At 57.2% G+C, this 57,671-nt stretch carries 37 protein-coding genes, 1 tRNA gene and 1 pseudogene (2 of these 39 cut by a window edge); 15 read left to right on the top strand and 24 right to left on the bottom strand.

Annotated features, from left to right (window positions below; translation table 11 throughout):
* The 3 genes from IC234_RS08865 to IC234_RS08855 all read right to left on the bottom strand — a co-directional run.
* A protein-coding gene (locus IC234_RS08865) for a hypothetical protein (RefSeq protein WP_190923559.1) crosses the window boundary here: on the bottom strand, positions 1 to 251 show its 5' end (the start). 415 nt of this gene lie to the left of the window's left edge; only the first 251 of its 666 coding nucleotides appear in the window; it begins with the start codon at positions 249 to 251; its stop codon lies beyond the left edge, outside the window.
* 42 nt (positions 252 to 293) lie between these two features.
* Positions 294 to 1,046 carry a TIGR02757 family protein gene (locus IC234_RS08860; protein WP_190923557.1) on the bottom strand — a complete coding sequence of 251 codons (753 nt, stop codon included), beginning with the start codon at positions 1,044 to 1,046 and terminating at the stop codon, positions 294 to 296.
* A 173-nt stretch (positions 1,047 to 1,219) separates the two neighbouring features.
* Positions 1,220 to 2,188: a DPBB and LysM peptidoglycan-binding domain-containing protein gene (locus IC234_RS08855; protein ID WP_190923555.1), complete on the bottom strand. Its 969-nt coding sequence runs from the start codon at positions 2,186 to 2,188 to the stop codon at positions 1,220 to 1,222.
* A gap of 179 nt (positions 2,189 to 2,367) precedes the next feature.
* Here IC234_RS08855 and kdsB point away from each other — a divergent pair, with 179 nt between their 5' ends.
* Complete coding sequence (gene kdsB, locus IC234_RS08850) at positions 2,368 to 3,117, top strand: 3-deoxy-manno-octulosonate cytidylyltransferase (RefSeq protein ID WP_190923553.1); 750 nt, start codon at positions 2,368 to 2,370, stop codon at positions 3,115 to 3,117.
* Here kdsB and IC234_RS08845 read toward each other — a convergent pair.
* The 4 genes from IC234_RS08845 to gap form a co-directional block, all read right to left on the bottom strand.
* Positions 3,114 to 3,548 (bottom strand): DUF1622 domain-containing protein, encoded by a 435-nt coding sequence (locus tag IC234_RS08845; protein ID WP_190923551.1) that lies wholly within the window; start codon positions 3,546 to 3,548, stop codon positions 3,114 to 3,116. The two genes, kdsB and IC234_RS08845, sit on opposite strands and share 4 nt — an antisense overlap.
* A 51-nt stretch (positions 3,549 to 3,599) precedes the next feature.
* Positions 3,600 to 3,938: a translation initiation factor gene (locus tag IC234_RS08840; RefSeq protein ID WP_190923548.1), complete on the bottom strand. Its 339-nt coding sequence runs from the start codon at positions 3,936 to 3,938 to the stop codon at positions 3,600 to 3,602.
* Between the two features lie 11 nt (positions 3,939 to 3,949).
* The gene (locus tag IC234_RS08835) at positions 3,950 to 4,819 is read right to left on the bottom strand and encodes a diacylglycerol/lipid kinase family protein (protein WP_190923546.1); all 870 of its coding nucleotides are present in this window, start codon (positions 4,817 to 4,819) and stop codon (positions 3,950 to 3,952) included.
* A 141-nt stretch (positions 4,820 to 4,960) separates the two neighbouring features.
* Positions 4,961 to 5,968, bottom strand: a complete 1,008-nt coding sequence (gap, locus tag IC234_RS08830; protein WP_190923544.1) for a type I glyceraldehyde-3-phosphate dehydrogenase — start codon at positions 5,966 to 5,968, stop codon at positions 4,961 to 4,963.
* A gap of 314 nt (positions 5,969 to 6,282) precedes the next feature.
* On the opposite strand from gap, the gene IC234_RS08825 reads away from it, so the two are divergent.
* Positions 6,283 to 6,354: transfer RNA gene (locus tag IC234_RS08825), tRNA-Glu, on the top strand.
* 157 nt (positions 6,355 to 6,511) lie between these two features.
* Here IC234_RS08825 and IC234_RS08820 read toward each other — a convergent pair.
* A complete protein-coding gene (locus IC234_RS08820; protein WP_190923542.1) occupies positions 6,512 to 7,666 on the bottom strand; it encodes a cysteine desulfurase family protein in 1,155 nt (384 codons plus the stop codon).
* Between the two features lie 131 nt (positions 7,667 to 7,797).
* On the opposite strand from IC234_RS08820, the gene IC234_RS08815 reads away from it, so the two are divergent.
* The 7 genes from IC234_RS08815 to IC234_RS08785 all read left to right on the top strand — a co-directional run bounded on the left by IC234_RS08815 (position 7,798) and on the right by IC234_RS08785 (position 23,261).
* Positions 7,798 to 8,790, top strand: coding sequence for a DUF4007 family protein (locus IC234_RS08815; RefSeq protein ID WP_190923540.1), 993 nt, complete (start codon positions 7,798 to 7,800; stop codon positions 8,788 to 8,790).
* 100 nt (positions 8,791 to 8,890) lie between these two features.
* A complete protein-coding gene (locus IC234_RS08810; RefSeq protein WP_190923538.1) occupies positions 8,891 to 12,259 on the top strand; it encodes a hypothetical protein in 3,369 nt (1,122 codons plus the stop codon).
* A gap of 68 nt (positions 12,260 to 12,327) precedes the next feature.
* Positions 12,328 to 13,146, top strand: a complete 819-nt coding sequence (locus IC234_RS08805) for a phosphoadenosine phosphosulfate reductase domain-containing protein (RefSeq protein WP_190923536.1) — start codon at positions 12,328 to 12,330, stop codon at positions 13,144 to 13,146.
* A 48-nt stretch (positions 13,147 to 13,194) separates the two neighbouring features.
* Positions 13,195 to 15,105 carry a hypothetical protein gene (locus IC234_RS08800; protein WP_190923534.1) on the top strand — a complete coding sequence of 637 codons (1,911 nt, stop codon included), beginning with the start codon at positions 13,195 to 13,197 and terminating at the stop codon, positions 15,103 to 15,105.
* A gap of 123 nt (positions 15,106 to 15,228) precedes the next feature.
* Positions 15,229 to 16,710, top strand: a complete 1,482-nt coding sequence (locus tag IC234_RS08795) for a hypothetical protein (RefSeq protein WP_223827578.1) — start codon at positions 15,229 to 15,231, stop codon at positions 16,708 to 16,710.
* A 14-nt stretch (positions 16,711 to 16,724) separates the two neighbouring features.
* Complete coding sequence (locus IC234_RS08790; RefSeq protein ID WP_190923530.1) at positions 16,725 to 22,052, top strand: FtsK/SpoIIIE domain-containing protein; 5,328 nt, start codon at positions 16,725 to 16,727, stop codon at positions 22,050 to 22,052.
* Positions 22,053 to 22,148: 96 nt separating this feature from the next.
* Complete coding sequence (locus IC234_RS08785; RefSeq protein ID WP_190923528.1) at positions 22,149 to 23,261, top strand: HNH endonuclease domain-containing protein; 1,113 nt, start codon at positions 22,149 to 22,151, stop codon at positions 23,259 to 23,261.
* 193 nt (positions 23,262 to 23,454) lie between these two features.
* Here the strand turns inward: IC234_RS08785 and IC234_RS08780 are convergent, their stop codons facing one another.
* Positions 23,455 to 23,769, bottom strand: a complete 315-nt coding sequence (locus IC234_RS08780; protein ID WP_190923526.1) for a helix-turn-helix domain-containing protein — start codon at positions 23,767 to 23,769, stop codon at positions 23,455 to 23,457.
* A gap of 362 nt (positions 23,770 to 24,131) precedes the next feature.
* On the opposite strand from IC234_RS08780, the gene IC234_RS08775 reads away from it, so the two are divergent.
* The gene (locus IC234_RS08775; RefSeq protein ID WP_190924655.1) at positions 24,132 to 24,950 is read left to right on the top strand and encodes an SEC-C metal-binding domain-containing protein; all 819 of its coding nucleotides are present in this window, start codon (positions 24,132 to 24,134) and stop codon (positions 24,948 to 24,950) included.
* A gap of 1,266 nt (positions 24,951 to 26,216) precedes the next feature.
* Here IC234_RS08775 and IC234_RS08770 read toward each other — a convergent pair.
* The gene (locus IC234_RS08770) at positions 26,217 to 29,900 is read right to left on the bottom strand and encodes a hypothetical protein (RefSeq protein ID WP_190924719.1); all 3,684 of its coding nucleotides are present in this window, start codon (positions 29,898 to 29,900) and stop codon (positions 26,217 to 26,219) included.
* A 24-nt stretch (positions 29,901 to 29,924) separates the two neighbouring features.
* Positions 29,925 to 29,990 (bottom strand): annotated as a pseudogene (locus tag IC234_RS22245) (SEC-C metal-binding domain-containing protein); the annotation flags it as partial.
* Positions 29,991 to 30,175: 185 nt separating this feature from the next.
* Between IC234_RS22245 and IC234_RS08760 the strand changes: the two are divergent.
* The gene (locus IC234_RS08760) at positions 30,176 to 30,538 is read left to right on the top strand and encodes a hypothetical protein (RefSeq protein WP_190923524.1); all 363 of its coding nucleotides are present in this window, start codon (positions 30,176 to 30,178) and stop codon (positions 30,536 to 30,538) included.
* 221 nt (positions 30,539 to 30,759) lie between these two features.
* On the opposite strand, the gene IC234_RS08755 is transcribed toward IC234_RS08760, so the two are convergent.
* The 4 genes from IC234_RS08755 to IC234_RS22060 form a co-directional block, all read right to left on the bottom strand.
* Entirely contained in the window at positions 30,760 to 34,836 is a 4,077-nt protein-coding gene (locus IC234_RS08755; protein WP_190923521.1) for an SIR2 family protein, read from the bottom strand.
* Positions 34,837 to 34,917: 81 nt separating this feature from the next.
* Entirely contained in the window at positions 34,918 to 35,820 is a 903-nt protein-coding gene (locus tag IC234_RS08750; protein WP_190923519.1) for a hypothetical protein, read from the bottom strand.
* A complete protein-coding gene (locus tag IC234_RS08745; protein ID WP_190923517.1) occupies positions 35,808 to 38,054 on the bottom strand; it encodes a Piwi domain-containing protein in 2,247 nt (748 codons plus the stop codon). The genes IC234_RS08750 and IC234_RS08745 overlap by 13 nt, the downstream gene beginning before the upstream one ends.
* Before the next feature lie 585 nt (positions 38,055 to 38,639).
* Positions 38,640 to 38,870: a helix-turn-helix domain-containing protein gene (locus IC234_RS22060; RefSeq protein ID WP_190923515.1), complete on the bottom strand. Its 231-nt coding sequence runs from the start codon at positions 38,868 to 38,870 to the stop codon at positions 38,640 to 38,642.
* 109 nt (positions 38,871 to 38,979) lie between these two features.
* Here IC234_RS22060 and IC234_RS08735 point away from each other — a divergent pair, with 109 nt between their 5' ends.
* A complete protein-coding gene (locus IC234_RS08735) occupies positions 38,980 to 40,023 on the top strand; it encodes a WG repeat-containing protein (RefSeq protein ID WP_190923513.1) in 1,044 nt (347 codons plus the stop codon).
* A 106-nt stretch (positions 40,024 to 40,129) separates the two neighbouring features.
* Here IC234_RS08735 and IC234_RS08730 read toward each other — a convergent pair whose 3' ends face one another.
* The 9 genes from IC234_RS08730 to IC234_RS08690 form a co-directional block, all read right to left on the bottom strand.
* Complete coding sequence (locus IC234_RS08730; protein WP_190923511.1) at positions 40,130 to 40,378, bottom strand: hypothetical protein; 249 nt, start codon at positions 40,376 to 40,378, stop codon at positions 40,130 to 40,132.
* Positions 40,379 to 40,429: 51 nt separating this feature from the next.
* On the bottom strand, positions 40,430 to 40,792 hold the full coding sequence (locus tag IC234_RS08725; RefSeq protein ID WP_190923509.1) for a DUF2493 domain-containing protein: 363 nt from the start codon (positions 40,790 to 40,792) through the stop codon (positions 40,430 to 40,432).
* Between the two features lie 1,339 nt (positions 40,793 to 42,131).
* Positions 42,132 to 43,778, bottom strand: coding sequence for a hypothetical protein (locus IC234_RS08720; RefSeq protein ID WP_190923507.1), 1,647 nt, complete (start codon positions 43,776 to 43,778; stop codon positions 42,132 to 42,134).
* Between the two features lie 272 nt (positions 43,779 to 44,050).
* A complete protein-coding gene (locus IC234_RS08715) occupies positions 44,051 to 45,322 on the bottom strand; it encodes a site-specific integrase (protein WP_190923504.1) in 1,272 nt (423 codons plus the stop codon).
* Positions 45,323 to 45,834: 512 nt separating this feature from the next.
* On the bottom strand, positions 45,835 to 47,451 hold the full coding sequence (locus tag IC234_RS08710; RefSeq protein WP_190923502.1) for a DUF3987 domain-containing protein: 1,617 nt from the start codon (positions 47,449 to 47,451) through the stop codon (positions 45,835 to 45,837).
* Positions 47,452 to 47,633: 182 nt separating this feature from the next.
* On the bottom strand, positions 47,634 to 48,521 hold the full coding sequence (locus IC234_RS08705) for a BT4734/BF3469 family protein (protein ID WP_190923500.1): 888 nt from the start codon (positions 48,519 to 48,521) through the stop codon (positions 47,634 to 47,636).
* Positions 48,522 to 48,526: 5 nt separating this feature from the next.
* Positions 48,527 to 48,901, bottom strand: coding sequence for a helix-turn-helix domain-containing protein (locus tag IC234_RS08700; protein ID WP_190923498.1), 375 nt, complete (start codon positions 48,899 to 48,901; stop codon positions 48,527 to 48,529).
* A gap of 129 nt (positions 48,902 to 49,030) precedes the next feature.
* Complete coding sequence (locus tag IC234_RS08695; protein ID WP_190923496.1) at positions 49,031 to 49,837, bottom strand: hypothetical protein; 807 nt, start codon at positions 49,835 to 49,837, stop codon at positions 49,031 to 49,033.
* Positions 49,838 to 50,065: 228 nt separating this feature from the next.
* A complete protein-coding gene (locus IC234_RS08690; RefSeq protein WP_190923494.1) occupies positions 50,066 to 51,070 on the bottom strand; it encodes a restriction endonuclease in 1,005 nt (334 codons plus the stop codon).
* A gap of 361 nt (positions 51,071 to 51,431) precedes the next feature.
* On the opposite strand from IC234_RS08690, the gene IC234_RS08685 reads away from it, so the two are divergent.
* The 3 genes in view from IC234_RS08685 to IC234_RS08675 are tightly spaced (at most 48 nt apart) and all read left to right on the top strand, a layout consistent with a single transcriptional unit that may run on beyond the window.
* Positions 51,432 to 52,796 (top strand): restriction endonuclease-related protein, encoded by a 1,365-nt coding sequence (locus IC234_RS08685; RefSeq protein WP_190923492.1) that lies wholly within the window; start codon positions 51,432 to 51,434, stop codon positions 52,794 to 52,796.
* Positions 52,780 to 56,175, top strand: a complete 3,396-nt coding sequence (locus IC234_RS08680; RefSeq protein ID WP_190923490.1) for a pPIWI_RE_Z domain-containing protein — start codon at positions 52,780 to 52,782, stop codon at positions 56,173 to 56,175. The genes IC234_RS08685 and IC234_RS08680 overlap by 17 nt, the downstream gene beginning before the upstream one ends.
* Before the next feature lie 48 nt (positions 56,176 to 56,223).
* Positions 56,224 to 57,671, top strand: partial view of an RNaseH domain-containing protein gene (locus IC234_RS08675; protein WP_190923488.1) — the 5' portion only. The gene runs 1,447 nt beyond the window's last position; only the first 1,448 of its 2,895 coding nucleotides appear in the window; it begins with the start codon at positions 56,224 to 56,226; the stop codon falls past the right edge of the window.

Genomic DNA, 57,671 nt, shown 5'->3' with positions numbered 1-57,671 from the left:
TCGCCGGTTTTCTGGTTTAAAACTGCTAATCCACTACCATCAATTACAACCAGCGTGGGCTCCGCACTTATTGATTTCCCCAATCGGAACAGCCCATACATTCCACCTATCACAATGGCCAAAAACCATATGATTCTAACAATAGAGTTAGCTGCTGCCAGGCCGGTGTTTAGCCCCATTGCAGCCACAACAAGAATTGCGACAATACCGCCCAACCAAACCAGCAGAAGTTTCCCGGTGTGGTACTGCATTACTTCAAACTGCCTCATCCCAGCTTGTTGATGTAATAACCGCTACTTGTCCACCCCCGCCCCAAACAGCGCGAAGTCGTATTTCACGGGGTCGGTGGGGTCGAGCAAGCGGAGGTTGGCGGTGAGTTCTTCGGCGGCCTGCCAGTCCACAAGCTTGCGGGTGAGCAGGCCCAGCGGGCGGGCCTGGCGCTCCACGTGCAGGTCGATGGGCATGATGAGGTCGGCCATGGATAGGCGGGTCCAGAGGCCGAAGTCGACGCCCTTGTCGTCGCGGCGCACCAGCCAGCGCAGGTACATGTTCACGCGTTTGCAGGCCGATTTGCGGGCCGGCGTGGCCACGTGCTTGCGGGTGCGGGCGGGGGCATCGGGCAGGCTGAAGAAGCGGTTGTGGAAGTTGATGAGCCGCTCGCGCTGCGTGTGGCCCACCAGAAACGCGGTTTCCAGGGTGTCGTGCTGCCGGTACCAGTCGCGCAGGAAGTGCACGAAGTACAGCAAATCGGTATCGCAGAAGGTGCGGTGGCAGAAGCCAAGCAGGCGCTTGAGGTCCTCGTCTTGGTGCTGGGTAATGAACTGGTTGGGCGCGTCATCCATGCGGCGCAGCAGCTCGGTCACCTTGCTGATGATGGTGGGCCGCTGCCCCCAGGCCAGCAGCGCCGCAAATAGCGCCGCGATTTCGATATCCGGCCGCTGAGTGAAGCGGTGCGGGATTTGGATGGGGTCGTTGTGGATAAATTCGGGCCGGTTGTAGCGCTCGTACTGGGCGTCGAGCTGTCGGCGGAGCTGGGCGATATTCACGGAAGAGTGGGAAATGGAACGCCTGTCATCCTGAGCGCAGCGAAGGACCTTCTCACCGAAGAACGGTTTGCAGTAATTAGTACTGCTGCCAACGTGAGAAGGTCCTTCGCTGCGCTCAGGATGACAGGCGTTTTTGAACACTAAGCAATGGCTGCCTATTCAACTACCTCGCGCTACTGCGGAATGTAGTTCGTCTCGACCCGGAAGCGCGAGTCGGCCGTGCCCAGCTTCTGCACCGCGCGGGGCGAGAGACGCACCAGGATGTTGTTGTTCTCGCCCGTGTCGGGCAGCTTGCCGATAACGCGCACGTACACCGACAGGCCGTTCATGCTGTTGCGCACCTGCATGATGGTGCCCACGGGCGCCGTTTTGTGCAGGGCGAGGTACTTGTCGGTCACGCTTTTCTCAATGGGCGCGCCCAGGCCCGACTCCACTACGCGCGACAGCAATTCGCCGGCGCGGGTGGGCGTGCGCTCCTCCTCTTTTTCCTTCTCCTTTTCGGCGGGGGCGGCCGGCGTCACCGTCGCAATCTGGGCGGGTTTGTCGGGCGCCGGCGGGGGCGTTTTGGCCACCGTGGTGGCGGGCACGGCTTCCACCTCCGCCGGGCGCGCCGGCGCTAGCGTAGGAGCAGCCGGCGTGGCCGCGGCCGGAGCAGGCGCCGACGCCTCGGCGGCCCCGGCAATCTGCAGCTGCTGGCCCACGCGCACGGCGCCGTTGCCGGGCAGCTTGTTCAGCCGAATGAGCTCATCGGGCGTCACCTGGTACTTGCGGGCGATGGCAAACAGCGTTTCGCCCTTGGCCACGGTGTGCCTGGTGGGTGCCGAAACGGCAGAAGCCGGCGCCTTGGCGGGGGCGGCAGCCGCCGCTTTGCCGGCGGCTGGGCGGGGCACGAACACGATTTGGCCGATGCCGAGGCCGTTTTTAATCTGCGGGTTGGCGGCCGTGAGCTGCTCGAGGGTCACGTGGTAGCGGCGCGTGAGGGCGGTGAGGGTTTCCCCGGCGGTCACGCGGTGCTTCACAAAACGCTGGCCGCCGCGTATTTCCACGCCAATGGAGTCCGTGGGCGTGCCTTTGGCTGCGCCCTTGCCGGGACCAGGGCCCCCGAGGGCCAGCACCGTGAACAAGGAAAGTAGTATCGTCATAAAATCAACCTGGCAAAATCAGCACCACAACTGCCCAAAAACCAGCCGGGCAGGCAGCGCAGGCAAAATAACGCAAAAACGCGCGGGTAATTGGCCGCGCCTCGGCCGCCTCCCGCCCGAAAGCCGGTATTTGCCAGCTAATTTTGGTGCTTTCTGTTGCATTTCTATCTCCTTTCCGCATGGTCCTTGGCCTGATTCCCGCCCGTTTTGCTTCCACCCGCCTGCCCGGCAAGCCCCTGGTCGACCTGGGCGGCCAGAGCATGATTCAGCGGGTGGTGGCGCAGGCGCAGCAGGCCAACCTGGCCCGCGTGGTGGTGGCCACCGACGACGAGCGCATCCTCCGGCACGTGCAGGACTTCGGCGGCGAGGCCGTTCTCACCCACCCCCACCACCCCAGCGGCACCGACCGCCTGTGGGAGGCCTACCAGCTGCTGGGCAGCCCGGCCGACGTGCACTGCATCGTCAACATTCAGGGCGACGAGCCCTTCATCAACCCCGCCCAAATCAACGCCCTGGCCGATTTGTTTGCCGACCCGGCCGCCGCGCCCGACATTGCCACGCTGGTAAAACCCGTGCTCACGGAGGAAGAATTGTTCAGCCCGCACCTGCCCAAGGTGGTGCTCAACCAGCTGGGCCACGCCTTGTATTTCAGCCGCCACCCCCTGCCCTACCAGCGCGGCCGCGAGCCCCACGAGTGGCTGGCCCACCACCACTACCTGCGCCACCTGGGCCTCTACGCCTACAAGCCCGCCGTGCTGGCGCAGCTCACCCGCCTGCCCGTGTCGCCGCTCGAAGCGGCCGAAAGCCTGGAGCAGCTGCGCTGGCTCGAAGCCGGCTTCCGCATTCAGTGCGCCGAAACCGAGTTGGAAGCCTTCGGCATCGACACGCCCGAAGATGCCGAGCGCGCCCGCGTGCGGCTGGGGTACTAGTCGGCGTCGGCGCGCTGCACCACGTGGTTTTCGGGCGTGGCTTCGTGGCGCTCCTCGCGCATTTCGCGCGAGAGGAAGTAGTTGAGCGCCGTCCGGATGACGGCGATGGCGCCCAGCTTGCCAATCTGCTCCCAGCTCGGGGCAATGGCCGTCGACAAAATGTCGGCCCCCAGCTGAAACTCCAGCGCCAAAGCCAGGTAGCGCGCCAGCGCCAGCCGAATGGCCGTGAAATCAGCCGTTTGGCGCTTCAGCAAAGCCTTCACCAGCAGCCAGCCCGCGCTGATAATGCCCAGCGCAATGATGGTGGCGCCCACCGTTTCCACGCCCAGCTTCAGCCACAGCACCGCGCTGATGACGCCGCTTTCCGCCTGCCCGTGGATGGAGGTGACGTCGCGGGCCGCTTCGGGCAGGGCAGCAAATTGGAGCAGCATACAGGAGGAATTTGGCGGGGGATGGAAAGCGGGTCTTCGGGGAGCACGCGGCTAGCCGCCGGCCTTTTTGGCCTTGTAGCCTTCTTTCAGTAGCACTTCCAACACTTTGTCGCGGAAGTCGCCCTGCACTACCACTTCGCCGTCTTTGGCGCTGCCGCCCACGCCGCACTTGGTTTTGAGCAGCTTGCCCAAAGTCTGCAGGTCGGCGTCGGTGCCCACAAAACCAGTTACGAGGGTCACCTGCTTGCCGCCGCGCTGCTTTTTGTCGAGTTGCACGCGCAGCTGCTGTTGCTGGGGCGGCAGCGTGGTGGCTGCGGCCGGCTCGTCAGATTGGTACGTAAAATCGGGGTTGGTGGAATATACCACGCCGGTGCGGCTGGGTTTCTTCATTTCTTTACGAGTTATACCGCCACGGCCAGGGCCAGCGGCATCATTTCAACGTTGAATTCGGTGGCGTGGCCCATGTAATCGCCGTCCACGTGAAAGCCAATGGGGGCAGCGGCCATTACCCGGCCTTCCGTCACCCGAAAATATTCGGCGGCCTTGCTTTGGGGCAGGTTGCCGAGGGCCATGGCCAGGCTCACGCGGAAGGCCCGGCCCACGGGCAGGGCGTCAATCAGGCACACATCGAGCAGGCCGTCGCGCAGGTCGGCGCGGGGCGCAATGTAGGCGTTGTTGCCGTACTGCGAGGCGTTGGCGAAGGCCAGCACGTAGCAGTCCGTGGCCCGCTCTTCGCCGTTGAGCAGCACGCGCACCGGCGTGGGCCGGTAGCGGCGGTACTCGCTCAGGGTCACGCGCAGGTAGGTGGCCAGCCCGCGCGAGCCCGCCTGGGCAAAATGCTGGCTCACGTGCGCATCAAACCCCAGCCCGGCCGTGCAAAAGAACGGGTGGCCGTTCATCACGCCCACGTCCATGCGGCTGAAAGTGGGCGCAGCCAGGCGGCGCAGGGCGGCGGGCAGCGCCAGCGGCACTTTGAGGTGGCGAGCCAGGCCGTTGCCGGAGCCCTGCGGCACGATGCCCATGGCCGCGGCGGTGCCCAGCAGCCCGCGGCCCACTTCGTTCACGGTGCCATCGCCGCCCACGGCCACCACCACCTTGTGGCCCTCGCCGGCGGCGCTGCGGGCTATTTCTACCGCGTGGCCCGCGTATTCGGTCAGCCTGATTTCGTAATCAGCTTCGCGCGCCCCAAAGTACCGGTCGATGAGGGCCGGCATGTCGAGGCGGCGGCTGGGGCCGGCCATGGGGTTCAGGATAAAGCAGGTTTTGGGCATTGCACACGCCAGGCTTGAGCTTGGCGAATAAAAGACAACAGGGAACGTTTCACCTTAATGGCCGAAATAACCACACAAAAAACGCCGCCCGCCTCGCCACGGGTGGCAAAGCAGGCGGCGTCTTATGTACGCACTTAGCGCTTAACCGTTCATCCGCTCGCCGAGCTTCTGGATGAGGTCGGCGGTGCGGGTGGAGTAACCGAACTCATTGTCGTACCAGCCAATGACCTTGGCCAGCGTGCCGTTGGCCGAGGTCAGCTCCGAGTCGAAAATGCAGCTGTGGGGGTTGCCCACGATGTCGATGCTCACGAGCGGGTCGGTGGCGTACTCAATGATGCCTTTCATGGGGCCTTCGGCGGCCGCCTTCAGGGCGTTGTTGATTTCCTCCTTGGTCACTTCCTTCTTCAGGATAACGGTCAGGTCGGTCATCGAGCCATCGGGCACGGGCACGCGCATGGCCAGGCCGTCGAGCTTGCCCTTCAGCTTGGGCAGCACCAGGCCCACGGCTTTGGCGGCGCCGGTGCTGGTGGGGATGATGCTATAGGCAGCGGCGCGGGCGCGGCGCAGGTCCTTGTGGGGGGCGTCCTGCAGGTTTTGGTCGGAGGTATAGGCGTGTACCGTGGTGATGTAGCCCTTCTCAATGCCGAAAGCGTCGTCCAGCACTTTGGCCATGGGGGCCAGGCAGTTGGTGGTGCAGCTGGCGTTGCTCAGGATGGTTTCGGAGCCGGTGAGGATGTCCTCGTTCACGCCCAGCACCACCGTGGGGATGTTGCCGGTGGCGGGGGCCGAAATCACGACCTTTTTAGCACCGGCGGTGAGGTGCTGGCCCGCGCCGGCTTCGTCCACGAAGCGGCCGGTCGATTCCAGTACCACGTCGACGCCCATCGTGCCCCAGGGCAGCAGCTTGGGGTCGCGCTCGGCAAGGGCAGCAATTTTTACGCCGTTCACGGTGAGGCTTTCCTCGTCGTAGCTCACGGTGCCGTCGAAGCGGCCGTGCACGGAGTCATACTTCAGCAGGTGGGCCAACGTTTTGTTGTCGGTCAGGTCGTTGATGGCAACGATTTCCACGTTGTCGCGGCCCAGCAGCGACTTGAAAGTGAGGCGGCCGATGCGACCGAAGCCGTTGATGGCGACTTTAATTTTAGCCATGGTGAAACAGGAAGGTGGTAAGTGACAGCCGCCACATCGGCGACCGGTTAAAAAGCGGGGCGAAGATAGTAGAATGGCGCGGGTTGATGCCGCATTCCACGATACGACGTGGCAAGGCGTCGATTCCTTTATGGAATACCGCAACTGGCAGGCGCCGCCTGGGGTTGCCGGCCGTGGCCACCCCACCAACGTGGCCACACATAAATTTTTTAGCCTGTAAAACAGGCTATTTCCGTTGGTAAGCCATTTTTTTTAGCGCTGATACTTGCATCGAAAGCCGCGCGCCGTACCTTTGCATCATCAAAACGAACAACGGTCCGTTCGTCTAGGGGTTAGGACAGTAGATTTTCATTCTACCAACAGGGGTTCGATTCCCCTACGGACTACAAACAATGGCCTTCCTGATATCAGGAAGGCCATTTTCGTTTTCCGGGGGACCCACGAGGGGCCCCCCACGACGGGTTTAGTTTTCAAAATCCATCAAAGTGAAATTCCCTGACAGCCACCCCTCATCCTTTATACTAATCACTTAACGCATCGGCCCTAAGCTAGTAAAGTCCGGAGGAACTGCACAGCATCAATAATCTCTTTAGATGCTCGCTGAGCCTCTTCAACAGTGGTAAATCGGCCCAGCCCCATTCGCACTGTGCAGAAAGCGTCATCGTGCGTTCGCCCTATTGCCAATAAAACCCGGGAGGGGTCCAAGCTTCCGGACTCACACGCCGCCCCCGTACTCAACGCCACAGTGGACAAGTTAGCCATCAGGGCTTCCGCTTCCACGCCGCGAAAGGTGATGCTGCTGTTGTGCGGCAATCGATGTTTAAGGTCTCCATTGACCGTGGCTGTGGGGATGGCTTTTAATATCTCCTTTTCGAGCCGGTCCCGCAAAAGCCAAATCCTCTGCTGCTCAATAGTTAGCTCATTCCCGGCTACTTCCGCTGCCACTCCCATCCCAACAATCAAAGGGACTGGCACCGTACCTGGTCGCAGGCCGTATTCCTGACTTCCGCCTCTCATCAAGGGGGTCAAGGCTTGGTCTTCCCCCCCGCCCCGTATATACAAAGCGCCTACCCCCTTCGGGCCGTAAAACTTGTGCGCGCTTAGCGAAAGCAAGTCCACGGGCCAATCGAAGATATTCATAGAGATTTTTCCTACTGCCTGAGCCGCGTCACAATGCAACAAGGCCCCGTGCCGATGCGCCAGCTTCGCCATGCTACGAATGTCTTGAATTGTGCCAATTTCCGAATTAGCCGCTTGCAGGGTTACCAACAGGGTGCTTTCGTCTATAAGGCGCTCGGCATGGTCCCACTGGACGAACCCGTGGGAGTCGACCGGCAACCGTATCACTTCCCAGCCCCGCGTTGCGAGATACTCGCAGGGCTCAAGAACGGACTTGTGCTCAATCACGGAAGTCACAATGCGCCGGCGTGTCCCGCCCGCGCTTTCGTGTTGCAAAGCTGCGCCTATAATGGCGAGGTTATTGGCTTCAGTGGCCCCGGAGGTAAAGACGATTTCAGCAGCCTCGGCTTTAAGCAACGCAGCGACCTGCTCTCGGGCCCGTGCCACAGCCTCAGCGGCTTGCTGCCCCAGAGCGTGGGGGCTGCCCGGGTTGCCATAGTTCGTGCTGAAGTAGGGCAGCATGGCGGCGACTACTCGGGGGTCGCAAGCCGTAGTGGCGTGATTGTCTAGGTATATCATCAAGAGCGGAAAATAAGCCTGCAAAACTCGCGATTGCGTGGCTTACTTTTGAAGATGGAAAGGTTGGGTTTATCGCCCAATACTTCATTTTATGCCCTCCGCAGCCCGCAAGCGCCTTTTATACTAGCCTTATGCGATTTCGATTTTCCGGCCACGAAAGCTTCCCGTGCCGATATACCTGGCTGCCAAAGGCCTACCTTTCACTACGAGAAAACCCAACCGTTTTCAGCGACGAGAACGAGGCCATGGTGCAGTTGGGGGTGGGCAAGAACATGGTCCGTGCTATTCGCTTCTGGGTGCAATTGGCTGGCATCGCGCAGCCCTTGGATGGACAAGCTGGTCTCAGCATCACGCCCTTTGGACACGCCATCTTCCACCCCCACGGGTTTGACCCCTACTTGGAAGACGTACGCACCCTGTGGCTGATTCACTGGAAATTCTGCTCGCACGTCGAGGAGCCCATGTTCGCCTGGTACTTCATGCTCAACCAGTGGGCCGAGCCGGAGCTTTCCCGTAGCGAATTGCTTCGCGCCTTCAAGCAAGAAGCTACCAAGCAGGACCGGGCGCTCTCCGATACGACGTTGAGTCAGCACCTGGACATTTTCCTGCATACCTACTTGCCGGCCCGCGGCAAAAAAGGGGAAGTATTGGAAGACAACCTGGATTGCCCCCTCACGGAGCTCAACCTGCTGCTTCCCGCCGGGGAGCGCCTGATTGAGTTCGTGGATGGCCGCCGCCACGAGCCCGTGTATGCGTTCCGCCGGGACCGGAAGCCGGAAATCACGGGTCCGCTGTTGGCTTATTGCCTCCACGACTTCTGGCGCCAGAACCGGCCTCACGAGGCCTCCCTCACCTTTCGAGAGGTGGCCGTGGTGCCCGGCAGTGTCGGTCAGCTGTTTAAATTGAGCGAGCAGGACCTGCGCGACCGGCTGGAGAGCCTGGGCCCCGACTCCCAGGGCTTGTTGGAGTACCGGGCCTCCGCGGCCCTGCCCCGGGTGCTTAAGTCCTACGAGTGGACGGCTCAGAGCGAAGCCCAGCTGCTGGCCAACGTGTACCAACGCGAAGTGACCGATTACATTGCCGTACCATCTATTCAGCCGCAAGAGGCGGTGAATCATGCTTGAAGTTACCAATCCCCCCCTATTTAAAATCCAAGGCCGCTTTCTGCGGTCTACGCACCTAGAACGGGACTGGAGCCACCCCAGTGCCCTCCAGGACTACGTGTTGACTTCCCACGCGAAGCAGAGCGTGGCCCGGCTAGCCGCGGGCCTGGCCCCTACTTCAGGCATGCGCGCCTGGCGGATTACCGGTGATTACGGGTCGGGTAAATCGTCCTTTGCCCTGCTGCTGGCCAATCTGTTTTCCGCCCGTCGCGCGGAGTTGCCGCCGCTGTTGCAGGCCGGCCTAAAAGGCGTGCCCGATACCGCGACGCCTACGGGCTTGCCCCTGTTGCCTATTCTGGTAACCGGTTCTCGTGAACCCCTGGGCCTGGCCATTGCCCGGGCGCTGGAAAAAGCCCTCGTGGCCCTGCCGGATGGCACGGTGCCCAGCAAGCTGCTCGGCAAGCTCCGCGCCGCGGTGCAGCAAGGAGCCGTCACCGACGCGCAAATTATCAAGTGGGTGCAAACCAGCCACGCGCTGATTGTGGAGCAGCAGGTTGCCCAAGGCGTGCTGCTCGTGCTGGACGAAGTAGGCAAGTTCTTAGAGTTTGCCGCCCTCCACCCCGAGCGCCAAGACATTTACTTGCTGCAAGGCCTCGCTGAATTGGCGGCCCGCAGCGGCGCTACCCCGTTAATGATTGTGGTGCTGCTGCACCAAGGCATCAGTGGTTACGCGGAGAGTCTAACCCAGAACCAGCAGCGGGAGTGGGAGAAAATCGCCGGTCGCTACGAGGAATTAACTTGGCACTACCCCATCGAGCAAGTGGCCGAGTTGATTGCCAACGCCTTGAACACGCAGTTGGCCGTGGCACCGTTTGCCGCCTTGGGTCGCGCCAAAGCTGACATGCAGGACGCCCTGCGGCTCCGCTGGTACGGGCCGGCTTCGCGTCAGCCCGCGCTGGCCGACATCGCCCCGCGCCTGTATCCGCTGCACCCAACTGTACTGCCTCTGCTGGTGCGCCTGTTCGCCACTTTCGGCCAGAACGAACGGTCCTTGTTCAGCTTCCTGCTGGGTAGCGAGCCTTTCGGCCTGCAGGATTTTGTCGAGCGCACGGAAGGCAAAGTGTTTTTCCGAGTTCATGACCTCTTCGATTACGCTCGCTACGCTTTTGGGCAACGCCTAAACCTGCAGAGTTACCGCAACCACTGGAAAGCGATTGAGGGCGTTATTTCTTCCTATCGCGGGGAAGACCTACTGGAGCTTAATTTACTCAAGACCATCGGGCTGCTTAACGTTCTCAACGCGGAGGACCTACTAGCCACTTCCGAGGCGCTGGAGTTGGCCCTGCGGGACTGCGGAGACGTCAAGGGCACGATTCAGGTGCTCAAGAACCGGCACCTGCTCTACTACCGCGGCGCCGCCGGTGGATACAGCCTCTGGCCGCACACCAGCGTCAACCTGGAGAGCGTGTATGCCGATGCGGGTCGGGAGTTGGGCAGCATCAAGAAAGTCGCGAGTCTCATTCGCGAACGCGTTGAAGTCCGTCCCTTGGTGGCTCGGCGCCATTACATCGAAACCGGGACCCTGCGCTTCTTTGAGGTTGTATACACCGACGCCGACCGCTTAATCGAGCTGGTGGGACCGAGCCTCACGGCCGACGGCAAAATCATCGTGCCCCTGTGCGAAACGCCGGAGGAGGAACAACGCGTCATCGCCTTTGCCCAGTCCCCAACGGGTTCTCACGCCCAGACGCTCGTGGCCGTGCCCCAGCCCTTGCAGGGCTTGGCCGCAGTACTGGAGGAGGTTCGTCGCTGGGAATGGATTCAGCGCAACGTGCCGGAGCTGCAGCACGACGACTACGCCCGCGAAGAGGTGGCGCGCCAGCTCACCAATGCCCAGCAGACCCTAGCGGAGCATGTGCAGCGGTACGTAGGCATGACTAATGCCAGCTTGGAGAGTGGCCTGCGGTGGTTCCGAAACGGGGAACTACTGCCCGAAGTTAAAACGGGCCGCCAGGTCATGGCCCTGTTGAGCACCGTACTGGACGAGGTATTCCACGCCGCCCCGCGCATTCACAACGAGCTCATCAACCGCAAGGTGCTCTCCTCGGCCGCGTCGGGGGCCCGCGGGCGCCTATGCGAGCAGCTTTTTGACACTCCCTTTGAGCCCTACTTGGGCATGGATTCTTCCAAGACACCACCGGAGATGTCCATGTACTTGTCCGTGCTCAAAGCCGGGGGCCTGCACCAGGTGAACCCCGGGACGGGCACTTGGGCGTTGACGCTGCCCGAGGAGCAAGTTGATGCCCAGCGCGGACGTTTGCTGCCGGCATTCGCCCGCATCCGCGAAGTGCTGGCCGAAACCACGGATGCCCGCGTACCGGCCACCGTGGTCTACGAAGCCTTGCGGCAGGCTCCTTACGGCGTTCGCGAGGGTCTCATCCCGCTGCTGCTGGCAATTTTCAGCGTCATCAACGAACAGGAGCTTGCCTTTTACGAGGACGGTTCCTTTATACCCCGCATTACGGGGTCTAACTTCTTCCGCCTTACCAAGGCCCCGGAAACCTTTGAGATTCAGTTCTACCCCATCAACGGGGTGCGGACCGAGCTCTTTCAAAGCCTGATTCACCAGCTTCAACTCACGGGCAAGCACGAGGAGCGCGTGGACTTGCTCGACGTGGTTAAGCCGCTGCTTTCGTTCATGGCCGGGCTGCCCCAGTACACCCTCAAAACCTCGCGGCTGGCCCCCCATACCAAGGCGGTGCGGGCGGCGCTCCTGGGGGCCCGCGATCCGGCCAGCTTACTATTTCACGATTTACCCGTGGCCTGCGATTTGCCCCCAGTACTGGATGAAAGTGACCAGCAGGGGGCGCAGATAGCCCTCTTTGCCCAGGAACTCAAAGCAGCGGTCGACGAGCTACGCGGGGCCCACCCCGGGCTGTTGCAGTGGATCAGGGAAAAGCTGCACACCGAATTCTTGCTCCAGGGCACCTTCGAGGAAGTGCGGCACATTTTGGCCCCGCGGGCGGCCTCCGTGGCGGCGTTTGTAACGGAGCCGCGTTTGAAAAGCTTTTGCTTGCGCCTGGCCGATACCAAACTCACGGAGACGCAGTGGCTGGAATCGTTGGGCAACCTGGTGTGCGCAATGCCCCCGGCCAAATGGCGCGATGCCGACGTTCACAAGTACGAACAGGAAATCCACCACCTCGTCGCGCAATTCGGCCGCGTGGAAGCCGTGGTGTATAACCGCAGCAAATACAAAGGCATCGCCGAAGGAGAATCCGTGCGCATTGCGCTTACCCAGCCCAATGGCCAGGAGCGCGGCCAAGTCATCCACCTTACGCCCGAGGAGGTGGATTTGGCCACGGACCTGCAAGACGAGCTAGCCAAGCTTTTGCGCGGCCAAGGCCGAGTGGGCATGGCCGCAGCTTCCCGGGTGTTGTGGCAGCTTTTAGCGGCCAGTGAGCCGGTGGCCGATGCCGTAGAGCATTAGTTTATTAGAATACCGCATCAAGCTTACTAAAAAGCATTATCTTGGAATCCCTTAAATCAGCTTCTACCGTGGATCTACCATTTCGACATATTCTCAGCTTGTCCGGCGGCAAGGACAGTGCAGCCCTGGCCATCTACATGCGGGACCGAATTCCCGAGATGGAGTACGTTTTCCACGATACCGGCAAAGAGCTCCCCGAGACCTACGAATACCTGGGCCGCTTGGAAGCGCTGCTGGGTAAGCCCATTCACAAAAGCACGGAAGAAAAGGGCGATTTCATTGGTTTCGACCAGTTGCTGAAAATCTACGGGGGCATGCTGCCGTCGAATCACCGGCGCTGGTGCACCCGCATGATGAAGCTTAAGCCCTTTGAAAAGTTCATTGGCGACGACAACTGCTACAACTACGTGGGCTTGCGGGCCGACGAAAAGCGGGAAGGCTACATCAGCCATAAGCCCAACATTAAGCCGCTCTATCCTTTCATTGAGGATGGGCTAGTCAAGGCCGACATCGAGCGCATCCTCGAAGAATCGGGCCTGGGCATGCCTCCTTACACCAAGTGGGGCCGCACTCGTTCCGGTTGCTTCTTTTGCTTTTACCAGCAAAAGATAGAGTGGGTCCGCTTACGGGAAGCGCACCCGGACCTGTTTGAGGAAGCCAAAGCGTACGAGAAGGCCGGCAAGAACGCGGAAACGATTTTCTACTGGTGCGGCGATGAGCCGCTAGCTGAACTGGAAAAGCCCGACCGCATGGCGCAGATCATCCGCGACCACGCCTTGGCGCAAGAACGGGCCCGGAGTAAAGCTAAGAACCGGAGCCTGCTGCACGTGCTCGGCGGCGTCGATGACTACGAGGAGCGCACCGGCTGTCTGATTTGCCAGCTGTGAGGCCGTTTACTAGCTCTATTCTCTATTCCGTCCCCATTCTGCAAATCAGTGATTCAGCCCGCCGGTTCCCCCGCAACGAAAGCAGCCCCTGGCCGCAATAAAGACCAAGCCCACAACTGGATCCGTTTCGTCCGCAAGTACGGCCCCATTCCCGCCAACGATTCCGCCTTTGAAGAACACACGGGCAAAGCGGCGCGGCGCGCAGGCGTTGCGCCGATCACCTTTCTACACCCACGGTTCGCGGAGGTGCTCGGCTGCCTGACGGGGCAACAGATGCTTTCCGTGATTCTGACCGGTACGGCCGGTGATGGAAAGACCCACCTGTGCGGCAAAGTGTGGGAAGCCTTGCAAGGAGACGCCACTACCTGGGCTTCCAACAATCCCTACATCAACCAGGTCCTGCCCTCCGGGGCGACACTGCACGTCATCCGGGATTTGAGCGCCTGGGTACCCCAGCAAGGAGCAGAATGGAATCAAGCGGAACGCGAGCTTCTGGAAACGTTCTCCCGGAGCCTCTTCGAGACGTCGACGACGGATTACTTCCTCATCGCCGCCAACGACGGCCAGCTCATTGAAACCTGGCGCCGCCTACCCGATTCGGAAGCGGTGAATAAGGCTCGGAGCCGGTTTGAACAACTGCTCGTCGAGGACCTAGAATCGCTGCCCGACGTGGCTTTGCGCTTTTTCAACTTGTCGCGGGGTTCTTCGGCCGAGCTTTTTGATTTCGCCATTCAGGCTTTTATCGACCACCCAGGTTGGCAGTCTTGCTTCGAGGGAGAGATGGGAGAATCCGTCGCCTTTGGCGATAAGTCGCCCATCCGCCGCAATTTCGAATTGCTGCAAGAGCCCCAGCTGCGGCAACGGCTCCGCGATTTGCTGGAGCTCTGTGATTACAACGACCTGCACATCCCCATTCGCGAGATTCTTGCGCTCTTGGTTAATGCCGTGCTGGGGCATCCGACTTGCAACAAAGACAATTTGATGGTGCCAACGGATGTCGCCAAGATTATCCAGCAGGGCACGGTGGCCCAAGCCAGCATTTACAACAATATCTTCGGCGGCAATCTACGAGAAAGCCGGCGCGAGAGCATCGGCGTCTTTAACTACCTGGATCGGTTCCGGCTTGGGCACGAGACCACCAACCGGATTGATGGCATCCTCATCTTCGGGGAGGCCGATGAGGCCTTGAAGGAATATTATGACGCCTATCTAGGCAATGACCCTTTCTACGGGGCCGATGCCAGTTACCGGCTGGCCCAGAGCAACTACGTGGAGTCCGCCGAAGAAGACAACAGCAACAGCGATTTCTTGGACATGCTTGTCACGCAGCGTCGGGCCTTGTTCTTCAAGATACCGGCTTCTGAAGCGCAGGAGCTACACCTCTGGGAGCTAACTGTGTTTCGCTACGCGGGAGAATATTTGGAAAAAGTAGTGCGCACGATTTCCCCTCCGGGCGTCGGCAATGGTAAAGTGGAGCGCGCTATTATCAACCGCTTGGTGCGGGGTCTTAATCGGGTCATCGTGGGAATGCTCATCACCGACGACCGCAAGCTCTTTCTGGGAACGAGCCTGCAATCGACCGGAGCCAAAGTATCCCGAATCTACGAAGACGCCATTTCGGTAAATCCCAGCCGTGGAGAGCGCGTCGACGTGGTTTGGAATGGGAATAAGCCCGCGTTAAAGGTGACGATGAACGAGTCGATTTCCGAATCTTTCAAGCTGAATCTGGTGCGTTACGAATTCCTCTCCCGGGTCGCGGAGGGAGCCCTGCCCAGTAGCTTCTCCCGTGAATGCTACGAGGATGTACTCTCTTTCAAGAGCCGGCTACTGACGGCCTTAAAAAAGCGCCGTTTGCAGGAAGGCGTAGAAGAAGACAACACCCTTAGTTTTCAACGCCTTCGATTGGACGAATCCGGTCGGCCGGAAAACATCACTATTCAACTGAATATCCCGGCTTAAGGCCCGCACTCCGCGCCTTGACATCGCCCCGCTTCATTCACCCCCTTTCGTTAGGCAGTAATGCAAGAACTTCTACCCGCGGACGTAGCGGTAGCACGTCCCCCTCGTGGCCATTATCCGACGATGGCCTTATGGTTAGACGAACAAATTTGGGGGCACCGGATTCACCCCCAATCGCCCTGGCTGATCTTCCTGGAATGCCTGACGGTGGCCGAGTACTTCCATCGGAAAGGCACGCTCCTCGATGAGCAAGGCTCCTACTACCCGTTGGTGTTCCACCCCCTGCGCCGCATGCACCTGCGTAATATCTTGTGGAACAACGACGTCATTAAAGACCTCGAGAACGAGCGGGCGGATTCCAATACCAATTGGACGACTTGGTTGGCCTGGATGAATGAGAATGCTCAGAATCTGAATGATAACGACTTCTCGTACCTAAAGCCGCGGTTTGAGAAGTTCAGCGACTTCGCCTTTCTGGTTGGCATGCTCCGGGACGCCTCCGTGGAAGGCGAAAGCAACAAACGCTGGACGTCGCGCTTTGTGTTTCCCTTCGGAGCCAGCGCCATTTACGAAGACGCCACCCTGGATGGCAAGCGCGACTACGTGAACTTCACCCGGACGGGGGAGTTGCTTTACCTGATGCTGTGCCGCAGCGCTTCGGCCCCCGAGCTTCGCCCCTACCTTACGCACTTTCTGGCCGGCGATAATCAGTGGAATAAGCTGCTCCAGGTGCTAGAGAAAGCCCCGGAGGAAAACGGGGTTGAGCGCAAACACAGCTACTTGCCTTATAAAGCGCACCCCAGCTTTGACCGGTTGGGCGAGGACTGGCTCCGCCTTTTCGAATTGCGCCTGCCCAACTTCGATGTCCTCAATCACCTCGTGACGATGGGGGCCTTCCACGTGATGCTGTATCACTTGCAGGTTGCCGCCGCGTGGAGGGGCAAGAAGGAGCGCATCACGTTTCTATGCGAAGTGGTGGCTCCCAAGAAAACCTTGGTCCGGGAACTTTCCGTCATCAACTTTCAAGAAAACAACAGCTTATCCGGCGAAGCCATTCAGGCCTATCTGACGCAGATTACCAGCTCCGACGACTGGCTGGCCGCGATGCAACTGCGCACGCAGCAAGACCAGTACAGCAAGTGCGTGGAGATTTTGAAAAAGGAGATTTGGTGGGATATCGAAGAATACGAGGGCGCTGAGGACCCCGCGCAGCTGCTGGAATTCATCCGAGATAAAGCACAGCACCGCCACCAGCAGCACGCCGGGGAAGTCCATCGGTCCTACGGCCGGTTGGTTGGGTTGGTATCACGACGCGCCACCACGAAGTTCCGTTACGCGCCCACGGACAGCTTCCTGAAAACCCTCATTTTTGCTAACGTGCCGCAACGGATGGAATTGAAAGAATTCTTCCACTTGCTCTTTGAACGTTACGGGTTGGTGTTCAGTGAGCGGGAAGCCAAGCAGGTTATCGAGGAGGAGGATTACGAATCCAAACCCTTTGCCGCGAACGCCGCGCGCTTAGAAGCCCGCCTGAGCAGCCTGGGCTTGCTGCGCCGTCTCTCGGACGGGTGCGCCTACATTATCAATCCTCACGGTCTGGAATAACCCGCTACTTACTTATGGAAACGTCTACGCTCGTGATTGCTCCCACCGAAGGGGCGGATTTAACGGCTGCTACCCTTATCGGTCAAGTAGTGGCCTTGTATCTGGGCTCACGCATCAGGGAATATGAATCTGAATCGGGTACCGCTCGCTTCCTGCTCGACCAACTTAAGGGCGAACAGATGGCGGCCACTGCCCGAGCCATCCTGGACGATGCTTTCCTCGCGAAGCAGGTTCACATACAACTACCTAAAGGGGAGCTCTCATTCTACGCGGCAGCTTACGGACTGCCCGACAAGATTCTTACCAATCATAGAGCAACCTACCTGCGTAACGCAGATTGCGCGTTACCAGCCCTTCTGATTGCAAACACGGGCGATGACGAAGCCCAATCCCTGAATCTAATTGAACCGATTGGCACACAAATACTGCTACTACGCTCTGATTTATGGGTAAAAGTTGCTGGGCAAGGCTTAAAGTTGCCTTCTGAACAACTAAAGCTTTGGGGGTTCATTTTAAAAGGTTTAATGGAACTGAGCATCCGCTCACTACCCCAGGTGGCGGAATACGTTTTGCGTACGCGCCGCGAAATACAGCAGGGCTCGTTTTTCTTCTACGCCTTGGGAGCCGCCCTGCCCGCGCTGTCCATGCCGAGAGACACTGAGTTGTTTTCTCAGGTACAAGAGAAACACCATCCCCTGTTAAAGCGCTGGAAGGACCTATTTCTGGAATCATATAAGAAAAGAGCGCCTTTTCTGCGCAAGCAAACCCCCAACCAAACGCTGCTCACTGGTGCTAACCTGCGCACCTCCTTCAACAAGGTTAAGGAAAACATCTCACCTGATAACCATGCGGCAATTGAAGCTTTCATCGCGTCTGATGGGCAGTGGAATGCGGCTTCCCGGCAACTGGCGGAATGCGAATGGAACGACATCAAGCAGCTCTTTGATGGGTTAAAGCGTGAAAAACTAAATCTAGGCGAGCAGACCATTCACTTCTTCAAGGAGCGCGAGCCTGACTTGTTGACGAATGATGAGCGCGACTATCTGAAGTACCTGAGCAAGCGCTCAACGGTCACGCCAAATGAGGATGACCGCGCTTTCTACGAGCAACACCGCCACCAAATCAGCGAGGAAAAGACGCTAAAAGCGGCCTGGGACAAATTTGCTTTTGGCAAACCCCAGGAGTGCGAGGACTTCCTGACGGGCTTAGCTCTCTGCATGGAGCGGCTCTCGGTCGAGGATTACAGCATCAACCGCCGGTTGAAGATTCGTTGTGACACCAAAACCCCTCTCCTACTCAAGCGCATCAACGCAGACGCCGCCCTGTACTTTGCGACCCGCTACCAAGGACTCCGGCAAGTGTTCGGGAGCCAGGTAGAATGGGAAGTAGGGGAGCTTTTCAACATCCCCCAACTGCTGGAGGAGTGGAAAAAACAACCCAAGTATTCGCGTAACCGCTCGGAAGCAAAAGCCGCCCTGCAACTCAAGTTCACCATTGAGTTGCACATGGACACGCTCGTTGAGGGAAAAGCCATTGGTTCCAATCCAGTGCTTACCCAACTCCTCTGGACTTTTACACCGAATAAGGTAACGCGAGAGTTCGCCACGGACTGGGGGCGCCTGGAGGCCCTCAAGAGCCCAATGGTGTTGAGCACGGTTAGACGGGAGGCGATAAGCGCCAAAGGGCGGTTTCAGTCGGTCAACCTGAGTGACGTCCGCACGCTAACGCCAGCATTTGGCCAAAACCGGGGCTCCTTTATCGGCACCTACAAGCCGGTGAATAACCTAGCCACTCTGTGGGAGTCTAACTTGGTGCAGGCCCGCGCGGAAGACTTGGTCAGCGAGCCGGTGGAGAAAGAGATTAAAGCCTTGTGGACGGAGTTCAAGCAAACGTACAAAGCGGCCATTGATGGCTTCCGGAAGGAGGGGCTCGCGTGCCCAGCCTTCTTGACCCAGGCCGACGCCTACGCCAAGCTGCTGACAGCTATTTGCCAGAAGGCGGTGGGTGACCGAAACCGCAATTTGCTGCTCGTTCCCCTGCTGCGAATTGGCTCGGTTGCCATCGAGGGCGAGGCCGCGGCCGAAATTATTACGCCCTGGCACCCGCTACGCATGGTGGCAATGGTGATCAAAGCGCAACGCGTCCGGGATTTGGTAAAGGCTTATCTAAACGACCCGGAAGTACGCTTCGGGGACGCGGGCCGCTTGTATTTCAAAGACCTGAGGGACGAGCTGGGGCACCCCTTCTACCCCGAGGTTGTGCTCGGGCGTTACGAAAGCCAGCCCGAGCTCTTGTCGCTGAGTGATACGATCGGGGACTACACGCTGCATGAATCACCCGTAGCCAATGACGTGGAAACGAGTGATAATCCCACCGAATCTGCCAAACGGGTCGCCGAGCTGGTGGAGCGCTACCTCGCCCTCCAGCCCCACGAGAGCGCGAACCTGTCCGTAGTCCTCTATAACTGTGACTCCGCCCGACTGCCGCAGGCAGTAGTGGATCGCATTGGGGCCGCGCACGAAGACGAGGAGGACGTGCGCTGTCAGATTGTGCTGCGCCATAACGACCCGAGCAAACTGCACCCCCTCTACGAGCGCATCATGGAGGCCTCTGACTCGGACCCCGATGCCTACAGTGCCAGCGAGGCGACGCGCGACTTCATGGCTCGATTGCGCATTGGGATTTCCGCCGATCAGGCTCCGCCGCCCAACGAGAAAGACGGACCGCCCAATGACATTGTGTTCTTGCAGGATGTCATCGCCCGCCATGCCACCGTGGAATGGTATAAGGAAAATGCCCAACCCGTAGCATTAAAAGAACTGGTTCCCTCCCAATGGTCGAGGCGGCGCCCCTCCCCCATTGGCGACATGAAGTCGGTGGTGTATTTGTGTTCCCCGGCGCAAAGCAGCCAAGGGTGGGCATTTCTGACCGCTATTACTTCTTTCATCAAGGGCAATTGGGACGGCGACACCCAGCAGCGGTTGCTGCCCGCCCGCCAACTCAACTTCCAGGACGAGCGCATGCAGGAGATATTCACGCAAACGCACAACCTGGGCAACTGGGTGGTGAATTACGATGAACTCCTGGACCGCCGTCAGCTCATTGACCGCAAGGTGCGGGTTATTCGCTACAAGCAGTCGGCTACCCAAGGCCGGAACTTGATTGTTTCCTCTACCGCCTCCTTGGGCCTGTTGCATTCTATGGTGCAGCGTCGCATCAGCAGCTTGCAGCTGGCCATGGACCCGTCGGCGCAGAAGCAGCTGGCGGACCGTTTCATTCAGGAGGCGAACGTCATCTCCGGTGACATTGTGCTGCGCGCCGCGCGCCGCGGCCGGAGCGCCAGCGAGTTAATGGGAGTGGTGCTGAGCTCCTATCTGATTCGCAATGAGATGCAGGCGTTCAACAACGGCCAAAAAGCAAACTACGGCTGGTATTTCCTGGATGATTACGCCGAGTGGCTGGGGCAGCGCGAAGAGCAATTGGCCGACATCCTGATGCTCAGCCCCAGCACGGGGCCCAACGGCGAGCTCCGCCTAAGCATCGTGGTGAGCGAGGCGAAGTTTATTGAGCGAGGGTCCTTGCCCGCCAACGCTAGCAAGTCACGAAACCAACTGCGCGATACGCTCCGGCGCATCCACGACGCCCTGTTCAGTACCCCCGAACGGCTGGACCGGGGCCTCTGGTTGGCGAGGCTATCGGACCTGATCCTGGACGGGGTTCACTTTTCAGCTGGGGCCAACATCAACTTGGCCGATTGGCGCATGGCCATTCGCAAGGGCGAATGCTACATCAGTCTGCGCGGCTACTCCCACGTTTTCGTCTCCGGAACGGAAGAAGACCCACTGGATGCCGACTTCTCGGTAATCGGCGACGTGGAAGAAGCCTACCAAGAGGTGTTCAGTTTCGACCAGGTTCGAAAGCTGGTAACCACCTACGCGGCTAATGAGGATTCCATGCCCGTGCGACTGGAAAAAGGCGAAGCGCAAATCTGGCAGTCCCAGACTTTTGTCAAGGCGGTCGGATGCATCAAGCCCGGGGAAGAAGCTAAAGTCTTCGCCACCCGGGAAGAAGTAGGCCAGTCGACTGCAAAAGGTCCAGTGAAACCGGCGGTTAAACCCACCACGGAGCCTGCCCCCCCTGATAAAGAACCGGATGTCCTCGTCCCGCCTCCAGCTGAAACTTCGGCTCATTGGGCGTACCCAGGCATTCAGAAACTGATGCCGCAACACCAAGCGGAGCAAACCGCCAACCCCGCGGAAATGGAATGGTTGGCTTCGGTAGCGCAACGGACCAAAGCGGCCCTGCAAGGCTTCAACCTTAACGCGCGCTTGCTCACGCAGAAGCTCACCCCCAACGCGGCCCTGTTGACCTTCCAAGGAAGTGCCAACTTAACCGTAGATCAGGCATTGCGCCGGCAATCAGAATTCAAGACCACGTACGGTCTTAGTGTCGTGTCGGTGAGGCCGGAGGCCGGGGCCATTTCCCTGGCCATTGAGCGGCCTAACCGGCAAGTGGTGCGCCTGGAAGACATTTGGGGGCGGTGGATACCGGACTCTGTTAACGGCAACCAGACCCTCCCCATTGCCATCCGGGAGGACAACGGAGAAATCCTTTTCCTCTCCCCGCAAACCAATGCCCCGCACACGCTGATTGCGGGTTCTACGGGCAGCGGCAAATCGGTGCTGGTGCAGAACATCATTTTGAGCATCGCGGCTACCAATACGCCCGACCAGGCTCAGATGATCATTATTGACCCGAAACAGGGCGTGGACTACTTCGCCCTGGAGCCCCTGCCCCACGTCAAGGGCGGAGCCATCATCGTCGAGCAGGAAGCCGCTCTGGAGGAACTCAATCAGCTGGTAGAGGAGATGGAGTCTCGGTACCGCCGCTTCCGTGAGGCTCGGGTACCAAGTCTGAGCCGGTACAATGCCAGGGTTGCTCCTGAACAACGGCTACCCGTTATCTGGTTGGTACACGACGAGTTTGCCGACTGGATGCAGATTGACGAGTACAAGCAGGCCGTCACGGCCATTGTTGCCCGGCTAGGGGTTAAAGCGCGCGCCGCCGGCATCTACTTGGTCTTTGCAGCCCAGCGGCCCGACGCTAATGTTATGCCCATGCAGCTGCGCGCAAACCTGGGCAACCGCCTCATCCTGCGGGTGGACTCCGAGGGCACTTCGGAAATCGCCCTGGGCCTCAAAGGTGCCGAACGCCTTTTGGGCAAAGGGCACCTCTTGGCCAAATTGGAGGGGGAGCCTGACCTGGTTTTTGGACAGGTGCCCTTCATTCCGGATACGGTAATTGAAGAATTAGTTAGCATAATGATTCCGGCTACGGTTTAGATTCAGAACGATTCCGGCGAACCGGAGGGGTAAGATGAGCTATGTCCATCTTACCCCTCCGGTTACTGCCGCAAAAATGCCTTCAAGTGGTAACGCGTGGAAATTCCAGATAGCCCCGGCGTGGACGTGCGCAACCTCACCACGGTGTTCGCGGACGTAACGAATTCTTATAAATTCTACTGGCTTTTAAGTATCCTGGACAGCCTACGCGAGCACAACCAACCGCGCATGTCCATGCAGGACTTGTCGCTGCGCATGCTAGCTGAGGTCTGGTACCCACTGGACTTCTTCAAGCTCTCGTTTGGCAAGCAGGACAGCTTTAAGACGGTAGCTGCAGCGGTCTCATTGGCCATTACTGTTGACAATCGCCCTGCGGCCCCCAGTTTGTACGAGCAGCTGCGCACCGGCACCTCTCCGGCCGCCCTCGAGAATCTGCTGCAGGCTACGCGCCGGCTACTGGCCTGGGTTCCGTACCGGTTTATCCGGCCATTCTTCGCGGCCGAGACCCGCGGCATACCCGACCAACAAGTAAACGCGCGAGTCACTCGCTTAGCGGCTAGCTCGACCCATGCGCCTTACCGAATTGAAGGTGATCACATTGTGCTGCACGAGCCTTGGGTACGGTATTTTCAGGAACACCTGCTCATCCTTCGCGCTTTCGCCCAGTGGCATATGGTGCAGTTCCTGCAAAAGCATAATCCCAACGTAATTGGGCTATCGCAGAAATTGGAAAAGCTGGGACCGGAGCAGCGCAAGCTGAATGCCGCGAAGCGGTACTGGCAGGGCTACTTGGACGTCCACCCCTCCTTTGCCTGCATCTACTCCGGGCAGATCATCACTTCTCTGAACATGAGCTTGGATCATTTCCTGCCTTGGTCATTCGTGGTGCACGATCAACTCTGGAACATAATTCCTACTCCCAAGGCGGTAAATTCGGCGAAAAACGACTGGCTTCCCGACCTGGCGTACTTCCCGGCTTTCGCCCACCAGCAATACCAGGCATTTCACTTCCACGCTAACCTGATCAGCCAGCAGGTTCTCTTGGAGGACTATCACGTTCTGTTTGGGCAATCCCTGCAGGAAGTGCGAGAATGCTCGTTTGAGGCTTTCGAAAACAGGCTAAGGGCGCAAGTGATACCCCAGTGGCAAACGGCGCACAACTTGGGCTTCCGCGCACCTTTTAGATTCGTCATACCGCAAAGCGCATAAAACTAGCCTCCAAATCCACTACTTCCGACCTCAGGTTTTTTAATATCTCTTGTTTGTAGTGCTGAGCGCCTATGAGGCAGAAGCAGTACCTGTAGTTACCTGCGATAAGGACTTAGGATAGGGTCAGACAAGTAGAGCACACATTGCTTTTCCGACTGCGCTTTGTGTATAAAAGATAATCGCTTTATGGCCGCTAACTATTCTTATGGTCTGCTTCATACAACGCTTGCCTATTGTAGCGATTCAGGTACCGGTGCAACTCCGAGGTATAGAAGCCCCATTCCTTTTCATTAATGCGCACACCTTTGAGCCGACCAGCCCTGCGCGCCCTTCGTAGGCCTCCCGGGGTCACCTTAAGCAGAACCGCTGCCTGCCTTACATTTAGGACTTCATCCGCGGGTAGCGCGGCCTTTTCTTGGGCGCGTTGCTGCTCGGCTGCCTCCAGGCGCTCAATTCGTCCTATGAGCTGCCGCAATTCTGTTTCGGGAATCAGCAAAAATGCTTGCATAGCGGAACACGCTGAGATTAAACACACAGTCAGCAACCTGCGTGGATTTTTGCTAAGTTAACAAACGCTGCGCATCCTTCTATCTGTTTTTACTTTTCGACGGCGCCTATTTGAAATTTACCATTGTATTTGGATTCCTCGGGTGGCCAACGGCCAAAGATGAGCATCGCAAACCTGCTCAAGGGCTTTACCCACTGCCTTAGAAGCTAAAGCCCCCAGTGTGAATGCGGCGCAGCTGTTTATTTAAGCAAATAAACAATGAGCAGCAACATGCTTAAGAAAAAAAATACAATGCAATCATTATCTTTTTCTTCGTAAGCTAAGCTTGAGTAAGACAAAGATTTACTACCAACAATCATGCAATGAGTAAACATCCAAGAAATTCAAAATGCTGGTGCGGAAGCGGTCTTAAATACAAAAAATGCTGCCATCCAGAGATAGAACCAAGTAGCCGTTATATTCAAAGACAAGTGCCTGAAAACAGCATGGGAACACAACCAATAAAGGTTTTAGAAAATAATGTTATTCATTTTTTTGAGGAAACCAATCCCACGTTTAGAGCCCAACTAGAATATGACACTAATAATTTAGAATTAAAAAATGGAATAAAGTACATCAATGAAGAGAAAAGAATTGATGATGATCTTGCTTACATTAATTCGAATAAGCAAATTCATATACAAGAGACTTTTTTATCTTATATATGGATTCTATCTTATAGCCTGGTAACCATGTTCGACGAACACGTTATGTTACCAAGGCTAAAGCGCGGATATTTTAGCGATCCTGTTAAGCTAAATGCTAAGTTCGATTTTTTAAATTATGGCCTTTCACTTATCAATAGGTACTCTGTGTGGAATATCGAAAAATTTCCAAATCCCCAGAAATATCTTATCAGTGACAAGGTAAACATCGAAAAGACGAATTCTGTCTTCTTACACGCAGCTAACTTTGTTCTTTGCCATGAATATAGCCATTTTTCCCTTGGGCATGTTGACCGATCGATAGAGTTAATGGTTGATAACAAAAAAATAAGTGGCGAAGAAAGTGTGAAAACTGAATCAGAAGCTGATTTTAATGCAATTTCTCTTATGCTCAAACAGCCCAAGACCAAAAGAAACAGAAAAAATATTGAGCATGGAATTGTAGCGGGGGGTTTGTTCACTGATTTTTTTGGATAAATTAGGCAAAAAAAGCCATTATCCAGACCCTGAAATTAGGCTAAAGGATGTACTTGAAAAGATGAAATTAAGAGATGAGGATTTGCATTGGGGGCTAGCTTCATTAGCACTAAAGATCTGGCTAAGTAGACAGAATTTCAAGTTAACACTCCCTCTAGTTGTGAACACATACAAAGAGTGTTTCTATCTAATCATAAAAGAAATTGAATCAGCCAAAACATAGGTCCGCTACAAAAAAGTCAGTCATCACAGATTAGTTAATGACATTCCATGAATGCGGTTCCTGCTAGAACTAGAGCATCTATTATGACACAATAACAAGGATAATACCCAACATATGTGCATATAATTTAGGGACAAATAGCTAGTTACAAGAATGCCTGTTTTATGCTATAATTAACCATTCTGTTTCGATTCGTTAAATAAAAACACCCACTGGATCAAATGCACCCTACCCGCACAGACGTACACTGTGCTTATTGGAGAGGCCCCGTCAGGGGACCAGTGCCTCATTTACCCTATATCACAACGCATTTGAATAGATTGTAGCCTGCCAAGCAAACAGTCAGGAAGGCCAAATAAGATGGTTTTTGTCTGTTATCATCTAGCTCAATAAGGTATTTCCGGGCCTTATGCGTCCACAGGAAAGATCCTCACGGCAGCGTGATGGCCTTTTTGCTTTTCCTGGGAGCCCGTGAGCCTTGGCTAGCTACAGACAGTAGTGTCGTGGTTCAGCGGGTCTGGTTGTTACGGGTTTCTTTACTGCCCAATATCCCCTCCCACCCTAGAACCCTTTTTTTCAGACCCGAGAAGCTTTTTGCCTCAGCCTTTCCTCAGCTGTATTATTGAATAATAAAATTTATTAATTAAATTTTCACAATATACAGGACCACTCAACAGGCACCGAGAGAGAACTGCCACGTTGGCAACTCAACCCACGGCAAGCTTCGCCAACTAAAAGTCAGCTCCTGCTGAAGTTTCTTACAGAAGGACGTTTTAAAAATGACTATAGTCTAGCATTTCCGACCAACTCCTTGCAATAAGTTCGCTTTGACTACGCATTGCGTTGCATATTATCGCATGAGCATTTCTCGCTAAGGCAAGTTTTGTATTTTGTATTAGGCTTGAAACCAAATAAGTTGCTGTTGTATGTAGAGCAGTGTGCATATGGTTTCCCCTACTGCAAATTGGCGTTCGATTTGGTAAAGAATCTAGCTCCTCATATACAACCTACAATCTGCCAACAATAGTTTGTGCTCAATACACTTACCCATTAAGTGCCTGTTGTATTGCAACTAGCCCTTCACGCTCAATTTCATACAGGGTGACGAAGGGCAATAGCATCATTTCCCTCGTCCTCAAATAAGGAGTCAGCATATCCTCCGCCGTGACGATGAGGGAATGCAGCACAAAGCTTTGCAAATCGAGCCCGCAATAGCGGCCCAGCTCCGTTAAGTGTGAGTCAAGCCATTCGTGCCGCCTTACGTGCTTCGGCACCCAGCCGTCTGAACCAAACAGCTTATCCAATTCCTGGGCCATCTCGTGCATATTACGGCTAGGAGCCATGTACTTACATTCAATGCTATACACCACCCGACTAATCAAGTCAATCACCAGAACGTCAATATCTCCTAGGTCTGGGTCGAGCGTTGTCTGAGCGATAGAGTTCATAAGCACTTCAGTCCGCACCACTCGGTTTTCACCTTGCAGCCACTCTTCCACCTTTCGAACCAGAATGGTGCCGCGGCGGCTGGCAATAGACCCAAGCTCCGTATCAACGGCGCTGCCTTGCGTTACCCGGAAACGGTTTTCATGAATCTGGCTTCCCCAATTGCGACGGCTAAGCAGCACCTGCCTAAAACCCCAGTAGATAATAGGGTCATCGGGGGCAGTTTCGTTATGAAATGCCACTAATGGCTTGCGCAGTAGGGACAGCCGCCGGTTGAAGCGCCAGGGCGAAATGTCGAATGAGTCGTAGCCACGCGGAATTGTTGCCACACTCGTTCGCTTCGTCAGAGTTAGGTAAGTCAGCACGGCTTCAAATTCTGCAGCCTCGAAAGGCAGGCCTACCCGCTCAATGGCCAGCCGCAGGGCTGACTTGGGCAGTGCCACCACGCTCTGTTCCGCCTCGAGCGCTACGCGCACCAGCGCCTCGATGAATTCGCAGATTCTGGTAAACGAAATTGCATAGTCCTGCGTGAATGCCCGGTCGAGGGCCGCCGGCGTAGCTTCCCCGGTTTGCTGCTGCTGCTGCGGAAATACTTGCTCGTAGTACCGCACCGCGTCTATTACGTCCTCGTGCGTTTTAGCCGTGTAGTACGGGTCCAGTACATCATTACTGAATGTTTTCTCGGTGCCGATGCGGTAGGTGGGCAAGATACCTATTTTGGTATCGAACAGACGGTGCTTGAGCTGGTCGCCCAGCGAACCCCAGGCAATTATCTGGTCCATCAGGGCCACTAACTCATCCCTTTCGGTGGTGCTAGCTGGAATACCCGTCAGCATCTGCTCCGCGCTGATATGCTCAATCAGGCACCGCACGGCCACGCTCGTGCGACTGGAGGCGTTCAGGCTTTCCTTTACGTCGGCCACCTGTTGGGCTATCTCCACGAAGCAGGCGATGCGGGAGGGTGTTTGCACCCGCAGAAACTCCCGGTCGTGAATCAACCGCTCATTAAGGGCCAGCAGCTTACCAAGCAGGTCTCGCTGGTCATAGCGGGCAATGGTGCGGCTCAGCTGTGGCAGCAGCACCCGCATCACCACGTCACGGGTCAGTTTTTCCTTTGCGTCCTGGTCCTCTATGTCCCCCACCGGAGGGCATAGCCCCTGCGCCTCTAGGGCGGGCACCAGCGCATCAAGTACGCGGCCGGTATCGTATTCCTGCACGGTGCGCTTGGCTACGAGGTCTCGCGGGTCTAGCAGCAGGTTGTCCGCCGAGTTCAGCAGCAATATCTTCTTTTTCTGGCCTAAGGGCACGTGCATAGCCAGCATCGCCTGCTGGGCATCCACCGGAATAGCAGGCAGTCCATTTTCCACCAGTAGCTTACTTAGGGCGACCAGCAGATGCTCGACCAGTACCTGCTCTCCCGCGTTATCCGCCCCGTAGAGGTATGCGATCAGTTCAGCGGGAATAAGCAGCCGGGCCTCTTCGGCGGCCGCTCCCGTTTGAAAATAGCTGGCCAAGTCAGCCACCCGCTCCAGGCTGGGATGTTCCGCCTCGAAAGCTGCCACTGGCTGGCATTCAAACACTACATGAATGCTGGGCAGTTGCTCATGCGCCAAATAGGGCCGTAAGTCATCGCGCACCTGGTCCAACCAGTAGGCAATCGCGTCGGTCAGCTCAAATAGGGAGTGGCGCAGTTGCGACCCAGCTGCAGGGCTTATCGAAGTCGTTTCCACCCACACCGGCTGCGCAAAGCCATCCACCAGGAAGCGTAACTCACTACGCAGCGCATCCTCCGAACTTGCGTAAGTTGACCCGAATGTACCGTAGCGCTGCACCACTAAAGTCGCGCCAGCGTAAGGGCCGTGCGCGGTAACTAAAGCCGAATGCTCGTCCGTCTGCTGCTTGGCCCGGGTCAACCAATCAGCGGCATAGCCTGGCGGGATAAAGAGGTAGTTCGGCCGCGTTTCGTCAGAAACATAGAAAGAGTCGTCATGCTGGCGGTAAAACTTGAAATTGTCCAGCAGCGACGTATGAAACGCGGGCAGCGGACTAGCCGTCTGCCGCTCGTGCTCTGCCATCGCGAACTTCCATAAATCCAGCGCTTCCGCCTCGCCCATCGTGTATAATGTGGCCACCTCGTGCGTTGAGATGACCAGCGGGTAAGTGCCGGGAACAGCACGCAGCGGCAGCATTAAATCACTGCCGTCAAGGGAAGCGAATAGGAAGTCGAGCACTTGGTGACCCGTGTATTGGGGCAAGGCCAGCAGGGCGGCCACAATCGCTTGCCGTTCCGCTCCCTCATCTTCTGTAGCAGTCGTTAAGTCGACTCGCTCACCGGAGCGGGAGCTGTACGCCAGATGCGCGTAGGCTAGCTTGTCCGTATCAAACCGGTAGACTCCGCGAAAAGTGTTGGGGCTGATGGCTGGCAGTTGCGCACTCATGTCTTCGTAGCGAAAACCCATATGCGTCAGTTGCTGGTGCACGGCACGCCAAACCACCTGCTGATAGTTCCTATTGAGTTCAGCTACGCAGTCGTAGCGGCGAGCTTGCGCCCAGATGAATTCAGTCAGGATGTGGCAAATGGACAGGGGCGATACCACCATATAGTCGCTAGCCAGACGAAGCAAGGGCTTTTGCAGCAATGGATTCTGACCCGCCGCTATGGCTGCTTGAAACACTGCGACTGTGGCGCTGAAAACAGCCGGTACGCTGGGCGCAAGTCCATCGGGTGCGAGCAGCGCCCGCATATCATCCTCGCTGATTAGCACGGCTTCTCGGGCCTGCTGCAGGCGGTCCGCTTCCGGCCATGCAACCTCGTCATGTTCCGTGCTACCTGTTTGGTAACGAGTGTACTGCAATCGACTTATAACCAGTTGCGATAGCCGCAACAGAAACTGCACCGCCACGCGACAGTTGTGCTGGAAGGAAGTCGGCAGCCGGTCAGGGTTCCAATGAAAAATTGCTGTAATAAGGTTGTTCAGCACATAGCTACCTCCTTCGGTTGCGCCTGGCAGCACCAGATAGTCGCCGCCAAAGAAGGGCACTACGTCCGTAAAGGGAGTCGTCAGCACATCCTCCTCGTCATAAGAGCCATACTCGTTCGCCAGAAATTGCCGTACCGCCGCCTCGGGTGCTATAGGCTGGCTAGCATCAAAATGGGCCAGAATACTGTTAATCAGTACTTCTAGCCGCAATATTTTACCGTGATTTTCAGGCAGTATTGCCAGCGCAATGCTGGTTTGCAGCAGGTCCAGCGAATTATACTGTTCTGGTAGGGTAAGCACTGGGGTAAGGGGAAAAGCCTTGTTCAAGCAGCACTTCTTATATTTTTTGCCGCTTTCACAGGGGCAGGGGTCGTTGCGGCCGATTGTCATTACACTACACGGAAAAGATTGTATTTCCCCTAAATAACACTAATAACCAACTGATAGAAAAGCCATGTGCTTGCAGAAAGTAACGTGCTGTAGATATCCTGTTACATCGCGAACTGCCTTTTATTCGGCAACCCACCTATGACTTGCCAACCTATTCAATTAGCTGGATTTTAAATATACATTGTATGCTGCCGATTCGTATTGAATATTTGCAATCGTGGCTGGCGACACTTCTATTCCGCTTTCTTCAGCAGTTCTCCTACGCTCTCTACCGGCTTTGGCAACTCTTGGGCGGCGACCAATGTAGCGACCGCTATTTCGAGCTGTGCCTACCCGAGCTGGAGCGCCAAAACGAGTCGCACCTGCGTAGGGAAGCGCAGAAAGCAGTGAGGGCGAAGCGGCAAACCGAACTGGCCACCAAGTCGGCCGAAGAACGGGCACACCTAGAGCAGCGCAAGCAGAAATTTTATCGCATGCACTCCCGCCCCCTCTCCCAACGAGATTCCGGGATCGTGGGACCGGTGCTGCACGTCAATGGCTGCCTGTAGGGTGAACGGTTTTACTTTGAGAAGCCCTACGCTAATCTGGAAGCCGACTGCTACCAATGCGATGCCTAAGCGGGGGCGCAGCCCCGACCGCACTCACATCGTGTGCCTGTGTGACTACCTGAAGCGGAAAGAAAACCGCTCGTAACCTCTAGCCGCCACTGCCCTTCACCTCACTAACCGTCCTTGACTACTTAAAAATGGAAGCTTAATCATTGAGTCATTCAACTAGCAAATTTGCGGCCCTTTGGTGGTTTCCTGTCGGTACTCGAATTCTGTCGCCCTTTTTCCCAAGCACGCTTAACATCAGGATATGGAGACGTAGCGATACGCTCTTTCCACTTGGCCAGCATAACAACGGCCACTTCAACCGGATGCTTCCGGTTGAATACCGAAATCAAGCCCGCCATTTCGGCGGCTTGCGCCAATAAAGTAGGACGCTGAAATAATTGCTCCCGTTCGGTGGGCCGACGCGCTAAAAGCCGATCTATCCAAGTTGGTTCGTTAGTCTCGTCCAGCAGCGTCAGTAAAGCTAGGCTTAATGGTTCCGCATACTTCGGCCATAGCACATTCGGTGCATCATTTAGCAGGCGCAGGACCCACTGGGCCACACTCGTGGTATTAGGTAGTCCTCGCATTCTGAGTCGAAGCAATAATTCACTTAGAAGAGGATGATAAGGCGAATCAAGCGCATGGTTAACCACGCTGGCCACCCAGCAGTAAACCGCTTCGGCGCCGTCGGCCACGGCATCCGCATTGGTATAGCTAAGCAGCCCCAGACGTATCAGACTCGTATATTCTTCGCGCTTCGCTTCGGGCTCGGCGAGTTTTGCCAACAGGGCCGGTAGAGCCGCCCGTCCCGCCATGCGCGTTTCTAGGAGTTCGAGAATAAACTTTTCAATTCGCAGCAATACTTCCTCATCCTCAATGGTCAAGGCAGGTAGTACCACCCGGCGCAAAAACAGGCTTATACTGTCAAAATCAAACCCCGATACATTGGAGCGGCTTGGTCGCTTACCCCGGTATTGGGCTTCGATTTCAAGCAGGTCTGTTTTAACGAGCTCGAAGTAATCAATAACGGTTTGCAGCATCAACAGAGCTTCCGACTTCGACCATTGGATCCACTGTTGCGGAACATGGTAGCGGGGCGGCAGCTCGTCAAAACCAGAGGCGGTTGACAAGGCAGTATTGTTCAGGAAGTATCGTAATTCCCGTTCGTTCCTTATCACGAAAGCTCCCAGTAAGGCTTGGTCAGTAGGTGCCTTTCTACTCGTGAAACCCAAGAGATACTGTTTCACCCGTTCCGTTGCGGAGATACCCTCCGGTGCCGGTAATGTTAGCAGACGCCAAGCACGCGGAACATTGTCCATCTGAGGAATGCCCTTCTCGACCACCGGCGCCCACAGGGCCCGTGCGAACTGCTGCTGCTCATCCATTGCGAGCCAGCCCAGACTGTTCAGGAAAAAGAGTCGACGAATGGCTGCCCGCCGGTGTATTTTGTTGCCATCAAGCCAGGTCAGGAGCGTGGTAATACTGGACCGTACATGCTCTGGCGACTGTCGCAGCGGCAGTAAATCGGGGTCAATGCGCTCAAAAGGCCCCGCAGTGAACTCCGGTTCCGGGGCGGTCAGCAACAGGCCCGGCAAAACCTCCAGTACTGTGGCTTTTGTCAGGCTACCTATTATCCCTGCCGTAAATTCTGAATACAGCTGCCAGTCGTGGCTGGGGCGGTTGGTCAGGCCGCGTGGCCAGACAGCCCATACGCGAATAGCAAGCTGAAGCGCCCTTGCTCTTGCTTCTTCATTTAACCGAAACGCGCCGCGCCCAACTAAGCGCAGGGCCAGCTTTACATTGTCACGCTCACGGTCACTATGATTCCTTTCATCGGTGGACAAAGAAGCTTCCAAAGTATGCATTGCCGGTTCCAACAAAGCCAGCAGGCTATCCTCTTCTATTTCGGCAACGCGGGCAGGGTCCAGGAAAACGTCCAACAGCTCATTATTGCGCGTCCGGACCATCACGCCCAGCGCGCGCAATGGGGCCACATCAAAAATCCAACGCACCGCCGCAGCCAGTTCCTTGTAGGAACCGAACCCCAAACGCATGGGTTGCCCGCTCTCCTCGAAAATGGCCGGAATGTCAAGAGCCGGCTGCACCCACTTCACGCTAAACATGGTGGCCATTCGACGCCCATAGCTGCGCCGACCCGTGTGCGGTGCGATTTCCTCATAGGCCGCTGGTTGAAATTCCGGTACAGGGCCCTTGATGATATCGTACAAGTCTCCTACTTCGTCTGAGGCGCAATTGTATTCTTTGAACAGCAACTGCCGGTCCCATTCGTCCGGACTTACCCGGGGCCGGTTTTCTCTGGGCTCCTCACTTAGATTACGAAATTCTTTCTCTTCGCGAATCTGCGTGAGCCGCCACGTGGCGGCTTCCTCCACCGATAGCATGTCGATGCGTATCCGGCCTGCCGGCTGACGAGCCCGGGCTGAAGTCAGGGCCTGAGCAGCGTATCGTTCTGCCGTGTCCAGTTCATCCAGCTCAGCCCATAAACCAGCCCGGCGCAGGTCCCAGGCAGGATTATCCTGCACGTCCGGCCAGCGGTTAAGCCAGGTTCGGGCACTGTCAGCATCCATATGTTCCAGACGTTCCGAAGCAGCTTCCCAGCAGCGCCAGGCGCGGTAGCTTGGCGCTGCTGCAGTCAATGGTTCCAGATGCGCCAGCAATTCCATAAAGGACTTGTGGTCATAATCATAACGCATCTGCCGTAGCAGGAAAAAGGCTACCGTTGCCCAGTAGTCGCGCTCCGCCGGCTTACCTGGAATGGGCACTTGTTTTACGAATTTCCGGAACAGCTTTACCTCTGTCTTGGATTCAAAAACCAAAAGACCCTTCTCCATTCGCCAAGCCAGTTCCGCCAACGGCCGCAGTTGCTGAGCCAAGGGCAAATCAGCAATCCATTTAATGAGGGGGCTGCGCCAATTCTCTGTGCGACTTATCAACGATTCCCTGTTAGCCCTGGGCAACACCAGCCAACCCGGGTATGCCCCCCGGTTGAGTTCCCAGCGGTCCAGCAATGCACGTAAGCATGCATTCCGTGCCTCAGTTGTGTCAGCCTTCAACATCCAGTCTTCTACTTCGTAGCCCGGCAGTTCCGGAGCAAGCACGCTTATTTGTGCCGGACCGATTTTCGGTGATTTAGGCGAAACTCCTGCCTCGTCCAAGTGGGGGAAGTGGGGCCACGAAAGAGGTACCAGAGCGCCTCGCCCGTTTTCGAGTGACTCCAAAAACCATTGAATGGCGTCGCTTCGCCGCTGCCCCCCATTATCAGGGTAGGCAGCAGCTGTAAACAAGGTACCCAGATCGATAGGCGTTACCCCTCGCTTTTCAAGTACCAAGCGCTGGGCAGTGGTTAAGTCCAGTACCCCACACAAATACACCTGCGGCCGCACGGTAAGTAGTTCATCCCGGATCCAGCCAAGCCAAGCCAGGAAATTTGGATCGTCGCCGGAAAACCCTAACAACACAAAATCATTTTCCATCATGCCCTGCTGCACCGTATTGACGAAAGGTGCAAACTGCCGGGGATAGCGCCGAAAGTCCTCTTCCGTGATGATAAAGGGTTTCGTGGCAGGCAGGCTGCCGTGCAGCTTGATAATACGCGGCTGCGTAGTTGTGGGCAGATCGGAGAGGTGAACGACCACCTCATAACGTCGGTTATACACCTGAGCCCTAGTTCGTTCGAGTAGTGTGTCGTAATTGACGGTAAATATATCGGCCCAAGGAAGGCTAAGTAACTTTCGGTGCAGTTCACCTGGGCTATGTTCGTCGTTGGGTATAGCCCCAATGATGAGGTTGTCGAGAGCTGAGCGGCCGAATGTAGCTTCGTATTCCAGAGCCATCGTGAGTGCCCCGGTTCCCGATGCTGCTTGGTCGATAAGTTTATTTCGCTCGACTGGGTCCGGATGCCCCGGGCGCAGACCGTCAAACATCAGCTCGACGAGTTGCCTCCAGAGTGGAAAGGGCCGCGCCCCGGCAACCTGCGGGACACCGTTGCGGCTGAATCCTGCGCCAATCATCACAGCGGCCCGACCGGTGGTACGACGCATCCAGAGACGCTTGCGCAAATAAGCCACGTGGTGCAGGTCACTAAAAAATGGTTGATCGGACATAATCAGCAGGTTGACGGACTCGGTAAGAAAAATTGCTTCTTGTTGTAATTTTTGGACATAAAAAATAAAACACCAAGCCTTCGGATTAACAAGACTAGTTTCCTCTTTGCCATAAGAGGCTTTCACCCTTTTGTCCTGTCCTGTGTAACCCTAACTTATAGTCCAAGCTTTAAGGAGTGCGCAAAAGGCTTAAAAATTGTAAGGGGACTATTTTTCAGATTTAGTAGAGCTGGACGTTGGAGGAGAATATCCAAAGGCGCGTCGTAAGGCCTTAGTCGCCATGTCACGCAGCTTGTCACGTAGGCCTGAAAATGACGCCAAAACGTCTACCCCGAATGCAGATGTTAACAACAGGCCCAGTTTCACCCATCCATTAGTTGGATAGCGTACAGTAGCGATAGCCAAGCTTAATACCAGCCCTAAAACCAGTACTGTTACTACGAGGGAAGCTAAGCTTCGAGTGCGGTGCAAAAAGCGTTCAGTAAACTGCTCCGCAGCAAAAAACTGTTCGGGGTTCAGTAGCCCTTTTCTATTGAAAGCTAGTTCCAGTGCCTTCAGCGAAATCAGGTTGAGGAAAGGAGAGGTGAAAAACGGGAATGGGTGCCGCCATAGAAAATTAAACATTTTATTCAGGCGTGTTTCGTCGGGAACCTGTTCACCGGTAAGCATCTGGTAGACCAGTGACACTTGGTGATAATCCTCACGATTGTTGAGGTTACCCGCCAGAATGTTACCTAATGTGGCATTCAGACGCTTTTTCTCCTCGTCCTGCGATGCACGCAGGGCAAGCAATTGGCGTATCCATTCGCTGGGCAGGGTGAATTTCTTAACGGCGCACACTAGGGAGAACACTAGGTAATCGTTGTAAATCCATTCTGACTCCTTATTCGGCTTACGTCCCTGCAACTGCTGATACAACTCCCGGCAGGGTAGCTCGTCTGCATCGCGAACAAAACACAGCACATTGCACGCCAAACTGTTAGAGTCAGCCAATTGCAGTTTGGGAGGCTGCAAACCCGGCTCGTCGTAGAGTATATCCACAAAAAACCGGGGCATGGGGCTCTCCAACAGCGGGGCCATATAGGCCGATTTTGCTTCTAAAGAAACCATTTCTTGTGCCGAAGCTGGCGGCTGGCTACGTCGTAATTCCACCCGGGTATGCCCCGTAATTCTTTTAGCTGCCGGGCCAGCATGTTGGAGTAAAGCAGCGTAACAGGCGAATGCGCGGGATAAAAGGTGCGGAAAGACAGGCGGGTGAACTTGAAGGCCTGCTGCACCACATAGGTCAGGTCGACGAAGGTAGAACTGCGGTGAATGCGCACCAGCACCGGCCGTGATGCCCCATGACGTGAAGTTTTCATCTCGCGTGGACCTAGCATCTGCACGAGGCAAGAGCGTGGGTCCAGCAGCACGTTGTAGCCCCGCCAAGGTACATGCGTCCCTTTATACACCTTGCGGTAGGCATCGAATTCTCCCCGCTCGTTCTCATTGAACAGGACATAGGGATGAAATTCAGAAAAGGTGACAAACGCGAACTTGATGTCAAACTCTTGGTACTGTGCCATCAGGCTTGCCACCACATCAGCCTCAATGTGCTTGATGGGTTTGAAAATATGGAAGATGATGCGGATGCGGTCGCCTGAACTCCAACTGTAATTATTGGAGATCTCGTCAATTGACACCTTCAGGTTATGCAGTAGCTCGTCAAAGTACTGATCATAGGGCACATCCTGGGTCCTGCGGTTGGAGATGTATTTGCCATCAGCCGAGAAGAAAGTGCTGATGCCAACGATTCGTGCCTGCGTCGCCCCTGCGTATTGATTGCTGCGCAGAATGGAGCTACCAATGCCAATCACGAGCTCATGGTCGACACTAGGTCCAGTGGGCACCGTCCAAGGCGTACCGCCCAACTTAGCATACATCTGCAGGGCGATGCTGTCGATGCTATAAGTTGGTTTCTGAGCGGTATCAGCCCGGACGAACTGCGTGGAAATGCCATGCGAATACAGCAGGGACTTCACCTGAAAATAGGGGTTATCCACGGGCGGTAATTGCCGGAAATCCTCGCACGTCTCGATGATGGCAATATCAAACGAGCCGTTTTCGGCGCGCAACAGCTTATTGATGGTAGCCAGATATTGCGGCACGGTGTAATCCGTTAATTCGGCAATGCGGTATTCCATGGCCGTCAGGCCGTACTTGCGCACCATTCCATTAGCGAAATAGGCATGCTGCGTAATCCCGCTCTTAAGCTGGGCCAAAAACTCTGCAAAATGGCCTGCATTACGCTGATGAAACACCACCAGCACCTTGGGCGAGTTCACGTCGAATGATGTGGAGCGGCTGTATGGCCCGAAGGTGTTGAGGCCGGTAGTGGGCGTTGCGTGGATGTTGGTGCCACTAACGTCAAAGATGAGTTTGGGCTCCTCTAACCGAATACCTGCTTGGCCCGGAATTGCATTATCAGTTCCGATAGTAAAGCAAAACGAATCAAAATTCCGGTACGTAAGGCGGCTTAGCCATGCGCCCACCTCCTCAATCTCGCGCATCACAACATCAGGCTGCAGTCGTCGTGATTCGTCTTGTTTGATGTGGTTCACTATCTGCTCGGCCTTCCCTTCCCCTATCAGTGAGCCGAGGTAGTAAATAATATTCTCCTTTGATTTGAAAAGGGTCAGGTCAGACAGGGCGTATTGGGTGGGCCCTTGATTGGTGCCCACTGTAGCATGGTCGCCTTCTACTGCCATTACCCTGCCGAGCAAAGTCAGTTCGGGAGCTACAATGCCGTCCGAGTAGTCGGGCGAAGTGGAACTGTTGACTTCAAGGCCCAGTATGTCCAGGCCTTCGTTCACCAACTGCTCACAAGTGCGGTCAATGGTCCACTGGTACCGATGATTCACTACTGCCACAAACTGTGGCTGTTCTTCTGTTTCGTTGAAACGCAGTTGGACTTCTGTGATACGTTTGTAGGTGATGATATTTTGCAGCCGCTCCGGCAGCATGTTCAACGCCAAATCGTACTTATCCTGCTTTGCGGAGAAGGTAAACGGATGAAAAGAAGGCAGCAGGTCAGGTACCTTGTCTTTGATAGCCCGAAAGAAAATGTGGCGAATCAACGAAGCCACGACGTCGGGGTGCTTGCTGACGCTTAGTCTGACTACGTCACCCAAATTGGATGCAGCCTCAATGCCAGGTGAGATGTAGATAAAATCGTCGCGACGAAAAAAAGAGTGGGTCGCGTTGTGTTGCTGTCGTAACCTGTCTAGTACTTCCTTTTGATAAGGGAGGCGCTGGATGTGAAACTCGTCAAAGCTGAATTGTAGTGGGAAGAAGTTAGATTTCATACGCAACTGACGAGTATAATCACCTCAGGACAGACGGCAAATTGCACGCTTGTCAAATGAGGATGCTAAAGCTACTCATCATGCCCATAATTTTAGTAAAGCTCCGCATATTGTACTGCGGTTCGGGTGCTCGACTAGCTGGGCTGAGGCAGCCTGACCGTTCCGTTGTGATGGATGGGACCTGTTGCAGTACCAAACTGTAGAGTTGATATATGGTGCGTACGTGTTAGATGAGCCATCTCATGCACAATATTCAGTATTTCAGGTATTCATACATACGCCAAGGCGAAAGGCAGCATTTAACTAGCCGCATGGCCCCAGCGCTGCCAAGAGCATTGGATTGGCGACGCATTAGAATAAGCGGAGCAAGCTCGAACTAATTTGCCTCAAATTCCGATGTCAGTGCCGATCGCTATGGTGGAGTTGCAAACGATGGAGAACGAGTGATGGTCGGTGACCATGGCAGGCGATTTCATGTGCTCACGCAAGTCCTTATCGCCCCAGGAACAGAGGAGAAGTATTACGCGTAATCCTTACACGTTCGGATGTTTTGGTGTGCTGGGACCAGCCGTCCACCAGACCATGCTAATTGATAGGCTGCGGGAAGTCCATCAGCTCCCGGGGCGAGATTTCCAAGGCGTGGGCCAGGGACAGAAATACGTCCAGCGAGGCCGCCAGTTGGGCTTTTTCGATGCGGTAGACCGTCATGCGCGACACGTCGGCCGACTGCGCCAGCACCTCCCGGCTCCAGCCGCGGGCTTCCCGCAGCCGCTGCAGATGGGCCCCGAATGCCCGGATGCCTGCCTCGTTTTTCACGCCGGCAAGCTGAGGCCAGAAAAATTGCCACTTGTAACGTATTTGGTACAGAAGTATCGGAATGATTTTCTTTGCGGGTTCAAGAATTAACCTCTTTTTCCCTCATTTCATGAAAGTTGTTCGTTACTCTGCTGTAACCTTTCGGTTCCTGCCCCCGCTTCTCCTCTCGCTTGTGCTCAGCGTCGGCGCCTCCGCCCAACGCCTCGCCGCCGTGCGCCTGCAAACGATGAGCGGCGAGAAGTTCGGCTACCAGAACGCGGCCGGGGCCGTGGTCATCAAGCCCCGCTTCGAGGCAGCCTCGGATTTCCAGGACGGCTGCGCCCGCGTCTGCATCGGCGGCCGCTGCGGCCTTATAGACTCCACGGGCCGCGAAATCGCGGCGCTTAAATTCAAGGACATCGGTTACTTCCACGACGGCCTGGCGGGGGTGAGCCTCGACGGCCGCAAGTACGGCTACCTCAACCGGGCCGGCGTGCTGGTCATCCCCTATGCGTTTGACGAAGTCACCGATTTCAGCGAAGGCCGCGCCGCAGTGGCCTTGAATGGCCGGGCGGCGTTAATCAACAAGGCCGGGACGCTGCTGACCCCGTACAAGTACCTGCGCATCGAGCCCATGCAGGGCGGCATCGCCCGGGTGTGCGTCCGGAACGACAGCCGAGACGGCATCGAACACAGTAATTTTTGGGGCTTTATCAACGTCCAGGGCAAGGAAATTTCCAAGCTTACCTGTTACGGCTCGGAAAGCCCGAACCTGGGCAACGGCTACGCCGTCACCCGGATTGCCACCCCGGACGGGCGCCCGACGACCATCAAAACCGCACACTACACGTTCCTGGTGGGCAAGACCTACAACTACAACTCGGCCCTGATTGACAAAACGGGGCGCGTCGTCATCCCCTCCTCGGCCGGCTACGAGTTCGGCAGCTGGACCGATTCCTACCTGCGGGTTAAGAAGGACAAGTTTTACGAAGGCGTGGTGGATTACACCGGCAAGGTGGTGTTGCCCGTAAACTTCTGGAACATTACGGAGTTCGAATTTGGCCCCGATGGCAAGTCACTGGCCAAGGCTTTTACCTCGGAACGGGGCTTCTTCTACGTGGACAAACAGTTCAAGTGCGTTGCCTTCGACGGCGTGAAGTGTCCGGAGTACTAGCGCCACGGTGCCCGCCGCAAAAGCTCTGCCCCGTGGCTTTTGCGGCGGGCTCTTGATGAGGGCAGCCCTATCCAGGCGCGGGTGGGGCCGCCCTGGCGGCTTGCTCCTACATCAACTCCGCCTGAAGGACGGTTGCCTCGCGCCGAAGCAGCTGCCGTCGCTCCCGCAGCACCTCCAGTAGTGTGTTGGCTACCTGCGCGGCCGCGTCGCCGTGGAGCGGCACCGTGAGCGTCTCGCCGACGGTATGGATGGTGACGGCGACCACGCCCGCGAGTTCCATGGTGAGCAGCTGTAGTTGCTGGCCGCGTAGTTGCCGGCAAGCCCGGCGCAGGCGCTTTTGTTGAGCTTTAAGCATATTCCCGGTGGGGGCTTGGATTGGGAGTGAGGCAAGAGCGCGTAAATGCGCTTAGGGAAGTTCAGGCACCACTACTATGGTGCGGATGCCCAGTCTCCGGGATTCTCGGAGCGCGTGTGCTGTCCCCTTGCTCACGCCGTCCCACACGGCCCAGACCACATCGGCCGCGGATACCACGTCCTTGTTGCGCACCAGCGTTGCCTTCCTGCCGAAGGTTTTGAAGTCAGGCAAAAACACACGGGTGGGGATGCTGCGCTCCCGGGCGTAGCGTTCCGCCAAGGTATCGGCCCCGGTCGCTCCGCCCGAAACAATGAGGGTAATGGGCTGGCCTTCAGCAAGCGCTAAGGCATCTAATTCGCGGGCCAGCTGCTCGTAGTTTGCAAAAGAACGGGACCCAATAACAGCTACTCGCATATCATGCAATTGTTAAGAGGTGATGGGGATATTGCCCGTGGCAACGCTTGTTGCTGAGCACAGCTCCTAACTTGGGCAAAGCATGGTTTATTTTCCATTAACTTTTTGTTTTTCAGTGTTTTAACTCACATAAAACGTAAAATAAATTATTCGCAGTTCCAAAGCCACACTGCCTTTTTATAGGAATTCCTCCGTGTTTTTTACCTCTTCTTGCGAACAGGAGCTTCCTCTGCAGTAGAAGGTAATTTTTCTGGTTGCTCCTGTTCTCGAGCATTCACAAGCGCGTCGTTTCTTCCTGAATTGCGCTATCATTTCAGCTGGCGGGCCTGCAGTTGGCGGCCCTTACCGGCGGCCTGATTACAGCGCAAGGGGTTTTGCAATCGTTTCTTACCTAGCCTTTTCGCTCTCATTCGACCGAGAACCAGCAGCAGCAGTGAAAACCGCATTACGCATTGATAACAAGGGGTTAACAGCCACTATCGAGGCTATCTCTCCCAGCTGGAAAGGACTATTACTATCGGAGCGGCACTACCGATATTTCGAAGGCAGCTGAACCGCGCCCCGTAAACAGTGAGCTCTTCCATCAGCGGCTTGACTTCCAGCCGGGGGGTAGTACTATAAGGTACACGTTCCGGCGCCCTTGGACTTCACGCCTTTACACGGTTGCCATCTGAAGTTAAAGTCTATCCCCGGGTTCGTACAAGCCGGCCCCGCGCGTGGCGGGCTGCTGACTACTGCTGCTTCGATGCCCGTATGGCAGTATTCGCTTAGTCTATTTTCAAGGGGGTGTTTAGGTCCTCCACCGCGTGCGGCGGCGAGGGTGGGCTAAGTCTACCGGAACAAGCGAAGAGTCTAGAAGCTAAGGCCTCAGCTATTCCACGTCAGGATTACGTAAAAAAACCTTGACCCTCCGACCCGTCCCCAATCAAATAGTCCGTAAGCCCTTCCCTGCTTCGGTGTTATCGGTCCTTCAAGGAATTAACGAGCGAGCTTTAGCTTACTCACGGGAAAGAAGCTTGGGCTGCGACCGGAGCGGTTACCCACATTGAGTCCCAGGCCGCTGGAGCAAGGAGCCCAGCCAATACAGAGCGGCATTGTTACCAACCCTCCAACTTAGCCACGCCATGGCCGCCTCCAAAAGGCAGAAAAAAAGCCTGCGGGGAAACAGCATACCGCCTATCCCACATCAACCGTGTGGCATGGGACAACGGGACAATGGGACGGCGGGACAATTACCAATCGGGCGGTGCGGCCGTAATCGGCGCAATACCGCCGCGAAAGCCGAGGACGGTTGCAATTGCACAAGCCGTCCTTACGGGCAGGTAGCGCCGAAGCAGGCCTAGCGCGCCCAGTCCGGGTCGCTGCCCCAGGCCGTGCGCCGGAACTGCGGGGTGAGCCCTACCTGGGCCGTAAGTACCTGCACCAGCAGGGCCTCCACCCGGTCCAAGTGGTCCGCAGGCACCACCACCGAGTCATGTACCGTGAACAGGCACATCTCCGGAAAACGCTGGCGGAGGCGCGGGGCCAGTACCTTCAAAAATAAGTGAGCCTCAACGGCCTGCAGCAAACAAGGCAGTACGCGGTGGTCGGCCGCTTTGTAAGCCGTGAATACGGCCGCAACGGTGGGAAAAAGTTGGGCAAAGGCCGCCTTTCCACGCGTGCGGGTGCTATTGCGCGAAAACAGGATTTTCAGCAACTGCTGTTTCCTGCCCTCCGCCGTAATGAGCTCTTGGCCCAATGCCTGGTTCAGGGCTGTTTGCGCCTGGGCGTAGAAGTCGCCGGTGCTGGCCCAGGCCCGAAATTGTTCCACGTCGGGCGGCAAGGCCTCGGCCCCGTGCGAACCGCCCGGGGGCAATAAGCGGCGAACCGTCGAGAAGAACCCAGGGTCGCAGCGTTGCAACTCGGCGTGCTGGCGCTGGCCTTCCACCTGCAGCGTGAGGGGCACGCGGCTGCCCCGTCGCCCGCGGGTGAAGGGTGCAGCGTAAAAGTCGGGGCGCAGCAAGAGCGTGGCCAAATAAATTTGAGAATTGCGCAAGTCCAGAGCCCAGAGCGGGGCAAATCCTTCGGCATAAATAAATTGACGCAAATTGCCGCTGGCGTTGGTCAAGGCCGTGTGCAGGCGCCCCTGCCGGTCGAAGATGGGTCCGAAATCTCGCTCCGCCAGTTTCTGAATGGTCGTGAACCGCTGCCAGTAGCGTTCGTGGGGCTTGACTTCCTGCCGGTCGGGCACGGTCAGGTGCGCGGGGGTACCAGCCGCCAGGAGCTCCCCCCAAACAGCTTCGTCGACGGCTTCCTCATCGAGTACGAGTTCGGTCTGCGTGGTCAGCTGCACCGGGGCAGGCAAGCCGTTGCTTGCTGCCCGCTCAGCGGGCGCACCCACCTCAGCGGCGGGGATTGGCAAGGCCTGTTGCTGGTCAAGGGAGGCCAGTTGCCGGGCCCGGTCGGCTTCGCTGAAGGCCAGCGCTTCTGCCTGCCGGATACGCAGGGGCGAAGAGTTGGGGCAGAGCCAGTCGAGTAAGGCCACGTAGGTCGCCCAGGGAACCTGCCGTTCGCCCCAGCCTTGCTGGTAGCGGCCGTACCAGCGCCGCAGAAAAGCCGGGTCGCGCAGAACCACGGCGCGGCTCGCGCCCCCGGCGTTGCGAAACCTGGCGCCCAGGCGGTAGCTACGGCACTTGCCGCCAACCACGAACCAGTTGTCGGTTTCGAGCAAGCCCGTGGCGCAGGCATACCGCAGGTAGGCGGCATAGTTGGGCAGCCAGCGCTTCAAGAAAACGGCGCTGAGCGGCAGGTAGCCATCGGTGTGGCGCAGGCGGTTCGCCAGCTTGCGGTTTGTCAGCGGCAGGGTGGCCACTAGGTGCAGCAGTTGGGCGAGGGCATCGCGCGAAAAAGGCGCGAACGAGGGCGGCTGGGCGGCCAGGTGCGCGTCCAGGTCAAGGGTGGCGGGCAGCAGGCGGGTTGCGGCGGCAGGAAAAGTACGGCGAGTCATTAGGGCTGGGGCAGTGAGCCAGAGGGTGCAGCCATCCTTAGGGGCCCAAGGAGCCGCTGGTTTCGGCAATGTGGGGTTTGGTCGCGGTGCGTTCGAGGGCAATACGCCCGCATCATCGGTCATGCCTTCTTTGTGGCAGCGTCGCGGAAGGCTCCGGCCCTTAGCGAGGCCACCCCCGTTGCCGTTGATGATTTGCTCGTGGAGCGTTTCGAGAACCTACCCCCTCCTACCCTGGCCCCGGAATCAGGTAACTTTCCTCGCACCCGTCAGGGCTAGCCTTCTGGCGACTCGCTTGCGCCGTACACGGCCGCGAACTCCTGCTCTACGGTGCGTTCGCTGATGCTCACGTAGCGGCGGAATGTCGCCCAACTCGAATGCCCGGTCACCTTCATCACGACCTCCGGGCGAATCTTCTGCTCCAGGGCCAGGGTCACAAACGTCCGGCGGGCCGTGTGGCAGGAAATCAACTGCCATTTGCGAAACGTCTCGGTTTGACGCAGGGCCCCGCGGTAACGCACGCGCTCGACCACTGCATTGAGCCCAGCCCGCTGCCCGACTTCCTTCAGGGCTACATTCAGGCCCACGTTACTCACCTTGTACAACGTGCCGGCGAACCAGCTGGCCAGGAGGCACCGCGCTTCGGGCCGGAGCGGAATCGTAACCAGTTCGCGCGTTTTTAAGGTGCGGAGCCGCAGCCGCTCGCCCTGCAAATGCTCGGGCCGCAGCGAAACCAAATCGGAGTAGCGCAGGCCGGTGTAGCAAGCCAGCAGGAACAGGTCGCGGGCATTGGCCAGCCCCGGATAGTCTGTCAGGTCCAGCTGCTCCACGTCCCGCAATTCGGCCAGGGTCAACGTCAAAATGTCGGGCTCCCTCCGCTTCCATTTGATGAACCTGAAATCGGCGCGCTCGGTCAGGCCGTGTTCGTGGGCGTACCGCAGAAAAGCCTTGAGCCGGGTCAGAATCTTGGCCAGCGAGTTATCGGTCAGGCCGACCTCGTTCAGCAGGTAGGTGCAGAACTGCGCGGCAAAAACCGGCGTCATCGTGTCGAAATCCACGCGGTACCCGCTGCGCTCCTGGAAGTGGCAGATGTGCTTGTAGGTCGTCGCGTTGCTCGCGCGGGTCGCGGGGCGTACCTGGTGCTGCAGGGCAACGTCCCAGGCCAGGTAGGCCGCGAGCAGCCCCGGGCCGGCGGGTGCTTCGGGCTCGACTTCGGCCGCGAGGGGCGGCGCCGGTGCTTCAGCGGGCGTTAACTCCGGTTCGATGGCTTGGCGCAGTTGCTCGGCCGTGGGCAGGGTCCCGGCAGCTATAGCATCGAGGTAGTAATTCTCCAGGCGGGTGCGCATGGCCGCCAACATATCGTTAAGGCGGCCAGCCTGGTTATTCCCCCGCGTTTGAAATTGCTGCGCGGCCTGAATCCACTTCCGAGGCTCAACTTTTAGGCCCACGTAGACCTTCACTTTCTGGCCCTGGAAAGCCAGGCGGGCAATGAGCGGGGTGGGTCGGTCCTGCCGGGGTTCCTTCAGAAAAAAGGTAATGCTTACCATGTTTTTAATCAATTACTTATAGCCTTTACAGCAGCGAAAAAAATGGGCGAATTGAAAAAACATCGGCCATAATTTTTCGGGTTCCACCACAAATTCATCTTCCCTCCTAGCGGAATTCAATCGCCCTGACCTTCAGCAAAGGCCCCGACTTGTTGCTCTTTGTGGAGCCTCAACGTCTGTGTGTTCTGCTCTCCTGGTCGGCTCCGGGTGCGCCTACCGCGCCAGCTTCGGCCCTGCAGAGGTACTTCGACAAGGCGCTTAAAAAACGGCATGGCCCGCTGGCCGCTGAAGAACTTTTGGGCGCTTCAAGGCTTTTTCTTGTTACTACAGCGCACCACGAACCACGCTCTAGCCACCATTAGTCACACCCGCCAGCGCATCGCGGCACCGCCGCCTATTAAGTGGGGGGCCGCCCCAGCTAAGCTCAGGGTGCCACGATCATTTTTTTGTCGCCCCCACTAGTCGGTCAGTGGCCGCTGGTTCAGCGCAGTGCCGCCTCGTGGAGTGTCCCGTTAGAGGGACGGGACACTCGACGCCTCGCCGGGAAACCAGCGGTTGAGAGTTGATTTTGAAACCCCCAATTCTGCTTCGATTTTGCGCAGCGAGTTTCCCGCGGCCCGCAGTTCCTGTGCTCTGGCGCGCAGGGCGGCATCGTCGCGTTTTACGCCCATGGCTGGTGCCATCGGGGCCGGTAAGCTCGCCAGCACGTGGTCGGTGTGTTGCCAGAAGACCCGAACTAGTGTTAGCGCGGTGGCGAAGTCTTCATCGTCGCAGACGAGGGTACCGGCTGGCTGCTCGCCATTCTCAAAGCAGCGCAGCACCGTCAGCAGCATGGCCAGGCGGAAGGCCGCCACGCCGAGCCGGCGCAGCGAGCTGTGTTTGACGTCGGCCGCGGCCAGTTCAACGGTCCAGGCGCCAAACAAGTCAGTGTGCTGGGCTTGCTGGGCGGGCGTGAGCGTCACCTGCACCGGGCCGGACACGAGTTCCATCATGCGGGCCAGCTCCTGGCCTAGTTGCTCGTAATGACCGTCGAGGGGGACGCCCTGGGCGAAGGCATCGCGCCATTCGGGTGGGCTGGTGAAGGTATAGAATAAAAACCGGGAGAAAAGACCGTTCTCGGGGTCTGGAATCAGGTTTCGGACCTGGTTGGGCGTGCCGGTGAGCACCACCGACAACGCCGGGCGAGCTAGTTCCAGCAGGCCTTCGCCCTTGCGGGCCGTGCTGTAGGGCTCGTGGTGATAGGCGACGCGCAGCAACGTGGAGTAGTTGCCCCAATCCTTATTCCGGTGCGCATCGGCCATCGTATCACCCTCTGTTTCGCAGATGATGCCCCGGCCCTCGTTATCAGCTAAAATCTGCACCATGGCGGCGAAGCTGCTGTCGGCTGGCACCAGCAACCGCTTGGCCGCCGGGGCTTCTGGCGGTGGGCCGGCGGCTGCACGGGCGCCGCGCGGCTGCGCCTTCCACTGCGCAAGCTCCGCCTCGTACTGCCGGTGTGCGGCCTGGCTGGCCTCGACCAGGGCGCGGTGCGGAACCCGCACGAGGCGTTCGGCCCACTTCATGGTGCCTTTGCCGCTGGCGGCGGGGGCGACAATGAAAGCATACTGATTAAGGCCGAGCTGGTGCCGGTCGTAGGTGCCCGACACCGAGGGAAACACGCCCGAGACGACGGCAATGGCTGCCGTGAGCAACACATCGGCTTCGCGGCCCTTAAACGGCTCGCAAACCCGTTGAAGAAAATCGGGCAGACGGGCGTATATACCGGACGGGAACGGCGCAGGCCCTTCCTCACTCGGCTTGTCGTAAGCTTCGGCCGTGGCGGCCGGCCGGGGCTCCTGCGGGGACTGGTGGCCCCGGCGCGGCGCGTAGTAGGGCTTGCTGTTGTGCGTACTGGCCTTGCGACGGTAAATTCCTCGAATTACGCGGGTGATTTCCTCGGCCGTGAAATCAGGTTCGGTCCACCACGCGAGGGCGTAAGCCAGTAACACGTCTTCCGGCACGCCCTTCTCGTTGCAGAAATAAGCTAGCCTCGCCAACCAGTTATTGCGGCCGCTGCCGCTGCCCGTGGGGCGTTCAGGGCTATATGACAGGCACCTCTGCAGGGCCTTGTCGGGAGCGGTAGCTGGCACGACGGCCCCGGGAGATGGTGTTGGGGGTTGGTGCGGGGTACGCGGCGGCGTCGCCACAGGACGAGGGCTGTGCGCGGTAAGCTGCGCCATGGTTAAGGGCTTTTGCATGGATTGAAAAAGTGGGGAGAAAAAGGCCTGGCAACGGCGCACCGAAGCAGCGCGCCGTTCCAGCAAGCGGTGGCTTATTCGCCTTTAGGCATAAAGTCGTCGTGCAGCCAGGCGTCCGGGTCGTAGGAGAGAAAGCACGCGCGGGCGATGTCCAGACCTGCGCTGTCGTGGAACTCACCCAGCACCGGGTAGTGCCGCTTCAGCCACTCGTGCACAGTGCGCAGGCCCGTGGCGTAATCCGGCGCATCCTCGGGCAGGCGCACCACCAGCTTCAGGCCGCGCCCCGAAGGGCTCACGAACACCAGGGCCAGCATGTTGCGGCATTCTTCGTTGTTGATTAACTCAGCACGCAGCTTTTTGACGTCGGGGAAATGGTCGTAATCGAGCACGCCCAGGCCGGAGGGGCACTCGAGGCCCGCGGCGTTGCGCTTTGTAAAAACACCCGCAAACGTGACGTAGGGCAGTTGGCTTTTCGCGCGGCAATAAGCTTCGTTTTTGCCCTTTGGAGCGTATTTGGCCCGGACCTCCGCCAGCATGGCCTGCAGGCGCGGCTTTGGCCTCACAATCTGTCGCCACAAGCGATACAGGTTGATGGTGACGTGCGGCGTGGTGTTGCTGATGGGCCCCGCATAGAGGCTGAACTTATGCGATGGAGTGGTAGCGGCGGGCGCAACCGAGCTGTCGGCGGCGATTAGGGCATCACCGGCCACGCGTTGCAGCTTTTCCAGGAGCGGCTGCGATTCCGCGGGGTTCACCCGGGCTAGAGGGTCTTCCAACAACGCTAACGCATCCAGCGGGCCGTGCAGGAGCGGCCACTTGATGAGTTGCCGCACCAACCAGCTGGGCCGTGCGAAGCCGTAAGACCGCAGCAGCTTAGCGATGAAATCGAAGGCGTACGTATTACCGCGCCGCAGCTCGACCTGCAGGATGCAGAGCAAGAGCACATGATTGTTGCTTTTCATGGCGCTTACCAGGCTTTAGGTTGCACGCCCTTGTTGTCACCCATGCCCGCGACCCGACGCGAAGTCTGGCGCCGGCCGTCCGGTCGTTGGTCGGGGGTACCGGCCGTGGCTAGGGCGCTGCGTTTGAAGTAGCGCTTGCCGCCCACTTTCACGGCGGCCGCACTGAGCAGGCCGCGCCGCAACCATTCGAAGACGGTGCCTTTGCAAACGCCGAAGAACTCGGCGGCCTGGGCGGGCGAGAGCAGCTCCTCTACTGGCGTCAGTGTGGGTGCTGGGCCCGGCGAGTGCGTTTGCTGGTGATGGAGTTCCTGGCGCACGACGGCGGCCAGTCGGGCTTCCAGTTGCGGAAGCGTTAACGGAATGTATAGGGGGAGGTCCATGAGTGCTGCCGCCGACATAGGAGTCAAACGACGGCACAAACCTGCCCGAAGCGCGCCACGGCGGTCAAGCCCCGGCACGTGCAAACGGGGCTTGGGTAGCGAAATGACGGGCCTTAGGAGTAAAAAAAGTTATTTTTTGCCCTTTAAAAAGCCGCGGGTTATGTCAAAATACTCTGTGCGAGTCTTGGTCGGCCGGTCGGTATTGACAACGACACCGTACCGCTCACCCAGCACTTTATGAAGTGCTGAGAGTCCACCCCTGAGCATACCGTGTGCTCTCATCGCCTCGGCGAAACCCGTAACCGCACTTTTCTTCAATTCCGTCAAAGCAAACTTTTTTTCTTTTGACTCTTTGATGATGCCTACGCGTTGCGCCAGCTCGTCAATTTCCAGCCATGTGTGCGGCGGGCACAAGACTTTATTGGCCGCATCGCGCTGCTTTACTTCGCCCAGGCCCATCTCGAACAACCAATCGTAGCCGGTATCCGGGGGCGATGCCGGGCCTTGTTTTCGGTATTTCTTCTTTTGCTCCTGCAGCCAGCGAAAGATTTTATCCTCGTGCGGTGCGGGAATGGCACCCTGCTGCTCCCGCCGAAAGCGTAAGTCGCGGAAGACATCTTCCAGATACTCGATGTCAACCAAGTCCGCGACCCCCAGCTTTTCAAGTTCCATAACTACGTCGCCGAGCCGAACCGGCTCGAAGCCTTCAACTGGCAAGCCGAACAACACGCTGCCCCAGTTGTCCTGAAATTCGGATAGATGAATTTGGTATTTAGCCGCTTCGTGAAAGTAGACTCCCTCCCAGTACTGGGTATCTTCTTCGGTGAGATTGGTATGCTGGCCAGCCGCCTTAGCGCGTTTTAGCAGTTGTTTAGCAGCAGTGATAACTCGTTGCGTGGCATTATTTCGCTTGATGTCTAGTACCGTAGTATTCATATGGCGTGAAGAATATAAAAAAGTCGCGGGTATTAGCTGCCGTCCCGATGGGACACTGATGTCCCAAAATGCAACTGGGACAGCTACGATGAAAGGACATGAGGGCATACAATCTCATCGATGCTGACGCACCGCCAATTTATGTGTGTTAAAGAAAGTATTCTTCTTGGCATTAAGGTCCACTATTTCTGCCGGCCAGCGGATTAATGAGCCTGCCTTTGTTTGGCGTTATAAGATTATTTCTCCGCCAAATTTTAACACGAAACGGGCCACATCATCGCCCCCTATCAAGCCGATGAGTTTACCCTTTTCCGCAAGCTCGGTACTGGCTAACTCGAATGCTTGCTTGAACTCTTTGGAGGGCTGCGCGGTCGTGACAATCAAGCCCGCATCGGCCCCGAAGTGGTCAATTGCCGTCTTAATTTGATGAATCGCCTCCATGTCCCAGTGCGTTTCCGTGTAGGATTTCACCTGCACAACAAGCTTGGCGGCCTTTCTTAAGCCAGGAAGCGGGAGGCCCGTTTGATAGTGTACAATCAGGTCAGCCCCGTTGTCAGTGCCCCACCCTTTGTGTTTACCATGTTCTTCCACGTCGTCGACGCCCGGCACTTGGCGCAGCACCTCGGCCATGAACTCCTCGAGTTTGCCCCGCGGGTTATTCTTCTGAATTTTGCCGGTAAGGTCCGTTAGCAGCGGCCCGAAATCGTTGCGCAGGTGGTAAGTCTCCGCGCGTTGGTTGGGCGGCAACACCACCGCTCGGTGAGTTAAATTGGCAATGGACTGCTCAAATTCGGCAACTTGACCAATACGCCAAAAACGCCCCTGCAGGCGCAGCCGGTTGCTGATGCTCGGCAGCACGTTGGCGTCGTTGCGGTCAAACTCAAGCAGGGTTGAAAGTTCGATTTTCAGGGTATGGCGGAAGTCATCCACTTCGTTGGGCGCGGAATCAAACGCGTAGCCACCGATTACCTGAGCAGCCGTGCAAAGCCCATAAGAGGGCACGTTAATGTGGACCACCCAGTCACCAGGCTTTACGGCTAGCAGGAAATGGGCCTTTTTGTAACAGTCCGTTTGGTCCTCATCTAGTTCACTCCAAGGTAGTTCGTCTAATTGCCAGAGGTCGCACCGGTGGATGTAACTCCATCCAAACCGGGAAAGGCCTTGTTTTAAGGAAGCGGCAACGAAGGCGACATGCTCTTGGGCAGTCGGATTTTTCAGGGCCCAAACAGTCATAAGTACTAGGGGAAAAGGGAAAATGCTCGCTGTGTTGCGGAAGCCGAGGTGAACTAGCAGTTCTTTTTTGTTAAGAACAGCGCTAAATCTTCACGGCCATTTGCTTAACAGACTTGTTTTTGAGCTATTCTTGGAAGGGAGAAATGTACAGCAATTTGAAAAAGGTTGAAACTTCGTTTGGGTAAGTAAAAATTATTTGCCACTTTTGAATTAATAAGTGGCAAATAGCTCTCATTGGTATCGAATGGACCTTTTTTCAACCTATGAACATTGGCGTGGCAGCCCAGCCGAGGCTACGTACGAAGTAACGGAAGTCCTGCTACATTATCGCCCGGGGGTACTGGCTCCTACTGAACGGGCTATGCGCAAATGGCGTCAGGAAGGCATACTTACTCGCGTAGGACGCCAATTCACAGGGTACAATGTACTGGAAGCGGCTTACGTGAGCTGGCAGCGAAAGGAAGCGGTCAATATGAGCACCATTGTTGCCCGCCTCCGGGAACTTGGCATGGAAGACTTGGCTGCGGCTTTAACACAAAAAGCCCGAATTGAGCTCTCAGACAGCCCTTCTGCTCAACGAGTAGAACAAGCCGCTATTTTGCTGGCTTACGGTATCCTAAAACAGTTTCAAGCGGTGCGGGCAGGGTATCCTGTGGGCGTAGGATTAAGCCATCCAAATCCCCAAATTGCGGCAACAGCGATTCCGCTTGAGTTACGTCAAGCGCAGACGCACCTGGCACGCTTGGCCATTGGCAGTGGACAAGTCGACGTATGCGCTAGCGTACATGAATTACTCGCCTTTTGCACTCGCCCTCTACGTGACTGGGCCCCCCTGCCTCTCCAAACCGATGAACGGTATGCCAGTGTAGTACTTATCAATCAGGAATACCATGTACCCACTCAAGAGTGTGGCGATTTAGCAGAGTTAGGCGGTCACCTAGCCGACATTGTTGAAAAGCAGCTTTATAAGCAACTGCGGACTGGCCTCGATAAACTCGATGACACCGACCGACCGGCGGCCTATACCCTGGTCCGGCAGTTCGTGGCAACTCACCCCATGGCCACTTGGTCAGAACTAGCTACTGTCTACCGACACCCGCTGTTAAATAAAGAGATTACTGACTGGCTGCGCGTTTCCTACGAACCAGTCCATGCTCACCTGGCCAACCGGCAAGGGTATATCCCCCGCTGTGGCCATTGCCGGGCTCCGCTGGTGCATCCGGCAGATAGCCGTCATGGCAGCGCTCTACAGTGCCAGCTCAGCGGTTGCCGCGCCATGCACCCGCAGCCTCAAGCTACGCCCAACCCCCTAAAATTGGGCGACACATACCTGGCCCGGCCAGAACTATTACAATACTGGTGCAGCCCGGCTCTTGAAGAGTTGCGCCTGTACAGGGAACTGTCCGCGATTTTCAGCCCGGCGGAAGAGGTCCACCTCTATCCGTTTGAAGACAAGTGCGACGTAGCCGTTGGCCTGCGCTTCGGCATTGATGTCAAGGACTACCACGACCCGGTGCGTTTAGCCCATAAGCTCAATCATCGCGTCGAGGGCCTGCACCTCTACGAGGAGGTGGTTATCGCCGTCGCTCAACGGCAGGTGCGCAATCGACCGGAGTACTTGCAGCAAGTACGCGAACAACTGCATCCGAAGCTGGCCCGACGCATTCACGTCCTGGCAGTAGATGACCTCATCCATATTCTACGCACCCGTGGCCGCCTCGACTAAAAAGAAGACCAAAGCTGCGCCTGCCGCGGCCAACCCGCTCAGTCCACCCGACTGGCGGCGACAGCTTCGCATTCAGTGGAGCTGCGTGCTACTTGAATTGCTAGGCGAAAGAAATCTTGAACTTCTCCCCCATTTACTCAGCGGGAGCAAGGCTTTCGAAACAAGCTATCAAGCTACTGGCTACGCACAGGCCATCGCGCAAAATCGCCGCCATACGGGGCCGCTTCCCACCCGCCGGGCCGTTCAGAAAGCGGTGCGAGACCTCTACACTTTTGCTCGCGAAGCGGGAGTAACCCCCGCTTATCGCATTGATGAAGCAAGCCTGTTTTTTACGCGCGAAGAAGGCAAGGACGATGAAATCGAACGCGCCCGTGCAGTATTGCTTTCTCCGTTGGCGCACACCAAGCCCGTACGTAAACTGGCGCCAACCGAGGACGACTTAGTCGTTCGGCTGCGCGAGGAGAATAGCCCCGTCAACATCCCCTTGCGCCTCGCCGGCCTTACCCCTCCCGCGCCAGCGCAGCACAACTTGCACCGCGCTCCCGCAAAAGGGTTAACGGTCAGCTTGGCGGCGCTGCGCGCAATGGCCGAGGCCATGGATGCGCAGGACGAAGCAGCTCAGCGCTTTCCCCGGGAAGAATGGGGAAAGCGGCTACAGGATATTGTGGTTGATGCCTGGGATAAAGGGCAGTTGCGCCGCACGGAGGAGTTAGACTTAACGGGGTTACGTCATCTCATCGGCTTGCCTGGCTCGGGCAAGACCACTCTCATTACCCTGCTCTGCGCACACTTGGCCACCACAGGGCTCCGGGTGGCTGTATTTTTCACCAGCATCGAAACCGCGCGCGATTACTTAGAACGCCTACGCAACTACCAGGTGCAGGCCGGCTTGCTGGTAGGGCGCGGACCAGCTACGCATGCCCGTCACGCTGACCGCTTGGCGCAACTCATCGCCGCGCAGGGACACGAAGGCTTTGCCGATACCCGGGCCGGGGCTGACTTGCTCGCCCAGACGTGTCCGCTGCCCGCTTTTGCCGTAGATGAAACTACTGCGTGGCGTGAATGGCGGCCCACCGAAACCCCTTGCGAAAAATTTTACCTGCCCGATTCACTCGGCAAGGATAATCCCCGGCCTTTGCTGTGCCCCTTGTGGAGCCAGTGCGGGCGCGTAAAAAACCAACGCGAACTGGTCTCAGCGCCTGTTTGGCTGGGGCACGTCCGCAGCGCGGATACGCAGGTACCAGCCCATACCAGCACCGACAAGCTGCAGTACTTTGAACTGCTGGCCGAGCACTTCGACCTGCTCATCTTTGATGAGGCCGACGAAAGCCAGCGCCTGCTGGACGATTTGGGCGCACTAACCCTGGAACTTGGTGGTACGCATGAGAGCATTCACATGCAGGCCCAGCGGGTAACGGGCATGGCCCTCACGGGCGGCGTGGCCTCCTTGCGCGAGCGGGAGCTGCTGCTGCCCCACGTGTATGCGGCCAATACGTTTGAGCGGCACCTGATTCGGTTCTACGACACCGTATCGCGCCTTAACCAGGAAGAACTTGGCAAGCAACTAGAACAACAACTGCTTACCACCAACTACCTCATCCGCTTTGCGCTTGAACGCGTGCCGGTGGCAAGCACCTTATCCACCGATTACCGTGCTGGGCTCTATGATTTCTGGGATAGTGCGGTATACGCGGCATTCTACGGGGATGCCCGGCCGGAGCAGCGGGTAGCGGACTGGCAGCGCCGCCTAGGATTTAAGACGGAAAAGAAAGCGCGCAAACGTTGGGAGGTGCTGGTTGCCGCCCTTGCTGCCTATTTGCACGCCCTCTATCACGACGAAAATGTGCAAGCCGCTACGGACGCCCTGAGCGCGCAGCTGAACGACCTGTTACACGTTCCTCCCACCTATCACAGCTTAGTGGCTCCGGTGGCGCAATTGCTGGTTGAAGTTGGCTTTGCCGTCGCATCCTACCAGAAGCTAGCTCGTATTGCTCAGTCGCTCTCGCAGTTTGGTTTACTACCTGACGGCCTCGTTGGTGGTCAGATTAGCGAGGCGCTGCGTTTGCTGGTGCCGGTCAATTTACTTGGCCCGTTCAGCGCCGTACGCTTCCGCTACGGCCAGACTGGCCGCCGGGCGGGCCAACGGTTTCCAAACGTAGTCATTGACTACTTGCTACTCGACGCCGCGCCGCGCCTGTTGCTGCACCGCCTACACGGCCCTGGCCGGGCGCACGTACTCCTGGCTTCTGCGACCTCCTGGCTTCCCGATTCGCCCGCCTACCACCTGGGCGTAGCCCCTTCTTACGTTCTCCGTTCGGCCCGGCCCGCGCCCGTGCAAATTCAACTCCGTTGTCAGCCCATCGCCCATCCCGAGCGGCCCCACGAGTACTTGCGCTTCAGCGGAGCCGCGGGCGCCCAGTTCGAAAACCTGGCCCATATGGTAGCCGGCCTGGCCCGCGCCGACGCGACGGGCACCTCCGCACTGGAACGCGACGCCTTATTTTCCGCCGGCCCCCGCAAGCGGCGACGCCTCGCCGCGTTAATTGTCAACTCCTACGAGCAAGTGCAGCTGGTCATGCAGGCGTTGGAGGAGGCCAACAAGGACCTGGCCAAGCACGCCCGGGGCATTGTGCGTACTCGTCCAGCCGATGGGCTCCCAGCCAAGCAGTACTTACTCAAAGGGCAGGTAGAACTATTGGGGCAATTAGTCGACGATGAAGGCGTGCAGGTGGTCGTCTTCCCTTTTACGGCGCTAGGCCGCGGCATCAACATCGTATTCAACGATGCCGAGAATATCCACGACCCGGACAATCGCACGGCCGCTATCGGGACGGTTTACTTTCTCACCCGGCCTCACCCGACGGCAGGTGACGTCAGCCTATTGCTTTCTACTATTGCACAGCACACGGAGCATTTTGACCTAACAGATTTTGCAACCAGCAGCTTAGCTACTATCGCCGAGGCATTTACAGAGCAGCGCCATCTGCTCTACAAAAAGGCCATGAGCCTGCTGGCCCGTCCCTTGAGTGCCCACCGCCTGCCAAAGGAGTTTATCCGCCCCTTTGCCGCGAACCTACTCATCCCCATTCTGCAAACCATTGGCCGGGCCATCCGCGGGGGTAGCCCAGCCGTCGTCTACTTCGTGGACGCTGCTTGGGCCCCGCACAGCGCCGAGTGGAATGAAGAGAATCCGCGCAGCCAACCGGACGATAACCGCTCCAGTGTGCTCGTCACCATGCAGGAGCTGTTTGCGGATTATTTGAGCGACGACTGCCCTCCCGAGTGGTTCCCCCCGGTTCTGGCCGCTCTCTACGCCCCCTTCGCCCAGGCGTTTGCTTTCGATTCCATTGAGGGCCTTGTGGCCAAGCACACCAAATAAAATCCTTCTTTCCGTATGACCCGAAAATCCGCTCCCCCGCCCACGTTTTTGGCCTTTGCCTTCTCCAACGAGGGCGCTACCCCGTCTTATTCCATCACCCGGGTTCGTTGGACCCAGGAGGCACACGATTTGGCTATCGAGCTATCAAAAGCCTATTGGGATGCGAAGGAAAAAAGGCTTCCCATCAAGGACCTGCGCCTGCGCGTTCAACTCTACGACCCTGGCACAGTTCGAGTGGGGTACGCCTTGGGTCTAGGGATGCGATTTGGCGAGCGGGAAAATCGATTACTATGCTTTAGCCAGTCGAATGAGGAAAAGGCCAAATTCGAAGCCAATCGCGCCATTGTTCAATGGACCCGGGAGGCACTGCCTAAGCTGGGCTTGAGCGAATCGGAAAAAGTAATCGCCGGCAAACTGCAGAAACTGGCCATCCGCGGCGATGCCGCCGAGGCCAATGCGGCTAACGTCCCGGTTTTTGGGTGGGACACCGGCAAAAACAATACGGCAGTTCCTGCTAAATCGTATGAGGCCACGGCTTTTGCCGACCTGGCCGACTATGCGGCTAGTTTGCTGGTTGGGAAAGAGGTGTTCGAAGGCAAAGGAGCTTTGCGCCGCGAGGTTGGTACTGACCTCGCTGACGGCAGCGCCCGGTTGGTTACGGACCCCATTCCTGTGGCCCTCGGCCGACATCAAGCGTGGTTTAGCCTGGGCCTGACGCTGAAGGTAGCAACCTACCCCGGCCGGAAGTTGCCGGTGCTGTTCATGGAAGTACGCAAGCAGAACTGGACTACGACGCCGACCAAGAGTTTCCGAGGTCGTGGTTTGAGCGGACTTGCTTTTCCGCACGAACAGCCAGGGCGGGCATTCAAGTATAGTATCACCAACCGATTGGTGCTGCAAGATGACTATGCCGCCCTGGCAGCAGAGTATTTTCTGCCTGCGCCAGCAGCTGATTTTACGGCTACGGAGCTAGGCCGGGATGGCGCTTCCGCCGACGACTTCCTGCGCTGCCCGGTTCGAGTACAAGCGCTTCCTGGCCGTAGCAAGCTCAAAACTGCTGGCACGGGTGTCACTGACCTCGACCGCTTGGATGCCTACGCGGCCGTTAGGCGACTACTGACACAGGCGGGGTTCTGTCCGTGGAACGGGGCATTGCGGTTGGTTGAAACCGAAACTACCCCGTTGGCTGGGTTGGGCGCCGATTGGCAAGTTGCCTTCCCCTCGCCTATCAAACGAAAGAAACCTTCTTCCTTGAGTCCACAAGAACAGAAGAAAAAAGATGCTGCCGACCGCAAGCGGAAAAAGCTTCTCTACGCCGACTGGCAGGCCCGTGCCCAGACTGGGCTGGCTCAGTACTATGATGGGCAGTACCACCTGCTTATTGCTTATCAGAATGGCCTGGTAGAGGATGCGAAGCTGGCCCGGGATATTCTAAAAAAAGCGCTGGGCACCCGCGCCCTCAAGGTTCACCTTGAAGAGCTCCCTTCAGGCGTTCA

This window comes from Hymenobacter armeniacus, assembly GCF_014699055.1.
Classification (GTDB): domain Bacteria; phylum Bacteroidota; class Bacteroidia; order Cytophagales; family Hymenobacteraceae; genus Hymenobacter; species Hymenobacter armeniacus.
Note: the sequence above shows the minus strand (reverse complement) of the source record. Positions and strands in the feature narration are given on the sequence as shown.

Bases quoted from the DNA above. Each gene is read 5' to 3' on its own strand.
- IC234_RS08855 (WP_190923555.1), bottom strand. From the start codon at position 2,188: ATGACGATACTACTTTCCTTGTTCACGGTGCTGGCCCTCGGGGGCCCT.
- kdsB (WP_190923553.1), top strand. From the start codon at position 2,368: ATGGTCCTTGGCCTGATTCCCGCCCGTTTTGCTTCCACCCGCCTGCCC.
- IC234_RS08845 (WP_190923551.1), bottom strand. From the start codon at position 3,548: ATGCTGCTCCAATTTGCTGCCCTGCCCGAAGCGGCCCGCGACGTCACC.
- IC234_RS08840 (WP_190923548.1), bottom strand. From the start codon at position 3,938: ATGAAGAAACCCAGCCGCACCGGCGTGGTATATTCCACCAACCCCGAT.
- IC234_RS08835 (WP_190923546.1), bottom strand. From the start codon at position 4,819: ATGCCCAAAACCTGCTTTATCCTGAACCCCATGGCCGGCCCCAGCCGC.
- gap (WP_190923544.1), bottom strand. From the start codon at position 5,968: ATGGCTAAAATTAAAGTCGCCATCAACGGCTTCGGTCGCATCGGCCGC.
- IC234_RS08820 (WP_190923542.1), bottom strand. From the start codon at position 7,666: ATGATATACCTAGACAATCACGCCACTACGGCTTGCGACCCCCGAGTA.
- IC234_RS08815 (WP_190923540.1), top strand. From the start codon at position 7,798: ATGCGATTTCGATTTTCCGGCCACGAAAGCTTCCCGTGCCGATATACC.
- IC234_RS08795 (WP_223827578.1), top strand. From the start codon at position 15,229: ATGGCCTTATGGTTAGACGAACAAATTTGGGGGCACCGGATTCACCCC.
- IC234_RS08790 (WP_190923530.1), top strand. From the start codon at position 16,725: ATGGAAACGTCTACGCTCGTGATTGCTCCCACCGAAGGGGCGGATTTA.
- IC234_RS08780 (WP_190923526.1), bottom strand. From the start codon at position 23,769: ATGCAAGCATTTTTGCTGATTCCCGAAACAGAATTGCGGCAGCTCATA.
- IC234_RS08775 (WP_190924655.1), top strand. From the start codon at position 24,132: ATGAGTAAACATCCAAGAAATTCAAAATGCTGGTGCGGAAGCGGTCTT.
- IC234_RS08760 (WP_190923524.1), top strand. From the start codon at position 30,176: ATGCTGCCGATTCGTATTGAATATTTGCAATCGTGGCTGGCGACACTT.
- IC234_RS08750 (WP_190923519.1), bottom strand. From the start codon at position 35,820: ATGGTTTCTTTAGAAGCAAAATCGGCCTATATGGCCCCGCTGTTGGAG.
- IC234_RS08745 (WP_190923517.1), bottom strand. From the start codon at position 38,054: ATGAAATCTAACTTCTTCCCACTACAATTCAGCTTTGACGAGTTTCAC.
- IC234_RS08735 (WP_190923513.1), top strand. From the start codon at position 38,980: ATGAAAGTTGTTCGTTACTCTGCTGTAACCTTTCGGTTCCTGCCCCCG.
- IC234_RS08730 (WP_190923511.1), bottom strand. From the start codon at position 40,378: ATGCTTAAAGCTCAACAAAAGCGCCTGCGCCGGGCTTGCCGGCAACTA.
- IC234_RS08725 (WP_190923509.1), bottom strand. From the start codon at position 40,792: ATGCGAGTAGCTGTTATTGGGTCCCGTTCTTTTGCAAACTACGAGCAG.
- IC234_RS08720 (WP_190923507.1), bottom strand. From the start codon at position 43,778: ATGACTCGCCGTACTTTTCCTGCCGCCGCAACCCGCCTGCTGCCCGCC.
- IC234_RS08715 (WP_190923504.1), bottom strand. From the start codon at position 45,322: ATGGTAAGCATTACCTTTTTTCTGAAGGAACCCCGGCAGGACCGACCC.
- IC234_RS08705 (WP_190923500.1), bottom strand. From the start codon at position 48,521: ATGAAAAGCAACAATCATGTGCTCTTGCTCTGCATCCTGCAGGTCGAG.
- IC234_RS08700 (WP_190923498.1), bottom strand. From the start codon at position 48,901: ATGGACCTCCCCCTATACATTCCGTTAACGCTTCCGCAACTGGAAGCC.
- IC234_RS08695 (WP_190923496.1), bottom strand. From the start codon at position 49,837: ATGAATACTACGGTACTAGACATCAAGCGAAATAATGCCACGCAACGA.
- IC234_RS08690 (WP_190923494.1), bottom strand. From the start codon at position 51,070: ATGACTGTTTGGGCCCTGAAAAATCCGACTGCCCAAGAGCATGTCGCC.
- IC234_RS08685 (WP_190923492.1), top strand. From the start codon at position 51,432: ATGCGCAAATGGCGTCAGGAAGGCATACTTACTCGCGTAGGACGCCAA.